49 protein-coding genes and 3 pseudogenes (1 of these 52 running past the window's edge) are annotated in these 57,671 nt (G+C 60.7%); 31 read left to right on the plus strand and 21 right to left on the minus strand.

The window, feature by feature from the left end; translation table 11 throughout:
- Positions 1-314 (minus strand): IS630 family transposase gene (locus tag ACVIGB_RS01065; RefSeq protein WP_166081867.1); it reaches 633 nt to the left of the window's first position. Within the gene, positions 1-314 belong to an annotated coding region that runs on past the window's edge; the region does not span the whole gene.
- A 115-nt stretch (positions 315-429) separates the two neighbouring features.
- Here ACVIGB_RS01065 and ACVIGB_RS01070 point away from each other — a divergent pair.
- The 3 genes and pseudogenes from ACVIGB_RS01070 to ACVIGB_RS01080 all read left to right on the plus strand — a co-directional run.
- Positions 430-897, plus strand: a pseudogene (locus ACVIGB_RS01070) (ABC transporter ATP-binding protein); the annotation flags it as partial.
- Positions 894-1,754: an ABC transporter permease gene (locus ACVIGB_RS01075; RefSeq protein ID WP_456717500.1), complete on the plus strand. Its 861-nt coding sequence runs from the start codon at positions 894-896 to the stop codon at positions 1,752-1,754. The pseudogene ACVIGB_RS01070 and the gene ACVIGB_RS01075, both read left to right, overlap by 4 nt.
- Complete coding sequence (locus ACVIGB_RS01080) at positions 1,744-2,511, plus strand: ABC transporter permease (protein ID WP_456717499.1); 768 nt, start codon at positions 1,744-1,746, stop codon at positions 2,509-2,511. Before ACVIGB_RS01075 ends, ACVIGB_RS01080 begins: the two co-directional genes overlap by 11 nt.
- A gap of 45 nt (positions 2,512-2,556) precedes the next feature.
- Here ACVIGB_RS01080 and ACVIGB_RS01085 read toward each other — a convergent pair whose 3' ends face one another.
- On the minus strand, positions 2,557-2,748 hold the full coding sequence (locus ACVIGB_RS01085) for a hypothetical protein (protein ID WP_456717498.1): 192 nt from the start codon (positions 2,746-2,748) through the stop codon (positions 2,557-2,559).
- A gap of 156 nt (positions 2,749-2,904) precedes the next feature.
- Between ACVIGB_RS01085 and ACVIGB_RS01090 the strand changes: the two genes are divergently transcribed.
- A complete protein-coding gene (locus ACVIGB_RS01090; RefSeq protein WP_456717497.1) occupies positions 2,905-3,117 on the plus strand; it encodes a hypothetical protein in 213 nt (70 codons plus the stop codon).
- A gap of 402 nt (positions 3,118-3,519) precedes the next feature.
- Here ACVIGB_RS01090 and ACVIGB_RS01095 read toward each other — a convergent pair whose 3' ends face one another.
- From ACVIGB_RS01095 to ACVIGB_RS01105, 3 genes are read right to left on the minus strand one after another with little or no spacing between them, the layout of a single operon-like run.
- The gene (locus tag ACVIGB_RS01095) at positions 3,520-4,311 is read right to left on the minus strand and encodes an MBL fold metallo-hydrolase (protein ID WP_456717496.1); all 792 of its coding nucleotides are present in this window, start codon (positions 4,309-4,311) and stop codon (positions 3,520-3,522) included.
- A 17-nt stretch (positions 4,312-4,328) separates the two neighbouring features.
- Positions 4,329-4,958, minus strand: coding sequence for an MSMEG_1061 family FMN-dependent PPOX-type flavoprotein (locus ACVIGB_RS01100; protein ID WP_456717495.1), 630 nt, complete (start codon positions 4,956-4,958; stop codon positions 4,329-4,331).
- Positions 4,959-4,993: 35 nt separating this feature from the next.
- Positions 4,994-5,797, minus strand: coding sequence for a carbon-nitrogen hydrolase family protein (locus ACVIGB_RS01105; RefSeq protein ID WP_456717494.1), 804 nt, complete (start codon positions 5,795-5,797; stop codon positions 4,994-4,996).
- Positions 5,798-5,799: 2 nt separating this feature from the next.
- On the opposite strand from ACVIGB_RS01105, the gene ftrA reads away from it, so the two are divergent.
- Positions 5,800-6,843: a transcriptional regulator FtrA gene (gene ftrA / locus ACVIGB_RS01110; protein WP_456718244.1), complete on the plus strand. Its 1,044-nt coding sequence runs from the start codon at positions 5,800-5,802 to the stop codon at positions 6,841-6,843.
- Between the two features lie 366 nt (positions 6,844-7,209).
- Here the strand turns inward: ftrA and ACVIGB_RS01115 are convergent, their stop codons facing one another.
- Positions 7,210-8,970 carry an MFS transporter gene (locus tag ACVIGB_RS01115; RefSeq protein WP_456717493.1) on the minus strand — a complete coding sequence of 587 codons (1,761 nt, stop codon included), beginning with the start codon at positions 8,968-8,970 and terminating at the stop codon, positions 7,210-7,212.
- A gap of 487 nt (positions 8,971-9,457) precedes the next feature.
- Positions 9,458-9,659: pseudogene (locus ACVIGB_RS01120) on the minus strand (transposase domain-containing protein); the annotation flags it as partial.
- 52 nt (positions 9,660-9,711) lie between these two features.
- Here ACVIGB_RS01120 and ACVIGB_RS01125 point away from each other — a divergent pair.
- From ACVIGB_RS01125 to ACVIGB_RS01135, 3 genes are all read left to right on the plus strand, one after another.
- On the plus strand, positions 9,712-10,122 hold the full coding sequence (locus ACVIGB_RS01125; RefSeq protein ID WP_456717492.1) for a hypothetical protein: 411 nt from the start codon (positions 9,712-9,714) through the stop codon (positions 10,120-10,122).
- Positions 10,123-10,805: 683 nt separating this feature from the next.
- Entirely contained in the window at positions 10,806-11,267 is a 462-nt protein-coding gene (locus ACVIGB_RS01130) for a MetQ/NlpA family ABC transporter substrate-binding protein (RefSeq protein WP_456717491.1), read from the plus strand.
- 45 nt (positions 11,268-11,312) lie between these two features.
- Positions 11,313-11,921 carry a helix-turn-helix domain-containing protein gene (locus ACVIGB_RS01135; protein ID WP_456717490.1) on the plus strand — a complete coding sequence of 203 codons (609 nt, stop codon included), beginning with the start codon at positions 11,313-11,315 and terminating at the stop codon, positions 11,919-11,921.
- Positions 11,922-11,987: 66 nt separating this feature from the next.
- On the opposite strand, the gene tolR is transcribed toward ACVIGB_RS01135, so the two are convergent.
- The 3 genes from tolR to ACVIGB_RS01150 are packed head-to-tail and all read right to left on the minus strand — an operon-like array spanning position 11,988 to position 13,937.
- Positions 11,988-12,431, minus strand: a complete 444-nt coding sequence (tolR, locus tag ACVIGB_RS01140; RefSeq protein WP_456717489.1) for a protein TolR — start codon at positions 12,429-12,431, stop codon at positions 11,988-11,990.
- Complete coding sequence (locus tag ACVIGB_RS01145) at positions 12,412-13,149, minus strand: MotA/TolQ/ExbB proton channel family protein (protein ID WP_456717488.1); 738 nt, start codon at positions 13,147-13,149, stop codon at positions 12,412-12,414. The genes tolR and ACVIGB_RS01145 overlap by 20 nt, the downstream gene beginning before the upstream one ends.
- Before the next feature lie 35 nt (positions 13,150-13,184).
- On the minus strand, positions 13,185-13,937 hold the full coding sequence (locus ACVIGB_RS01150) for an energy transducer TonB (protein ID WP_456717487.1): 753 nt from the start codon (positions 13,935-13,937) through the stop codon (positions 13,185-13,187).
- 264 nt (positions 13,938-14,201) lie between these two features.
- Between ACVIGB_RS01150 and ACVIGB_RS01155 the strand changes: the two genes are divergently transcribed.
- On the plus strand, positions 14,202-14,645 hold the full coding sequence (locus ACVIGB_RS01155; RefSeq protein ID WP_456717486.1) for an RrF2 family transcriptional regulator: 444 nt from the start codon (positions 14,202-14,204) through the stop codon (positions 14,643-14,645).
- A gap of 14 nt (positions 14,646-14,659) precedes the next feature.
- Here the strand turns inward: ACVIGB_RS01155 and ACVIGB_RS01160 are convergent, their stop codons facing one another.
- Positions 14,660-16,510, minus strand: coding sequence for an ABC transporter ATP-binding protein/permease (locus ACVIGB_RS01160; RefSeq protein ID WP_456717485.1), 1,851 nt, complete (start codon positions 16,508-16,510; stop codon positions 14,660-14,662).
- A gap of 160 nt (positions 16,511-16,670) precedes the next feature.
- Between ACVIGB_RS01160 and ACVIGB_RS01165 the strand changes: the two genes are divergently transcribed.
- The 5 genes from ACVIGB_RS01165 to ACVIGB_RS01185 all read left to right on the plus strand — a co-directional run bounded on the left by ACVIGB_RS01165 (position 16,671) and on the right by ACVIGB_RS01185 (position 20,219).
- The gene (locus ACVIGB_RS01165) at positions 16,671-17,222 is read left to right on the plus strand and encodes a peroxiredoxin (RefSeq protein ID WP_456717484.1); all 552 of its coding nucleotides are present in this window, start codon (positions 16,671-16,673) and stop codon (positions 17,220-17,222) included.
- Positions 17,223-17,414: 192 nt separating this feature from the next.
- On the plus strand, positions 17,415-17,897 hold the full coding sequence (locus tag ACVIGB_RS01170) for a rhodanese-like domain-containing protein (RefSeq protein ID WP_456717483.1): 483 nt from the start codon (positions 17,415-17,417) through the stop codon (positions 17,895-17,897).
- Positions 17,898-17,920: 23 nt separating this feature from the next.
- The gene (locus ACVIGB_RS01175) at positions 17,921-18,850 is read left to right on the plus strand and encodes a dienelactone hydrolase family protein (protein ID WP_456717482.1); all 930 of its coding nucleotides are present in this window, start codon (positions 17,921-17,923) and stop codon (positions 18,848-18,850) included.
- Positions 18,851-18,878: 28 nt separating this feature from the next.
- The gene (locus ACVIGB_RS01180) at positions 18,879-19,370 is read left to right on the plus strand and encodes a c-type cytochrome (RefSeq protein ID WP_456717481.1); all 492 of its coding nucleotides are present in this window, start codon (positions 18,879-18,881) and stop codon (positions 19,368-19,370) included.
- Between the two features lie 102 nt (positions 19,371-19,472).
- A complete protein-coding gene (locus ACVIGB_RS01185; RefSeq protein ID WP_456717480.1) occupies positions 19,473-20,219 on the plus strand; it encodes a cytochrome b/b6 domain-containing protein in 747 nt (248 codons plus the stop codon).
- Between the two features lie 55 nt (positions 20,220-20,274).
- On the opposite strand, the gene ACVIGB_RS01190 is transcribed toward ACVIGB_RS01185, so the two are convergent.
- The 3 genes from ACVIGB_RS01190 to ACVIGB_RS01200 all read right to left on the minus strand — a co-directional run bounded on the left by ACVIGB_RS01190 (position 20,275) and on the right by ACVIGB_RS01200 (position 24,735).
- Positions 20,275-20,676, minus strand: coding sequence for a hypothetical protein (locus ACVIGB_RS01190; RefSeq protein WP_456717479.1), 402 nt, complete (start codon positions 20,674-20,676; stop codon positions 20,275-20,277).
- 121 nt (positions 20,677-20,797) lie between these two features.
- Complete coding sequence (locus ACVIGB_RS01195) at positions 20,798-22,240, minus strand: DUF1501 domain-containing protein (RefSeq protein WP_456717478.1); 1,443 nt, start codon at positions 22,238-22,240, stop codon at positions 20,798-20,800.
- A 29-nt stretch (positions 22,241-22,269) separates the two neighbouring features.
- Positions 22,270-24,735, minus strand: coding sequence for a DUF1549 and DUF1553 domain-containing protein (locus ACVIGB_RS01200; RefSeq protein WP_456717477.1), 2,466 nt, complete (start codon positions 24,733-24,735; stop codon positions 22,270-22,272).
- Between the two features lie 495 nt (positions 24,736-25,230).
- Between ACVIGB_RS01200 and ACVIGB_RS01205 the strand changes: the two genes are divergently transcribed.
- A complete protein-coding gene (locus tag ACVIGB_RS01205) occupies positions 25,231-27,771 on the plus strand; it encodes a TonB-dependent receptor (RefSeq protein WP_456717476.1) in 2,541 nt (846 codons plus the stop codon).
- Between the two features lie 208 nt (positions 27,772-27,979).
- A complete protein-coding gene (locus ACVIGB_RS01210; protein ID WP_456717475.1) occupies positions 27,980-28,414 on the plus strand; it encodes an ABC transporter permease in 435 nt (144 codons plus the stop codon).
- A gap of 299 nt (positions 28,415-28,713) precedes the next feature.
- On the opposite strand, the gene ACVIGB_RS01215 is transcribed toward ACVIGB_RS01210, so the two are convergent.
- From ACVIGB_RS01215 to ACVIGB_RS01235, 5 genes are all read right to left on the minus strand, one after another.
- A complete protein-coding gene (locus ACVIGB_RS01215) occupies positions 28,714-28,953 on the minus strand; it encodes a hypothetical protein (protein ID WP_456717474.1) in 240 nt (79 codons plus the stop codon).
- A gap of 1,683 nt (positions 28,954-30,636) precedes the next feature.
- On the minus strand, positions 30,637-34,272 hold the full coding sequence (locus ACVIGB_RS01220) for a LodA/GoxA family CTQ-dependent oxidase (protein ID WP_456749071.1): 3,636 nt from the start codon (positions 34,270-34,272) through the stop codon (positions 30,637-30,639).
- Positions 34,273-34,293: 21 nt separating this feature from the next.
- A complete protein-coding gene (locus ACVIGB_RS01225) occupies positions 34,294-36,021 on the minus strand; it encodes a thiamine pyrophosphate-binding protein (protein WP_456749072.1) in 1,728 nt (575 codons plus the stop codon).
- Positions 35,943-37,184: an aldehyde dehydrogenase family protein gene (locus tag ACVIGB_RS01230; RefSeq protein ID WP_456717470.1), complete on the minus strand. Its 1,242-nt coding sequence runs from the start codon at positions 37,182-37,184 to the stop codon at positions 35,943-35,945. The genes ACVIGB_RS01225 and ACVIGB_RS01230 overlap by 79 nt, the downstream gene beginning before the upstream one ends.
- A gap of 669 nt (positions 37,185-37,853) precedes the next feature.
- Positions 37,854-39,344 (minus strand): MFS transporter, encoded by a 1,491-nt coding sequence (locus ACVIGB_RS01235; RefSeq protein WP_456717469.1) that lies wholly within the window; start codon positions 39,342-39,344, stop codon positions 37,854-37,856.
- 300 nt (positions 39,345-39,644) lie between these two features.
- Here ACVIGB_RS01235 and ACVIGB_RS01240 point away from each other — a divergent pair, with 300 nt between their 5' ends.
- Together ACVIGB_RS01240 and ACVIGB_RS01245 are read left to right on the plus strand one after the other, a co-directional pair.
- Positions 39,645-40,613: a helix-turn-helix domain-containing protein gene (locus ACVIGB_RS01240; RefSeq protein ID WP_456717468.1), complete on the plus strand. Its 969-nt coding sequence runs from the start codon at positions 39,645-39,647 to the stop codon at positions 40,611-40,613.
- A gap of 173 nt (positions 40,614-40,786) precedes the next feature.
- Positions 40,787-41,356 (plus strand): TetR/AcrR family transcriptional regulator, encoded by a 570-nt coding sequence (locus ACVIGB_RS01245; RefSeq protein WP_456717467.1) that lies wholly within the window; start codon positions 40,787-40,789, stop codon positions 41,354-41,356.
- 59 nt (positions 41,357-41,415) lie between these two features.
- Here ACVIGB_RS01245 and ACVIGB_RS01250 read toward each other — a convergent pair whose 3' ends face one another.
- A complete protein-coding gene (locus ACVIGB_RS01250) occupies positions 41,416-42,198 on the minus strand; it encodes an MBL fold metallo-hydrolase (protein ID WP_456717466.1) in 783 nt (260 codons plus the stop codon).
- A gap of 354 nt (positions 42,199-42,552) precedes the next feature.
- On the opposite strand from ACVIGB_RS01250, the gene ACVIGB_RS01255 reads away from it, so the two are divergent.
- The 13 genes and pseudogenes from ACVIGB_RS01255 (at position 42,553) to ACVIGB_RS01315 (ending at position 57,222) form a co-directional block, all read left to right on the plus strand.
- On the plus strand, positions 42,553-43,857 hold the full coding sequence (locus ACVIGB_RS01255) for an ABC transporter ATP-binding protein (protein ID WP_456717465.1): 1,305 nt from the start codon (positions 42,553-42,555) through the stop codon (positions 43,855-43,857).
- Positions 43,854-44,744, plus strand: coding sequence for an ABC transporter permease (locus tag ACVIGB_RS01260; RefSeq protein ID WP_456717464.1), 891 nt, complete (start codon positions 43,854-43,856; stop codon positions 44,742-44,744). The genes ACVIGB_RS01255 and ACVIGB_RS01260 overlap by 4 nt, the downstream gene beginning before the upstream one ends.
- Positions 44,741-45,571: an ABC transporter permease gene (locus ACVIGB_RS01265; protein WP_456717463.1), complete on the plus strand. Its 831-nt coding sequence runs from the start codon at positions 44,741-44,743 to the stop codon at positions 45,569-45,571. The genes ACVIGB_RS01260 and ACVIGB_RS01265 overlap by 4 nt, the downstream gene beginning before the upstream one ends.
- An 11-nt stretch (positions 45,572-45,582) precedes the next feature.
- A complete protein-coding gene (locus tag ACVIGB_RS01270) occupies positions 45,583-46,710 on the plus strand; it encodes an ABC transporter substrate-binding protein (protein WP_456717462.1) in 1,128 nt (375 codons plus the stop codon).
- A 47-nt stretch (positions 46,711-46,757) separates the two neighbouring features.
- A complete protein-coding gene (locus ACVIGB_RS01275) occupies positions 46,758-47,645 on the plus strand; it encodes an arginase family protein (RefSeq protein WP_456749107.1) in 888 nt (295 codons plus the stop codon).
- An 8-nt stretch (positions 47,646-47,653) separates the two neighbouring features.
- Positions 47,654-48,883, plus strand: a complete 1,230-nt coding sequence (locus ACVIGB_RS01280) for an SfnB family sulfur acquisition oxidoreductase (RefSeq protein ID WP_456717460.1) — start codon at positions 47,654-47,656, stop codon at positions 48,881-48,883.
- Positions 48,884-49,241: 358 nt separating this feature from the next.
- Positions 49,242-50,396 (plus strand): M24 family metallopeptidase, encoded by a 1,155-nt coding sequence (locus ACVIGB_RS01285; protein WP_456717459.1) that lies wholly within the window; start codon positions 49,242-49,244, stop codon positions 50,394-50,396.
- Between the two features lie 9 nt (positions 50,397-50,405).
- Entirely contained in the window at positions 50,406-51,491 is a 1,086-nt protein-coding gene (locus ACVIGB_RS01290) for an ABC transporter ATP-binding protein (RefSeq protein WP_456717458.1), read from the plus strand.
- Complete coding sequence (locus tag ACVIGB_RS01295; RefSeq protein WP_456717457.1) at positions 51,481-52,590, plus strand: polyamine ABC transporter substrate-binding protein; 1,110 nt, start codon at positions 51,481-51,483, stop codon at positions 52,588-52,590. The genes ACVIGB_RS01290 and ACVIGB_RS01295 overlap by 11 nt, the downstream gene beginning before the upstream one ends.
- Positions 52,591-52,687: 97 nt before the next feature.
- On the plus strand, positions 52,688-54,331 hold the full coding sequence (locus ACVIGB_RS01300) for an ABC transporter permease subunit (protein WP_456717456.1): 1,644 nt from the start codon (positions 52,688-52,690) through the stop codon (positions 54,329-54,331).
- 327 nt (positions 54,332-54,658) lie between these two features.
- Entirely contained in the window at positions 54,659-55,318 is a 660-nt protein-coding gene (locus tag ACVIGB_RS01305) for a nitroreductase (RefSeq protein ID WP_456717455.1), read from the plus strand.
- Positions 55,319-55,334: 16 nt separating this feature from the next.
- Positions 55,335-55,613: a transposase gene (locus ACVIGB_RS01310; protein ID WP_456717454.1), complete on the plus strand. Its 279-nt coding sequence runs from the start codon at positions 55,335-55,337 to the stop codon at positions 55,611-55,613.
- A gap of 1,322 nt (positions 55,614-56,935) precedes the next feature.
- A pseudogene (locus ACVIGB_RS01315) lies at positions 56,936-57,222 on the plus strand (Dabb family protein).
- Between the two features lie 249 nt (positions 57,223-57,471).
- Here the strand turns inward: ACVIGB_RS01315 and ACVIGB_RS01320 are convergent.
- Positions 57,472-57,657, minus strand: coding sequence for a hypothetical protein (locus ACVIGB_RS01320; RefSeq protein WP_456717453.1), 186 nt, complete (start codon positions 57,655-57,657; stop codon positions 57,472-57,474).
- Positions 57,658-57,671 lie beyond the last annotated feature (14 nt).

A 57,671-nucleotide genomic window follows, 5' to 3' on the forward strand; every position in this document is an offset into this window, starting at 1 on the left:
AAACGCCAGAGCGACGCGATGCCAGTCGATATTCCACGACGTTTCAACAGTTCTCGCAACTCGGCAAGCGTGATATCCGGCCTCGCTGTCACCGCCTCCAGAATCAATTGCGAATGCGCTTCGATGCGCTGCGATTTGCGGTCACCGCCCTGGCGTTTAGGAACGATGTCGCCAACTTTCTTGAGACGACCGCGCCAGCGGATCGCACTGGCCGCGCTGACACCAAAGCGCTCAGCAGCCTGTCGACAGGACATGCCACCGTCAATCGCGGCTACCACCCTTTGGCGAAGATCAACCGAAAGCGCCCTGGCCATACATGCTGGCCTCCCTCGCCAGCATGCAGCTTGAATCTGACTCGCGCCGTTTTGGGAATCCCCACCCGATTCTTTCCGGTCGGAAAATGCTCTAGGTCTCAAGAATGCGCCGCTCAGCGAGCGCGCCAAAAAGGAGACGGTTGCCGCTCATATCTCGCTGGTCGGTCTGGACGGATTTGCCGAGGCCTATCCGCACCAGCTCTCCGGCGGCATGGCGCAACGCGCGGCCATTGCCCGTGGTCTAGTCAACCGCCCGCGGCTGCTGCTGCTCGACGAGCCCTTTGGAGCGCTCGATGCATTGACGCGTGGGCGCCTTCAGCTCGAGCTTCAGCGGATCTGGGCGCACGAGAAGATCAGCACGGTCCTCGTGACCCATGACGTCGACGAAGCCGCGCTGCTCGGCGATCGCGTCGTCGTGCTCGCACCCCGACCGGGCCGGGTCGCCCGCATCTTCCACGTGACGGCGTCGCGTCCGAGATCGCGAAGCAGTGATGAGCTTATCCATACCCGCAACGAAATATTGAGGACGCTCGGCGATGGCGGCGAGGTCACGAAAGAGCTGTCGAGCGGAGCAGACGCATGACCGACGCCGCAATCCGGACGCCAGCCGGACCACGCACATCATGGCACTTTGCTATTCGCCGTATCATCGCCGGTCCTGCGGGGCCGGCGGTCGGTCGGCATCTGGCGGCTTTCGGCTGGTTGCTGGTGTTGCCGGCGGTGGCGCTTCCGATCTGGATCATCGGCGCCGATCGGGGCTGGCTGCCGGAACAGATCCTGCCGCGGCCGGGCGATGTCCTGCACACGCTGCGGGACATGATCGTGAGCGGCGAGCTCGCCCAGCATGCCGGCTACAGCCTGCGGCGGGTTGCCTATGGTTTTGTGGTCGGCGCCGGCGCCGGCCTGGTGATCGGCTCCGCCATGGGGCTGTCGCGCCGCGTGGACGAATATGTGCGGCCGCTCTTTACGGCGATCGCGCAGGTGCCGGCACTTGCCTGGATCCCGCTGGCGATGTTGCTGCTCGGTATCGGCGAGGCGCTCAAGATCGTGGTGATCGCGAAGGCGACGTTCATACCCGTCGTCATGAATACGAGCGCCGGCATTGCGAATGTGCCGAAGGCGTTCGTCGAAGTTGGCGAGACGTTTCGCTTTACACCTTTGCAGATGCTGCGCCACGTCGTGCTTCCGGGAGCGGTGCCGCCGATCTTCACCGGCCTGCGCTACGGCCTGACCCATGCATGGATCGCGCTGGTCAGCGTCGAATTGCTGGCCTCATCCGAGGGGCTGGGCTATCTCCTGGTCTGGGGGCGCCAGATGTTCTGGCTCGACACCGTGCTGGTCGCCATGATCGTCATTGGCGTTATCGGCTTCGTCAGCGACAAGGCGCTGGCTGTGGTCGAAGGCCGGCTGCAGCGTTGGCGGATCGATCGTGTCCGATAGCGCCGCGTTCAGGACCGTCGGCCGCGGACTGGTTCTCCCGCTCGGCCTGCTTCTGCTCTGGGAGATAGCAAGCCATTCCGGCCTTGTGAACCGACAGTTTCTGCCGCCGCTCGAGCACGTCGGGATCAGCTTCTGGGAGGAGCTGAGCAATGGCGAGCTCATTCAGGCGCTTGCCGCCAGCCTTCGTCGCGATCTCCTAGGATTTGCGCTCGGTTCTAGTATCGGCACCCTGGTCGGACTGCTGCTTGGCCTGTCACGCATTGCCGATCGTATCTTCACGACCTGGTTCAACGGAATGAAGCAGATCGCCTTGTTGGCCTGGATTCCGCTGATCTCGCTGTGGTTTGGGTTCGACGAGACCGCAAAGGTCGTCTTCATTGCGCTGGCGGCTTCGATACCGGTCATTCTCAATCTCGTCGAGGGCGTGCATACGACCTCGGAACAGCTGGTCGAGGTTGGTGAAGTCTTTCGCTTCAATCGCCTCCAGTTCATCGTCTACGTCTATTTTCCGGCCGCGCTGCCATCGCTTCTGACCGGCCTCCACCTCGCACTGATCTACGCATGGCTTGCCACGATCGGCGCCGAGTACTTCATGGCGGCTGGTCCCGGCATCGGAGGGCTCATCATCGCGGGCCGTGAGCGCTTCGACATGGACCTTGTCATGCTCGGCATCCTGGTCGTGGGCACTGTAGGCTTCGTGATCGACCACGGAGCAAGCTGGCTCGAGCAGAGGCTCATACCCTGGCGCAGGGGATAGAGACTCGCGTCGTTGCGGATCGGTTCTACCCCTTCGGGCCCGCCATCACCGCCAAACGATCGGCGTGACAGGAAGTCCTCTCCGACGCAGTTCTTCCTCAAGTCGCAGCGCCTCCCGTCTCGCCGTCTCGCCCAGCAAACGGTGTTTGCTGCCCAGCCGCGTATCTGCCGCAACCTGCAGGCGAATGTTTTCAAACAATTTCAGGATGCTCTCGTCACTTGAAGCGTGGGTACCCATCGACACTTCTCGTTTAGGTTCGTGAAAACTAAACGGAGCCGCGGGCGAGACCCGCGGCTCCTGCGGGAAAATGGTCTAGTAACAGCAAAATATTCCAGCCCCGATGCCGACCCTAATGTGACTGGCTGGTCGCGATTTGTGGAGTCCATAGGGGCGATGCGCTTGAAAGAACAGCGTAAACGTTACTTCTTCGCCACACCGCCTGCCGATCTGCAGGCCGCTCACTTCGAAGCGGCTTTGGTCGCGCGGATCTATGGAATGAGATTCTTGCCGAGTCTCGACGACAACAGGCAGGAAGATATTTTGTATTGGACCACCAAATTAGAAAACTCTTCTAGTCTTGCCTCTCTAGAGGTAGGAAGCGTTTAACGGGATGGATGAATTTCGATCACTCGAACGAGTTGTCCTCGCGTGGGGTCCTGTCGCGGTGCTTGCCGCTGCGGAGTGTTGCAAGAGCACGCGCAATATTCCTCCTGTGTTCGCCGATCAGTCCTCCTACGCGCCTGGAAGACGCAGCAGGCTTCATCCCTCATTCGCCAGGGTGTCTCTCCTTGAGAGACGCGCTCCTTATTACGCGTCGCGACTCAAGCTGCATGATGGCAGCGCTCGATGCGCGGGACCTTCCTCACTCCTAATCGGCCGCATCGGAGCTAGTCGTCCAGGACCACGGCGAACCGGGAGTCCAACGCCAGCGTCTACCACTGGCGGCGTGAGGCCGTTCTTCGCCATGATAGTCTGGAGCGTCTAAGCGGCTTATGTACTGCACAGCATCTAACCGTTGGAGCAAGCGCCTGATCCGAATGGTCTGGCCGGAACGCTGAGGTCGAGCAATTCGCCGTCATAAGGGATCAACAATCGCTCGGCAGCGATTCCTTGGGAGAGCGAAAATTGCCGAAGGTGATCTCGGGTGACCGTCGCGTGATCAAGAGCTTCAAGGTGAGTCGCAACGACAATCGGGCGCGGGAATGTCTTGCAGAGTGTCGCGGCCTGTTCAGCGTCCATGCCGATCGACGCGCCTTCCCATAACGCACCGGAAGGATGAATGACGATGATGTCCGGATCGGTGCTTCGAATTGTCTCCTCGACCGGCGGGTAAAGAACGGTGTCCCCTGCCCAATAAAGTCTCGGCTCGCCTTCTACTTCAATGCTGACCCCCATGACCGGCCCCATCTTCTCGACCACCGGGCCAAAGCCATGGCGGCCTTCCCGCTGCGTCAGCTTAACATCGCGCCAATCCAGTTGGCCGTGAAGTGGCGTGACCGTTTCGAAGCCAAAAGAGCGGATTTTGCTGTCGTCGCCAGGTCGGCAGACAATCGGCATATCCTTTGGCACAAGGGATTGTGCCAAAGGATCGAAATGATCCGAATGCAGATGCGAGACGATAACAAGCTCGACTCCGTCGAGGGCTTGGTCGGGGCTCACGGGGAGCTCAACCAGCGGATTTGGCGAGCGTCCCGCAATAGAGGGGCGGCTGTGCTTCGGGGCGAAAAACGGATCGATGAGCATCGTGCGCCCGCCGAAATTCAGCCTCAAGGTCGCGTTTCGAAGGAGCTGCAGCTTCATCCGTCATTCCTCGTTCGTTAATAGATATTCTTTTGGGCGTCGACTTCAATTCGCGCCTCGATGTCCTTGACGGTGAGATCGGCAGGCGTGGTCTGATCGGAAATCATCTGTCCGAGGGACGGCAATTTGGTGCGGTCCAGCCGATAATCGTCCTGCCAGAGACGGCTGCGCTTGAGGGCCTTGGTGCAGTGAAGGAAGGCTTCCGTGACGGTCACGATGATCGCGAGCTTCGGCGCCTTTCCGCCGACCGACATCAATTGGAGGAGGGCCTGCGAGCGCGTGAGACGCGCAGTGCCGTTGACCCTCAACAATTCATCGATGCCCGGAATAACGAACAGCAGGCCGATCGCCGGATCAACAAGCAAATTCTCCATCGTGTCGAGGCGATTGTTGCCGGGCCGGTCCGGGATCGCCAGATGATGAGGATCGAAGATATGCGCGAAGCCCGGCGCATCGCCGCGGGGGCTGACATCATGGCCGCGCTCGGGATGCGATGAGCCGATGATGACAAGCGGCGAATGCGCGATGAAGTTGCAGCAGTGTCGATCCAGCCGGTCGAGCTGCTTGGCGCGCATCAGGGGCGACGGCGGAAGATAGGGTGGCCGTAATTCCTCGGCTGAAGTGAGATAGGTCAGCGTCTCCAGCATCGGCGGGGTCTCCTCGATCCGGTCAATCCCTGACATTACGCGGATAGGTCTGTTTGGCCGCATCGGCCGCGGCCAGCCAGATCGACTTCAAGGCTGATGATGGGATTGTCCTCGCTGGTGCGCGCAAGGATGTCTCCGTTAGGCGCCACGATCCAGCTACCGCCAGCAAGGCTGCCGCCGCGTCGGTTCGCCGTCACCACGAACGCGCCCGCTGCAATCGCCGCCATCCGGGTCGCCACTTCCCAACGCGGATGGCCGCCGGTCGCCCGCGGCGCGGCAATCAACTGAACGCCCGCTTGCCCAAGACGGCGCGCCGCGGTGCTCACCATGATCTCCGTACACACCAGTTCGGCGAAACAGAGCTCGTCGTCCCGCACGGGAAGTACATTCTGTGGGCCGCGGTCGAACCAGGTTGCTTCCCAGCCCCCCTCCTGCTGCGGCAGCCACGCCTTGGGCCTGCCCCTGACCAGACCGCTCTCCGGCTTCCAGAGAAAGGTCTCGTTCCAGCGCCGTGTGTCCACCTCGACAGCCGGCGTCCCGAGGATACGCTTTGCCGTCAGGCGCTTCAGCTCATCTGAGATCTTGGCATGCGTGGCGACGGCCTGACGCCAAACGACCTCGCTGAAGACCGGGCTTTCCCAAAAACTGTCGACGCCTGCCAACTCGGGAAGAACGAGCAGATCAACCGGGGCCTTGGCGAGCTCACATTCGAGCCGGCTCCACATCGCCGTCGCCATGTCGCGACGATCGGGAAATTCACAAGTCGCCACTCGAATGATCACCATGTCCTCCATCTTGGTCAAAGTTGCGCCAAGCGAGGCCGGGTTGACCAGTGGCACGGATGCCGCCTAACGTTAAGATTATGCCAAACCTGCGCAGGCGCGCCACACGTCAGAAACCACGACCGTCACGGCGGGAGCAGTTTGTCGCCGTGCTCGCCTATGACGGAGTCAACGCTTTCGAGCTCGGACTGGCGGTGGAAATTTTCGGGCTGACGGATATGGGCACTGACTGGTATCGCCTTGTCGTTTGCTGCGAGCATCCAGGACGGCCGCTTACTGCCAATAACGGCATCAGAATTGTTGCTGACGACGATCTGAGGACGCTGGCGCGGGCGAACACGATCATCGTGCCGGGGTGGTCGCATATCGAGCACATTCCGTCCGTGACATTGCTCGACACGCTGCGCCGTGCACATCAACGAGGTGTGCGGATCGCCTCGATTTGCTCCGGCGTGTTCATCCTTGCTGCCGCCGGATTGCTCGATGGCCGCCGTGCCACCGCGCATTGGGCGCAAGCTGAGCTGCTATCAAGCCGATATCCGGCCGTAAATGTCGATCCAAATGTACTTTATGTCGACGACGGCGACATCATGAGTTCAGCCGGCCGCGCGGCAGGTCTCGATCTGTGCCTCCACATCGTCAGACGAGACTATGGCGCGGAGATCGCCAACCGAGTCGCCCAGCGACTTGTCGTGCCACCCCATCGCGAAGGCGGGCAAGCGCAGTATATTCCCCAAACCGTTCGCAAAGCCGAGGGCGATGCCCTGGCATCCGTGCTTGCGTGGGCGCAACACCACCTGGATCAAGACCTGGCGATCGACCGTCTCGCTTCCCGGGCGGGAATGAGCCGCCGCACCTTCATCCGACGATTCGAGGAAGCAACCGGTATGTCGCCCGGTGACTGGGTGGTGCAGGCGCGCGTGTCGCGGGCTCGCGAACTCCTCGAAGCGACGCAGCTCTCAATCGAGGATGTCGCGGCCGCGACCGGCTTCGGCTCGGCCGAAGCGCTGAGACATCATTTCAGACAGCGAATCGGTACGAGCCCCATGCGTTATCGCGCGGTCTTTCAGATACCTGCGCGCGCGGACGCTGAAAATCGCTGAGAGCGCCAAGGGGCGGGGTGCTCCCATCGGAGTTTGTATGTGCCGAGAGGGCCATGGCCAATTGTGCCTAGAATGAGAGAGGGTCATGACGGCGACTCTTGGTGAACTCCTCGCGCGAAAGCAGCAGCTATTAGAGCCTGCAGGAGGAACGCAGCTTGGATGTGCAAGATGAAATCGCGCGCCTGCTCGTAAGGATAAACGCCACACTCAATTGGCTCGAATGAGACGCCAATCGGGACGAGATCGAAGTGGGCCTAGGCGAGACTGAAAGGTGACGCGATATCTGTCGGATCCACCCGGGAGACACAACACAGCCCGCGGAGCTGCGTTCGTACTTTGCCGAACCCGCCGAAAGCTCGGTTCCTGTCATTTTGAACCGCTTGCGGCTTTCCGGCGCCTTCCGGCACCCTCGGTCATCTGGTCAGCCGGAGCGGCTGACTGCCTACGTCCCGTGCCGCTTGCGATCTCCGGCGGCATTTCGGCGGCCGCGTGGTCGGGCGTATCATCCTTCCAGCGGACCGAGCCGAACGGCCTCTCCAGCATGCGTCGAACGCGCACCGGGGCGGGGCCGATGTGGAAGCGGATCGCCTGCTGCTCCAGTGCGCGCTCCGACTGGGTCGAGCGGTTGCGCCAGCGCAAATAATCGAACCAGGTCGGGAAATGGTAGCGCTCGGTCCACAATTGGGGATCGGCAGTATCGCGCGCGATCGACCAGCCATAGGCGCCGTTGCGCTGGCGGGACAGTTGCACGTCCTGCATGACGTTATGGAATGGCCGCGCATTCTCCTGTGTAACCCGGTATTCGATCTCGACGACGAGCGGCCCGCTGCGCCCGGTCAAGGCGAGCCGTACCTCGGGATCGGCGAGCGGCTCGGTCTCCTCGCCGCGTGCACCAACGCGAGGCATGGGCAGCCAGAGGCCGATGAGTGGTGAGACGAGCATCAGGGCGGCCGACACCAGCAGCGCGGTTTCTACTCCGGCTGCGTCGGTCAGATGGCCCCAGCCCCAGCTGCCGACGGCAATCCCGCCCGAGCTTGCCGCCTGATAGGCTGCAAGCGAACGTCCAGCTACCCAGCGCGGCGCCGACAACTGCACGCCGATATTGAACACAGCCCAGGCCATCATCCACACGGCTCCCGCCAGCACCAGTGCCGCCGCGGTCAAGACCGGTTGGCGGCTGAGGGCAATCGCGACGGTCGCCGCGCCCATGGACAGCGCGCAGGTGCGGATTGCGGCCTCGCCGGTCAACCGCTTGCGGAGTTCGGTGATGTTCAGCGCGCCGACCACCGCACCGAGGCCAAAGGCGCCGAGCATGATCCCGTAGGTCTGGGCATCGCCATGCAAAAGATCGCGCACCACCAGCGGCATCAGCGCAGTGATCGCACCGCCAACAAGGCCCATCACCAGGGTGCGGGCCAGCACGATCTTGATCGGTGGCGAATTGGTGATGTAGCGCACACCAGACACCATGGCGCGGCTCAGTCTTTCAGGCGGCAGGCGCGAGGGTGCGCTGATGCGTTTCCAAAGGAACAACGCGATCATCAACGGCAGATAGAGCAATGTGTTGAGGGCGAATGCGGCCACCGCGCCCGCGGTCGCCACCACGACCCCGCCGATCGCCGGCCCTACGCTGCGCGCGATATTGTAGCTGATGCCGTTGAGCGCGATGGCCGCAGGCAGCAGCACTTCCGCCGGCACCTGTTCGCTGACCGACGATTGCCAGGCCGGTCCCATCAGCGCCATGCCGCTGCCGACGACGAAGCAGAGCACGAGCAGGAGGTTCGGTGTAACCAGACTAAGCCAGGCGACCGCCGTCAAGGCGGCCGCGCCGGCGAACGCGATGCCAAGTGCAACCAGCGCCACGACGCGGCGGTCATACATGTCAGCGATCGCGCCCGCTGGCATCGAAATCAGCATCACTGGCAGCAGCAGCGCGGTCTGTACCAGCGCGACCTTGTTGGCCGAGGACGTCGTCTGCGTCATCGCCCAGGCCGCACCGACACCTTGAATCAAGATACCGAGGTTGGACAGGAGACTCGCAAGCCAGATCCGCTGGAAGGTGGCGTACCGCAGCGGGGCGGTGATGCCCTCGGCGCCGCACGTCTGGACTTTGGCTGGATCAGTCATAACGGTTTTGGGTGATCTAGCATGATTCGATTCTGGAACGAATCACAAGGATGTTCCCGGCGCGATATCAACGTCCAAACACCAACGCGATCGTCAAATGCAACGCTTCGATCGCTCTAGATGTGGACAATGATTCGACTGCTTGCACCAAGCGGCTCATAGCAACCGCGACGCAGCGCAGGTGAATGACCAAGCAACGGTCTTCTCCCGGCCTGGAGTCCTGGCGCAGAGCATGCTCCGGTATGCCACATACCAATTCCGCTGTGCTCGGTTGGCTGGACGAGGGCTTGGCGACTTCGATTTCGGCGGCACGGCGAGCGCGTGACCGCACCAAAGCCTGGCGAAAACGGAAACGGCGGCACTGCCTCCAAATTGAAAAAATCCGCAGCACAAGCTGGCGCTCGACTGAATCTTCGCTATGGCACGTTCACCGGCGGCAGGGGGCCGGTCGGACAGTTCATGCTGCGACGGGCCACTGGTCGGCGGGCTATTCGACCTCGCGCAGCCTTTTCCATTCCCAGGGAAGCAATTCGTGCAGGCGCGAAGCAGGCAGATCGGCGATGCGCGCGAGGACGTCGGCGAGCCAGGCTTGCGGGTCAACGTCGACCGCACCGAGAACCGGCAAAGGTCCAGTTGCGTCTTGCAAGAGCGATATCACGGAGCGCTCTTTCCGCCGCGTTGTTGGTCAGTCAGGCAGATTCTGCGCCGCAGCCGTCACTTTATTTCGGCGGCTCGTCGCGGATGCCGGCATCGACGTCGCCGTCGATACCGTCGCCTGTTGATGACTTCCTGATACTCCGTCGCGCGCTCCTAACGCTCGCGGTGCGGTGGAACGTTCAGGGCTTCCTGCGGCGCGCCAGTCGCGACGATGTTCCAGCCGGAGCGGCGGCGGAGATATCGAGCGAGGTGAACAAGCGAACGAGTTATAGCGTTCCGTGTAGATCGTCGAAGCCGTTTCGATCAAGCGATCCAGCTGGTGACAGCTGCAATGGCGGCCAGCCAAGTGACCGGCTCGAACCGGAAGCCCCGAGCGTGGCTGACATTGTTCCGCCAATGCCGAGCCATCGCGAAAAAGATGGCATTGAACTCGTGGGCTTCAGCCCGCTGCGCTACTTCCTGATAACAAGTTCGGCTTTTCTTCGCGGCAACTAGTCATACTATTCGCGATATAGTGTTGTCTTCATTTGCCAGCAGCCAAGCAAGACTCACGATGAGCATGGAGCAGAGCTCGGGAGGCAAAAGATTATTCCAACAAGTAGACGGAGTCGTAAACGTAAGAACGTAAGTCCATCGACGCGTGACTGTGAAGCAAGTTCAATAGTTCAACAGGATGTGACAGCGCTCAAGCACGCGAGATGGAGAGGGCGCGTAAAGTTGCGTCGCATGGGTGGATTGGGAGTGCGCGAATGAGTTCGCACGCAATAAACGATGCATCCGATTATTAATTATAGAAGCCGATTATCTCCGCGTGACGAAAAATAGTTCGTCTTGGACTCGCGTATCCGAAAATTCTCTGAGAGGATTGGTCATCAGGCAATGATGCCTGTCGGGGACGTTCATGATGCGCAATAAGACCTTCGACCAAGTGAGTGATTCGGGATTGCGCAAGACGTGCCGATGACTTGTATGCATCCTTTCGTTGACGCGGCCTAGTTCTAGATGCGCCGCCGCGATCTCAGCGGCGATCGGCGTAGCTCTCCCAAATCAATAAACTAAGCGGCGGCTTGAATAGCAGCTGAGCGCGCGTTCCTTTCCAGCGCCGCGATTGCTTGGTGCTGCCTGCCTCAACTCGTTGCTTCTTTCGCCGCAAGCGTAATTCTTGAGGGACAAGCGGGATGACCGCGAACGTCATTGTTTCCGGGTCTGCGGAGCGGGGAAAGCCGGCGTCGACCACTCATCAGCAGCTCTGCGCGCAGGAGCAGCTCGCCGGCGGCGCGACGCCAGGCCATGTCCAGCTTTCGATCGGGATCGAACATCCCAACGATATTCCCGTCGATCTCACCCACGCGCTTGCGCAGGCCGTCGGCTTAATGGCTGCATTGACCCGGCCCGGTCAAGGCCGACGAACCTCTGAAGATTGTCACCAGCGCCGGCTCCCGGTAGGACAATCGGCCGCCGTCGCCGCCAAGGAGAAGGGACAGGACGTCAAGATCGTCGAGCTGTCCGATTGGGCGGCGCCGAATGAAGTCGTCAACAGTGGTGATGTCGACGCCAATGTGTTTCAGCATGAACCTATCTGGCGCATCAGATCAAGCAACGCGGCTTCAACGTCGTTCAGGTCGACTAGGTCGGTGTGATTGCGCCGGTCGGGCTGATCTCGAGGAAGATAAAAAGGGGGCGCAATGAGAGGCAAACACACGGTCGGACCGCCGGTTTCCAAACTGGCTTCGGTCATTGCACGGCAATTGCGCGAACTCACCGAGCCGAAGGCAACCCCTGGACGCGGGCTGAAGGCGCTCGCGGATCGTGCCGGAGTCGATCCCAAACAGCTCAAGGCCATCGCGAATGGTGAGAAGATGCCAAGCCTTTGCGAACTATGGAAGATCGCCAACGCATTGGGCGTGCCGTTTGGCGCGCTGATCGCGAAACCGAGGCGCGGGGAAGTGCTGGTGATCCGGAAGAGCGACGACAACACGCTCGAGTCCAGCAACGGCGCGTTCAGGTCGCGGCCGCTCACAGCATTCGGCGCGAATCCGCGCGTCGAAATCTATGAACTCGTCATCGCGCCGGGCCATATCGAAACATCACAGGCGCATGGCTCGGGCACGTTGGAAAATATCGTCGTTTCTAGCGGATCTTTGGAGGTCGTCGTAGGCCGCGAGCCTCCCTACCGGCTCGAGCAGGGCGACGCCATCCATTTCCAGGCGGACGTGCCGCATTCCTACCGCAATATCGGCGGTGAGGACGCCGTCGCGCATCTCGTTCTCGGCTACGAAAATTACGGCGTCTGACGCGGCCGCAGCAAAAAAGGCCGGAAGCATAGCGCCTCCGGCCTTCTCGCAGGGCGGGCGAAGAAATCATTTGACCGTGGAGGGGGACGACGACGGCGCTTCCGAGACCAGCGCGACTTTGGTGAAGCCGGCGCTGTTGATCAGCCCCATCACCTCGATCACCGCCCCGTAATTGACGTTGCGGTCGCCGCGCACATGAATGCGGCGATCCTTATTGCTCTCGGAATCTGCATTCAGTTCGTTGAGCACGGACTCCTTCGGCACTTCCTTCTGATCGACAAACAAGGCGCCGGAGGCATCGACGCTGACGACAATCGGCGGCTTCTGGTCGTTGAGCTGTTTCGCCTGGACTTTCGGCAGATCGACCGGGACGCCGACCGCCATCAGCGGCGCCGCCACCATGAAGACGATCAGCAGCACCAGCATCACATCGACCAGCGGCGTAACATTCATGTCCGCCATCGGTGCGACATCATTTCCGGAGTCTTGATTACGCAACGCGAAGGCCATTGCGCTCTCCCTTTTTCGAAAGGTGACGGGACAGTTCGATTTCGAACACGCCGATGAAGCTTGCGACCTTCTTGCCGTAATTGCCGATGTCCGTGCCGATGCGGTTGTAGAAGATCACCGCGGGAATGGCGGCGACCAGACCGAGGGCCGTGGCGAACAAAGCTTCCGCGATGCCGGGCGCGACGACCGCTAGGCTGGTGTTGTTGGAGGCGGCGATGCCCTGGAAGGATGTCATGATACCCCAGACCGTGCCGAACAGGCCGACGAAGGGCGAGACGGCGCCGATCGTTGCAAGGCTGCCGAGGCGCGATTGCAGATGGCCGATCGCCGACGCACTGGCGAGATTGGCGGCGCGGTGCACGCGCTCCTGCGTGGCGTCTCGCTGCGCCTCGGTATAGATGAGGTCGGAAGAGCGCGAAAATTCCTCCGAGGCCGCGCGATAAACCTGCGCAAGCGGATCGTTCGGCGACACCGCGGCGAAGGACGGGGCCAGATCGCCGAGCGGAAGCTCGCCCTGGATGCTCTTAATGAGCTTTTCCGCGCGCCTGTTGAGGATTTTCAGGCGGATTTCCTTGTCCAGAATGACCGCCCAACCCCATGCCGAGGCGAGGATCAGAAGTATCATCACGACCTTCACCACGGTGTCAGCCTGGAGGAAGAGATCGACCGGCGACAGGCCGTGGACGGCGGGGGGTGGAATGGAGACGGGATCGCTCATTTCATCACTTTCTGTTGCGAGGGAAAGACGTCGGATCATTGGTAGGAGAAGTTGATCACGCCGGAGAGGGCGGCGGCCCGGCCGGGCGGGTCGACGGTCCCGATCCGCCCTCCAAGCCGGGAAGCGACTGCGTCGAAGGCCGCGTTGCCGGAAGGTGTGATCGAGAAAGAGGTGACGTGACCGGACGCGTCCACCAGAACGCGATAGCTGATCCGCGCGGAACGCGGCTTCTGCGATTCGGGATAGGTGTTGGCGGCGGCGCGTGCGAGACGCGCGTGGATCTGGTTGGCTATGGCCGAGGTCGTTGCGCCAGCCGGGGGCGCCGCCGCTCGCGCCGGAGCGTCGGCGGGTGCGGGACGCGCGGGAGCCGGTTTTTGGACGATAGGCTTGGGAACCGGCTTGGGCTTCGGCTTCGTGACGGGCGGCGGCGGGGGCGGCTCAACAGGGGCGATCGCCGGCTCCACGGCCTGTGGTGGGGGCGGCGGCGGCTCCTCTTGCGGCGGGGCGACCGGCTCCGGCGGCTTGGGCTCCTCGATCGCAGCCGGCGGCGCCGCCTCCATGACGAGCTCCATCGGCTGCTCGTCCGGCGCCGGTTGCGGCTTGGTCGCGTAATTGAGTCCTGCCGCCAGTATGAGCGCATAGAGAGCGACGGCGGCAGTTTCCGCGAGATAGTTCTGACGGGCGGGCCGCAGGAATAGAAGGTTCTGGGCGCCGCCGAGCGCCGGCGTCAGGCCGTAGTCCGAGGGCGAGGCTGCGTTTGCAATTGCTGGCGCGAAGGCTGCTGTCATGGGGAAACCTGCCAAGGCGATAGGATTTAATATCCTATATACTTGATAGGAAAATGGGGCAAGTCGCCATTGACGTGCGAGTGGTTTCGAAGATCGCCATGAGAGCAATTTGGATACAGATAACTCTTAAAATACAGTATGTTAGTCGCGGGGCGCAGTTTTCCTTGGGCTATGCAAGAAAGAGGGAGCAGCGGCTTTTTTCTGTCGGTTGTGCAAAAATCTACTATATATAAGTGATAATGGAGAAACTGAATCTGGTGCGCGATGCTGTCGAACAAAGCGAAATATGGACTGAAGGCCTTGATACACCTAGCGGGAAGCGAAGGCGTCAGTCTCGCGGCCAATGTTGCCGAAGAAAACAATATTCCGCGCAAATTTCTTGACGCCATCCTGCTGGAATTGACCAAGGCCGGCATCCTTTCGAGCAAGAAAGGCAAGGGCGGCGGTTATCTGCTGGCGCGCCCGGCCGACGCGATCACCGCAGGCCAGATCATCCGTATTCTCGACGGCCCGCTGGCGCCGATCGCCTGCGCCAGCCGCACAGCCTATAAGCGATGCCTCGATTGCCCGGATGAAGATGCCTGCGCCGTGCGCGACCTCATGCTCGACGTGCGCGACGCCACGGCGCTCATACTCGACAAGACTTCTATCGCTGCCTTGCGGGCACGCGGGAAAAAGGTGATGCCGCAATTGCGGCAAAAAACATAAATGCGACCTCTAGTCTAAGCTCCCTCGAACTGCAGTCGGGCGAGTCGCGCGTAAAGCCCGTTCGCCGCGACCAGAGAAGTATGCGTGCCCTGCTCGACAATGCGGCCCTGGTCCATCACCAGGATGCGGTCGCAGGGCAGCACGGTCGTAAGCCGATGGGCGATCACGAGCGTGGTGCGGTGACGCATCAGCTCTTCCAGCGCGGTCTGCACCAGCGTCTCGCTTTCAGCATCCAGCGCCGAGGTCGCTTCGTCGAGAAGCAGCAGCGGCGCGTCCCGCAGAATGGCGCGTGCGATCGCGATGCGCTGGCGCTGGCCGCCCGAGAGCGTCACGCCGCGCTCGCCCAGCTGCGTGTCGAAACCGTCGGGCATGCGGCGGATGAATTCGGTCGCATGGGCAAGTTCGGAGGCACGCTCGACCTCGGCATCGCTTGCTTCCGGCCGGCCGAAGCGGATGTTTTCGCGTGCGCTTGCGGCAAACACCACCGGATCCTGCGGCACCAGCGCGATGCGGCTGCGGAAGCCTTGCGGATCGGTGGATTTGATCGGCACGTCGTCGACGGAAATCGTGCCGGAGACAGGATCGTAGAAGCGGAGCAACAGGTGAAACAGCGTGCTCTTGCCCGCGCCCGAAGGTCCGACGATCGCGACCTTTTCGCCGACGCGCACCGAGAAGGAGACCTGCTCGATGGCAGGCACGTCGGGCCGCGCCGGATACGCGAAGCTAACATTCTCGAAGCCGACATCGCCGCGGGCTGGCGAAGGCAGCGCGCGCGGTGCTGCTGGCGCAGTGATTTCAGGCCTCACGCGCAGGATTTCGAACAGCCGTTCCGCGGCGCCAGAGGCCGCCGAGACCTCGCCACAGACCTCGCTGAGCTGCCCGAGGCCTGCGGCTGCAAACGCGGTGTACAGCACGAATTGGCCGAGCCGGCCCGGCGTGATCGCGCCGGTCAGCACATCATGCGTGCCGACCCAGAGGATCGCGACCACGCTGGTGAAGACAATGAAGATAATGATCGCGGTCAGCACCGCGCGCGCCTGGGTCGAAACGTGGGCGGCTTCATAGGCGCCCTCGACTTTCTTGCCGAAGCGGGCGTTGGCAAGCTTCTCGCCGTTATAGGCCTGCACGGTGCGGATCGCGCCGACGAGCTCGCTGGCATAGGCGGATGCATCGGCCAGCGTATCCTGCGCATTGCGCGACATCCGCCGTACCCAGCGACCGAACGCGACCAGCGGCAACACGATCAAGGGGATTGCGAGCAGTACGAAGCCGGAGAGTCTGGGGCTTGTCACCACCATCATGGTGGCGGCGCCGAGAAACAGCAGCAGATTGCGCAGCGCGATCGAGACGGAAGCACCAGCCGCCGACTTGATCTGCGTGGTGTCGGCCGTGAGCCGGGAGATCAATTCGCCGGAGCGCGCGGAATCGAAAAATGACGGAGAGAGCGAGATCAGATGCGCGAACACGTCGCGCCTTAAGTCGGCGACGATCCGCTCGCCGATCGTCATCACGAGGTAGTAGCGCGAGGCACTCGCCAGCGCGAGCACCGCGACCACCGCGATCATGACGCTGAAATAGCTGTTGATCAGCGCGATGCCCTTCGGCGTGAAGCCGAAATCGATCATCCGCCGCACCGCGATCGGCACTAGCAGAGTGGTGATGGCGGCAATGGTGAGCGCGATTAGCGCCAGAATGGCGCGGCCGCGGTAACGCGCCATATAAGGCGACAGCGCCATCAGCGGCCGGAGTTTTGAGCGACCGGTCTTTGAGGTTTGTGCATCGATGCCAAACGGCTCGGCCACCGTGCCGCCCGGCTGCGGCGCAACTCCGCCCCTTCCCGTTTCCAGCCGTTCCACCGCGCTCATGAGCTCTGACCCATTATCCCTTCCGCCCCAGATAGGTCGGGCTGGGGAGGCTGGCAATTCCTACTAAAATAATATTATTATGTTGACAGCGGGCCCGCTTTACTTGAATTGGGGCCCTATCGCCACAGCCCGCCGAATGGGCGCGGCCGAGGAGGTTCCGATGAAACGTCTTGTCGCCGGCGCGCTGTTCTGCGCTCTATTTTCCTCGGCCGGATGGGCCGCCTTGAAGGAAGGCGATACGGCGCCCGACTTCACGATCCAGGCGGCGCAGGGGGGCGCGTCCTTTCCTTTCCACCTGGCCGATGAGCTCAAGAAGGGGCCGGTGGTGCTCTATTTCTATCCGAAATCCTTCACCAGGGGCTGCACCATCGAGGCGCATGATTTCGCGGAAAACGCGGAGAATTTCGCGGCGGCGGGCGCCACAGTGATCGGCGTCTCCGCCGATGTGATCGAGACCCAGATCGAGTTTTCGGCGAAGGAATGCCGGGATAAATTCCCGGTCGGCGCCGATCCGGACGCGTCCGTGATCAAGTCCTATGATTCGCTGCGCATCAAGCCGGCGCCGAATGGCGCGACTGTCTCGGACCGCATTTCCTATGTGATCGCGCCGGACGGCAAGATCCTCGACGCTTATCAGGATTCGGCGCCCGAAAAGCATATCGAGAACGCTTTGGTCGCCGTGCGCCGCTGGCGCGAAGACCACAAACCCTAAGCTTCCTTCAGTCATTCGTCCTTCACGATCCGGTCGCGCGCGAACCTCGCGGCCGGATCCTTTGGCTTGCGCGGCGGTACTTGCTTTGGCCGGACAACCGCACCTTGAACCCATAATGATAAGGGGCTTGCGCCCGGCGATGAAGGGCACTAACAATATAAATCCGATCAAGTTTATAGGATGGACCCTCTCATGCGCAATCGGCTGCCTCTCGTTCTTCTCGCTTCGGTTCTCGTCGCACCGGCCTTCGCCCAGTCACCGGCCGCGCCGGCGCCCGGCAATGCCCCCACCGCACAGGTCTACAACTACAAGACGCCGCAGCTCCACCGCGCGGCCGTCGATGCGCTTCTAGCGGAGCCGAGCAAGGTTCTGTTCGTCGATCTCCGGCGCCCGGACGAGATTTCCAAGATCGGTAGCTTTCCGGTCTATCTGAACGTGCAAATCGGCGATCTCGAGAAGGACCTCGCTTTCGTCCCAAAGGACAGAAAGATCGTCACCGTCTCCAATCATGCCGCGCGCGCCGGCAAGGCCGGCGACGTGCTGACCGAGAAGGGATTCAACGTCGTCGGCGCGGTCGGCTCGCAGATCTATGAAGAGGAGGGCGGAACCATCCTGCGGGTCGTTCCGCCCGCGCCGCAGGCGGCCTCCGCCGCCGCTCCTGCGGCCAAGAATTGATCGCGCGTCCGAAAGGCTCCTCCATGAGCGAGAAGAAGGGCCTGGCCAAGGTCAGCGATTTCCATCCCGAAGTGCTGAAGCTGTTCGACCGCTATGTGCATGGACTCTTGCCTCGGCGCGGATTCCTGAAGGGCGCCGCCGCTTATGCTGCCCTTGGCGGCGTCACTGCGGCGGAATTGCTCGACGCTCTCAATCCGCGCTTCGCCGCCGCGCAGAAAATCGCGCCGGTGGATCCGCGCATCAAGACCGACTATGTCGAAATCGACTCGCCCAAGGGCTATGGCAAGGCGCGCGGCCTGCTGGCGCGCCCCGCCTCGGCCACGGGGCCGCTCCCGGTCGTCCTGGTGATCCATGAGAACCGCGGGCTCAATCCGCATATCGAGGATATCGCCCGGCGGCTGGCGGTCGACAATTTCGTCGCCTTCGCCCCGGACGCGCTCTTCCCGCTCGGAGGCTATCCCGGGGACGAGGAAAACGCCCGGCAACTGTTCCCCAAACTCGACCAGACCAAGACCCGCGCGGATTTTATCGCCACCGCCGAATATCTCCGCGCTTTGCCGGAAGGCAATCACAAGCTGGGCGCCGTGGGCTTTTGCTATGGCGGCGGCGTGGTCAACTGGCTCGCCGAACAGCCCTTGGCTGGCGGCGCCGGACATGTCGGGCATCTCGATGCCGGCGTCCCCTTCTATGGGGCGGCGCCTCCGCTGGACAAAGTCGGCGACATCAAGGGCGAGCTGCTGCTGAATTTCGCCGGCAAGGACGAGCGCGTCAACGCCGGCTGGCCCGCTTACGAGGCCGCGCTGAAATCGGCCGGCGTCCGCTACCAGGCCTTCAGTTACGAGGGCGTTGAGCACGGCTTCAACAACGACACGACGCCACGTTACGACGAAGCCGCCGCCAAACTCGCCTGGGAACGCACCGTCGCCCTTTTCAATCGCGCCCTGCGCGCCTGACGAAATCATCCAATGGAGTCACTGAAGAATGATCTCGAACAAAAATAAAAATAAGAGCCGCGCGCTTATTGCGCTTGTGGTGCTCGTCCTCAGCAGCAGTCTCGTCGCCAAGGCGCAGAATGCACCGGGTGCCGGACGCCAGACGGTCGAGGAACGCAAGGCAGTTTACAAGCTCATCGGGGCCAATTTCCGGCCGTTCGGCGCCCTGCTGAAGGGTGAGGGCCAATATGACGCCGCCGACGCGAAGAAGCGCATTTCGCGCGAGATCTTCCTCTCGGACCTCATTCCGGAAGTCTTCTCCGACGCCTCCAATCTCGGCGAGCCGGACACCAAGGCAAAGCCCGAAATCTGGAGCGATCGCGCCGAATTCGACAAGAAACTTAAGAAGTTCCAGGAGGACCTCGTTGCACTGCAGGCGGCGAACGACAAGGAGCAGTCGTTGAGCGAACCCTTCAAGACCGCGCTCACGACAGTCGCCCAGGACTGCAAGACCTGCCATGACACTTTCAGATTGAAATAAGCCGCAAGGCTTGGTCCCTCCCTGTCTCCCGAGGGCGTCTTTCGAATCCAACAGTCTAGCCCGCGCCGTCAATCTCGACGCCACAGGACCCGGAGTTTCGCCATGAGCTCATTGGAGCAAGAGATCGACTCGCTCGTCGTCGAGCAGGAGCCGGCGGAAACCGAGCGGCAGGTCTGGGACTTGCCCGTGCGGATTTTCCATTGGTGCCTCGTCCTGGCGTTCCTCGCCGCTTTCGTCACCAACAGGCTCGGCGTCGCTTATTTCAAATATCACGTTTGGTCGGGCTACGCCGTTCTGACGCTCGTTTCGTTCCGGATTGTCTGGGGCTTTGTCGGCGCCCGCCACGCCCTGTTCAAGAATTTTCTGCGCGGGCCGCGAGAAATCCTGGCTCATGCGCGCAGCATGTTTTCGCCGTCAGCTCCGCATTATGCCGGCCATAACCCCCTCGGCGCGCTCATGGTCGTGGCGCTCCTGCTCGGCGCCGCAGCGCAGGCGGTTCTCGGTCTTTTCTCCAATGACGAAATTTTCAACGTCGGCCCGCTTTATGGACTGGTGACGAAAGACCTCTCCCTGATGCTGACCTCGCTGCATCGCCGCTTGTTCTATCTTCTCGCCGCCGCGATCGCGATCCACGTGCTGGCGGTGATCGCGCACAAAATTTTCAAGGACGAGAATCTCATTCGGGCGATGATCACCGGCCGCAAGCCGCTGCGCCTAGTCGCCGCGGAGGAGGCCATTTCGTCATCGCGCCTATGGATCGCGGCGCCGCTGGCTCTCATCGTGATCGGCGTCCTGGCTTGGATCATCCTGAATGCGCCCGCCACCCTCGCCGATGCCAGCGAATTTTGATGGACGTAATGACAGCGAGGCGCGCCGGGTTGCAACCTGGCGCGCCTTTTTCATTTCACGATCGCGCCTGTTTCGGCTTGTAAACGTCGTGACACGCCTTGCAGGAACTGGCGAGCTCGCGCGCCCTGGCGGCGGCGGCATCGATGTTCTTGGCGGCGAACTCCTGCTGCGCTAGATCGAGCGCCTTAAGAGCGTCCTGCGAAATCTTCACGGCGTCAGGCGCGTTGCCGCGCCGGGTGAAATATTTCTCGGTATATTGGAAACCCTGCCGCAAGACGGCGGTATCGTCGGCGACGCCCGCGTCATTTTCCCCCGAAATGTCGGGCTCGAAGTATTTGATCGTCCGGTCGAGATCCTTCATCAGATCGTCGTCAAAGTCGGCGTAGTCGGACTTCTGCGGTTCGGCGAAAGCGGCGCCGAAACCGATCACCGCCCCCACGTCGATCGCCGCGCCCAACAGCGCCAATGCAATCCATTTCCCCTTCACGTTCGGCAACCTCATTCCTCATCCTTTCAACCACCAACGAAACGCCCGGAGCGATGCCCCGGGCGCCTAGCTCTGGAATTGCACGATCGCGTCAGGCGATCAGCTCCTTGACGACCTGTCCGTAAACCACGGTCGGACGCTCGCGGCGGCCGGCGCGTAGATAGGTTGTCTTCAGATGATCGAGGCCGAGCAGCTGCAGCACGGTCGCGTGGATGTCGTAGGTGTCCACGCCCTTGTCCGTCGAGCGCAGCCCGATGTCATCGGTGGCGCCATGACTATAGCCGGCCTTCGTTCCGCCGCCCGCGAACCATTGCGTGTAGCCCCACGGATTGTGGTCGCGGCCGTCGCCGGACTGGCCGTAGGAGGTGCGGCCGAATTCCGAGGTCCACACGACCAGAGTCGTATCGAGCAGGCCGCGTTGCGCGAGGTCGGTGAGCAGGCCAGCGATGGGTTTGTCCACTGCACGGGTGTGGGCGCTGTGATTGGTCTCCAATTTCTGATGAGCGTCCCAGTTGCGGTTGTCGGTGCCGTCTTCCGCCGGACCGGACACGATCTGGATGAAGCGTACACCGCGCTCGGTCAGCCGCCGAGCCCGCAGCAGATTGGTCCCGTAGTCACGCGAGACCGGATCGTTAAGGCCGTAAAGTTCCTTGGTCGCTTCGCTTTCCTTGGAGAGATCAACCGCCTCCGGCGCGGACTTCTCCATACGATAGGCGAGGTCGAACGAACGGATGCGCGCCTGCAGCTCGCTGTCCTCGGGCCGCAGCGCGGCGCGATGATCGTTGAGCTTTTTCAGCAGCGCCAGATCGTCGTTCTGTTGCGCGCCGCCGATCACGTCGGGGCGGTCCAGACCGATGATCGGCGACTCGCCGGGACGGAACGCGGTGCCCTGATAGACCGCAGGCAGGAAGCCCGACGACCAGTTGACCGAGCCGCCGGTCGGCTCGCGCTTGCCATCGTACAGCACCACATAGGCCGGCAGGTCCGGATTGGCCGAGCCGAGCGCATAGGTGATCCAGGCGCCGAGCGAGGGACGGCCCGGCTGCAAGTCACCGGTGTTGAGTTTCAGAATCGAGATGTCATGGGTGGCGCCGACCGTTACGCTATTCTTGATGAAGGTGATCTTGTCGGCGTGCTGCCCGATATTGAACACCCAGTCCGAGAACCAGGCGCCGCTCTCGCCATATTGCTTCCATTTCCGGTTGGAGGCGAAGAGCTTTCCGACGCCGCCTTGCGTCGACGTCTTGATGCCCTCCAGGAAGGAGGCAGGTACCTCCTGGCCGGCGAGGCGGATCAGTTCGGGCTTGTAGTCAAATAGGTCTAGGGTCGAGGGCGCGCCGTCCATGTGCAGCCAGATCACGGTCTTGACCTTGGCCGGGAAATGCGGCGCCTTCGGCGCGAGCGGATCGACCAGATTGGCGGCCTCGGCGGCCATGAACCCGCCACCGGGCAGGGCGGTTCCGAACATGAGGCCCGTAGCCCCCCAGCCGAGTTTAATGAGCGCCTCGCGGCGGGAAGTGATGATATTCGTCATGAGTTTCAGTTCCTTACGATCGAGTTGAATCAGAAGCGGTAGACGAAGTCGTTGGAATTCGCGACGACATGGACGAGGTCGACGAAGGCGGCGGCGCGCAAGGGATCGACCTGCGCCTCGCTGAACTTGAAGCCGATCGGCGCGGCGATCAGCAGGTGGCCGTTGTTGTCGATCTTCTGCTCCAGAACCTTGGCGTGGCTGTCGAGATAGGCGAGCAGCGCCTCCTTCTCGAGCGGATCCGGGCCGCGCGCGAACAGGAGCTGGTAGAGCCGGTCGATCCGCGCGGAATCGTCCTTGGGCGATTCCTTCAAGATGCGTCCGGCGAGCGCCTGCGACAGTTCGAACACCTGCTCGTTGTTGAGCAGCGCCAGGGCCTGAAGCGGCGTGGTCGTCACCTCGCGGGTGCTGTGCACCAGCTGGGTGTTCGGCGAATTGAACGCCTCGATCAAAGGATAGGGAACGGAACGGCGGGTAAAGATGTAGACGCTGCGCCGATACCAGTCCTCTTTGTTCTTCGAGACATTCCAAAGCTGGCCCGCGCCGAGGTTTTTCGGCACGGGCGGGAAGACCGACGGCCCGCCGATCTTGTCCACGAGCTTGCCGGAGACTTGCAACAGGGCGTCGCGGATTTCCTCGGCGTCCAGCCGCTGGCGCGGGAAGACCGCGTAAAGGCGGTTGTCCGGATCGACCTTGGCGACCTCGGGGCGCTCGTCGGACGATTGCCGATAGGTCCGCGACAGCAGGATTTCGCGGTGGAGATGTTTGATGCTCCAGCCGTGATTGACGAAATCATCGGCGAGATAATCGAGCAGTTCCTGATTGCTCGGCTTGTCGCCGGCCTTGCCGAAATCGCTGACGGTGACAACGACGCCCTTGACGAAATATTGCGCCCAGACCCGATTGACGAAGACGCGCGCGGTCAGCGGATTGCTCGGACTCGTGAGCCAATTGGCGAGCGCGGTGCGGCGCCCCGATGACGTCGCCGTCGGCACGATGCCGGGATTGTCCGTGGACATGGCGGCGGGGAAGGCAGGCTGCACCTCATCGAGCGGACGCTCGTGGTTGCCGCCGAACAGGATGAAGGTTTTCGGCGCGTCGGGATGGCCGAGTTCTTCGACGCCGGTGATCGTGTCCGAACCCTGTTCCGGCTTGTCCTTGTCAAATTGCCTGAGCGCTTGGGCCAGCTTCTTCCATTTGTCGAGCGCTTCCTTGGCTTCCGGGCCGTAGCCCGGCGCTTCCTTGTCTTCGGCGACATAGCGCAGATAGGTGTTGACGATCAGATCGTCGTTGGTGACGTTCCAGTTGACGAGGCGGTGATTGACCCAGCGGTCGAGCGCGTTCCAATCCTTTTCCGGCTTGAAGACTGATTCGCGGCTGTCGGTGAGATAGCGCTCCTTGTGATAGATCAAGGCCTTGTCGCGGTACTTGGCGACGATTTCGTTCAGCTGCGCCCTGATTGGCCCGATCTTAGCGTCGTACTCGGCCTTGTCCTTCTCATAGGCGATTTCGGCATAGCCCTTGAGCGCGTGGAAATCCTCGGTCGTCGACGTATTCGCGAAGAACGCCTGAAGGGAATAATAGTCCTTCATGGTGATCTTGTCGGTCTTGTGGTTGTGGCAGCGCGCGCAGCCAATCGTTGTGCCGAGGAAAACCGCGCCCACCGTGTCCGTCATGTCGGTGGTGATCTGATATTTCCGCTGCACCAGATCGCGCGAATTCGGATTGTCGGGATAGGAGGTCAGAAAGCCGGTCGCGATCAGCGCTTCCTGGTTGTTCGGAAAGATTTCGTCGCCCGCGAGCTGCTCCTCGATGAAGCGCGAGAAGGGTTTGTCCTGGTTGAAGGAGGCAATGACGTAGTCGCGATAGCGGTAATAATTCTGCCGCGTCGCATCGCCCTGGAACCCGGCAGAATCGGCGTAGCGCGCAAGATCGAGCCAACGCCGCGCCTGGCGCTCGCCGTAATGCGGCGAGGCGAGCAGACGATCGACCAGTTTTTCATATGCCTTTGGCGACGTGTCGTTGACGAAATTGGTCACCTCTTCCGGCGTCGGCAGCAGGCCCCAGGCGTCGAGCGTGGCGCGGCGGATATAGGTGGCCCGATCGGCGTCCGGCGATGGCTTGAGCCCTTTCGATTCCAGTTTGGCGAGGATGAAGGCGTCGAGCGAACGCAGCGCCCAGTCCTTCTGCTGGACCTCGGGGACGGCCGGGGCGACGACGGGAACATAGGACCAATGAGCCGGCGCAGCGGGCTGTTGCGCCGCCGGCTGGGCGCCCAGCCCCGACGCGGCCTGCTGGGACGGTGAACGGACCTGCGCCGGCGGCGACGAGGCGTCACCGGCCGCCTTGGCGAGCGCTTCCGCCGGGTTAACTTGGGAGGCGTCGGTGGCCGACGCGACGCTTTGCGGCACGGGCTTCTCTTCCGCCGCCAAAACCGTGGCTATCGATGTGAAGCCCAATAAGACGGCCAGATAGGCTTTCGATCTGCGGTTTCTCATCGCCACTCTCTTTCTGCAAAGAACCCTGCCGGGACGCCGCAGCGCATTGCTTCTGCCACGCCCGCAAGGATTTATATTGATCGGAATAATAGGATTCAAAACGCTTGGCAATTGGGTTTGTCGCCGACTTTCACTTTTTTGGCGAGCGATGGCGACGGCGTCCGGCTGACGCGCGCGGGATCGTCCGTGGCCGATATGAAAAGTTTCGCCAATCGCGCAGATGGACGGAAGAGCGCGTTCTTGTCATTGACCTCAAATAGAAATTTCTTGCCAATTCTCGTTGTCTGGGCAGGCCACCGGCTGCCGCTTTCCGTCCTCCGTTCTGTGACGTTTCCATCACAATGCATTCATTCATTCCTCGAAGGTTTCGATTTTTTAGCTCCACGGGATTGACTCCTCCTTCCGTCAAATCCTATCGGATTGATATGATTAAAATGGATCGACCACCCGTCGCTCAAGGCGGCGGGCGCGAGTCTCGGGATGAGGGAGTATTGAATGTACAGTTCGTTCGGTCGTCGGCGGCAGCGTTTGCTTTCCAGCGTAGCTGCGTATCCCATCGCTCTGTTCGGAGGGGCCGTCGCGCTTTCGACCGTCGCCGTTTATTCGCCGACTCGCGCCAATGACGCCGAGGTCGAGGAAGTCACCATCACCGCGCGCGACCGCACCGAAAAGGCTCAGGACGTGCCGTTGCCGATTTCCGCGGTCGGCGGGAAAGCGGCCACGACCCAGCACATCGAAAAAATCCAGGACGCGGTCCAGCACGTGCCGAGCCTTACGCCACAGGTCACCAATCCGCGCACCAGCGCCAATGGCTTGCGCGGCATCACTGGCATTTCCGGCGGCGCCGACGGTTCGGAAGGCGACGTCGGCCTGATCGTGGACAACGTGTTCTACACCTATATCGGGTTTTCCTGGCTCTCCTACTACGATATTGATTCGCTGCAGGTTGCACGTGGCCCGCAGGGCACCCTGCTTGGCAAGAACACGACCACCGGCGCGGTCATCATCAACACCAATCCGCCGAGCTTCACGCCGCAGACGACGACGGAAACGACGTTCGGAAGCCGCAAACTCGCGGAAGAAAAACTCACGACCACCGGTCCGCTCATTCCGGACAAACTCGCGTACCGCGTTTCGCTGTTCGGCGTTCGTCAGGATGGCTATCTGCCGAACCTTTACAGCCCAGGGCCCGAAGGGCAAGATGTCAATCGCTGGGGCGCGCGTGTCCAGTTGCTGGGCACGGTCGAAAACGTCACTGACCGCTTTATTGTCGAACACTTGGCGTCTGCTGAGACCAATAACGCGACGCCGACCTGGCTGGACGGCTGGACGGTCAATTTCGATGGCTCGCCGCGTTCGATTTCAGCCACCAACGCCGCGGGCAAAACGGCGACCTTTCAGACGCCGCAAGCCGCACTCGCCTATCTCTATCCGCAATATGCCAGCCGTTTTGTGCCGCAGCCCTACGCGACGGTCTATACGAATTACGGAACTGTGGACACACGCACCAACGGCGCATCGAACGAGCTGAACGTTGCTCTGGGCGACTACACGCTGACCTCGGTTACAGCCTGGCGTGAATTCTATTTCCATCCCAACAATTCGGACGGCAACTACGGCCTCAATCAATATGCCGACAACGTTAGCGGCTACGACGTCGGCGCAAAACAATATTCCCAGGAGCTTCGGCTGTCGTCGCCGACAGGCGGGACCGTCGATTGGACGGCAGGAATATATCTCCTGAACGAGTCGATAAAGTCGGATAATCGCCAGCGATATGGACAAGACGCCGTCGCGTTGCAGCAGAAAGATGTCTCTTCGTCAAAACTGGCCAATCCGGCCATTCTCAACGGCGTCGAGGCGGATCTCTATGGCAAGGCAGGAATCACCACCATCGCGCAATTCGCCCAGGCGACCTATCATTATGACGAGCGCACCGCGCTGACCTTCGGCCTGCGCAATTCATATGAGGATCGCACGTCCTCCGACACGGGCTATTATTGGGGCGGCGCGCAGCTTCCAACGAGTCTCGCCAATGTGCGCACCGATTATGTGATCCAACAGATCGGCGGCACAAACTTCGATCTTTCGGGCGAGCAGAAGACCGATTCGATTTCGTTCCTGATCAACCCGTCCTACAAGTTCACCGACAACATCACCGGCTATATCAATGTCGCGCGCGGCGTGAAATCGGGTGCCGCCAATACGACCGCGGTTCCCCTCTATTTTGCGAATTCGTCCTACGTTAACAAAAACCTCGTCTATCCGGTCATTGGGGCTGTTCCGACCATCACGGAGCCGGAAGTCTCGCGCGACTATGAAATCGGCTTCAAGTCACAATGGCTCGACAATCGTTTGGTAGTCAACGCCAACGTCTATTGGAACGATATCTATGATTTCCAGGCGGTGCTGGGACGGAATTACACCTTCACCGACTCGTCCGGAAACCTGAACATCGTCACCAAGAGCTATCTCGGCAATATTCCCCACATACGCCTGGCAGGCGTCGAACTGGAAGGTCGTTATTCGCCCATCGAACATCTCTGGATCAACTTTGCCGGGGCCTACAACGGCGCGCGGTACATCAACTATCCCAACGCAACTCCGCCCGCTGACTATGCGGCGTCCTATCCTCACGCCCAGCTCAATCTCTCCGGCGTCACCATTCCCAATGTGACGCCCTTCAGCTTCGCCCTGGGCGCCAATTACGAATATGCTGCGGGATCCTATTTAGGCGAAAGCGTCAAGGGCTATGTTTACGCCAATGAATTTTTCAAGAGCACAACCCAATTCTCGCTTGGACCGGAATATACCAGATACGTGCTCTCACAGCCCTCGTACTCGATCGTCAACGCCGGTTTCGGCTTCAAGACGGAGGACGAAAAATACGACATCTCGATTTGGGCGAAAAACCTGTTCAACAAACATGCGCTGACAAGCAAGAGCCTGTCGTCGTCGGGCACGAACCTTGCGCTCGGCACGCTCTTTTACGTCGAGCCGCTGACTGTTGGCGCCACCTTGCGCACCAAACTCTGATAACACGACGAAACGACCTCACCGGCGGCGGGCGCCCGCCGCCGGCTTTCCGGTCTTTCCACCCTCTTATGCCCCGCCGTCGTCGCGCTAAATTCCTTTCCGCGCGCAAGAACTCGCGGGCGACGCGGCGCGGAAAAATCCGCTCGAAGGCGGAGCGAATGCCAGGAGGAAGCGCCTCAAGCAAAGGATTGGATGAGACGTCGCAGGTTTGGTTGGCATCTCGCTCTGGTTCGGCTTCGACGAGACCGCTAAGGTCGTGTTCATCGCGCTCGCGGCCGCGTTACCGGCGATTTTCAACCTGGTGGAGGGGATCCACGCGACCCCTGCCAAGCTGATCGAGGTCGGAGACGTCTTCCGCTTCAAACCCCTGCAATTTGTCTTGCATGTCTATGTTCCGTCGGCCGTGCCGTCCCTGTTGACCGGCCTGCACCTGGCGCTGATTTATGCTTGGCTGGCGACGATCGGCGCGGAGTATTTCATGGCGGCTGGGCCCGACATCGGAGGGCTCATCATCGCGGGCCGTGAGCGCTTCGACATGGACCTTGTCATGCTCGGCATCCTGGTCGTGGGCACTGTAGGCTTTGTGATCGACCACGGAGCAAGCTGGCTCGAGCAGAGGCTCATACCCTGGCGCAGGGGATAGAGACTCGCGTCGTTGCGGATCTTCCATCCTCTTTTAGTAATGTTTGCTGATGCTCGGCACAACCGCCGCCATCAGCGCGCAACGAGTCCGACTGGGCCGGATGGCTCAATGCGCTGCTGGCCCCGGCGGGCGGTACCTGTGATCACCGTCGCAGTCGCCGACAGGCGGCCAGCGGGGCAATCATGCAGCGCGGCGCACCTTACGGGAGCGGTGGCCGCACAGCTGACCCGGCACGTTGGCGATCTGCTGAAGACGAGTTGCGGCGACCCATCGTGCACTTGTGGATCTCTGCCGGCAGCTCACACCGAGCTTATCGGCCAACGCGACCCGGGATATTCCTCTGCTTGGACGCGCGGCAGGCGAATGCGCTTGTCCGATTCAATATCCAGCTTGCCGGGGCTACGCGCTTCATCTTCCTTGCTGGTGATCTGTTCATTGTGGTCACAGATCCGACTCAAGTTCCTTGCTGGCGACCGCAACGCGCCATGCAGGTATGCTCCAAAGGCGCAGTAATGACGCGCCTCCGTGCGATTGCGCACTACAGCCCCTCCGTCGGGTAACGCGAGACCTATCGTGTGTTTTTGCATTTGCCGCGCAGTTCTTGTGCGTAGTGCGCGCATTTTACGCGGGAAAGCGGCGACCGCAACCGGCTAGATATCGGAGCGTGCGGAGGTGCGTCATTCGAAACAACACGCAGAAAGTTCAGTTGGCAAAGCAACCGCGGGCCGTGCTTGGAGTCGCGAGCAGCGGCGCTTGCTTCGATGAAACGCCCGAAAGATCTCGCCGGTCGGTCGTCTCACGGATCGTCGCTTGGCTAACCCGACTAACCATGAGCGAGCGCGGCACAATTGATGGATTTCCCTCATCCGATTGGCTCCGGAACGATATAGGCTGGATGGGGTATCACGCGAAATCGACACCTGATCGAATTGACGAGCTGAGACGGAATCATATCGGATGGCTTTAGCTGCCCCAGTGAGTGTTCGCGAATTTCACAGACTCTCGCCGGCTCGCGCAGGGCACACACCTGAAGTGGGGTGGGATACGGTCGCGCGAATGTCAGGAGGACGGTGAAAAATGTCGACCTGGTCCGTCCTTCAGACTCGAAAGCTTCTTTATTCCAACCCAGCTTACCGGGTTACAAGTGCAGGGGCCGTCAACCATACATGTTGCCAACCTTAATGCGTTACGCACACTTGCCAAGGATCCCGCGCGTGGAACGAAATTCTCGGCTCCAATCCGCCCGGAGTCTATTGGCGGACTTTGTCCGGGCCGTAATCGAGTCAACTTTAGCGACCCAATTTCGCCGGCCTCAACGGATTTTTGAGTAAGATCCGGCTTCAGGCGCGACATTGCTCTATTGCGAGGGTTGTCATGTGGGGATGGATGAACAACAATCAGAAGGTGATCCTATTTTGATTGCTGTTCACGACGTTTTTCGGGACTTTCTTTTATCTACTCTATTTTGGAATTGCGTATCGGATGGAGCGGGTCGATCCAGGTACTTGGGCCCGCCATCCGTGCGCGAGAAGTGGCCGCTGCCCAACAAACCACTGCCGAAAAGACCGCAAGACAACACCCGCTGTACATTGTTTTCGCCGCCATATGCACCGTTTTTATAGTCGCTGGGATCGTTTCCATAGGACGAAATCATCAAGCTACACGGGCGACCGCGCTACCCGTCGCTGAGACGGCACCACTCGTCGACGACGGTTGCAGCTTGGTCGGAGCAATCCCGAATTGCAAAGAGGAGATGCCCAAATTGGCTCACCGTCGTTGAGCAACGCGAGGCTGGCGGGCGCGGTTCCTTTGGCCGGGCCAACGAAACGGCCGTCACGTCGCCGAGCCGTTGCCTTCGTGGTCCGTTGGGATTGGGATGTTTGGAGATCGCGCCGGCAGGCGTAGCGGTGCGCTGTAGAACTTAACGGTCCGCCGCTGGCGGCTAAACCGGCTCGTGAACAGCTGACGCTGACCCGGATCTTCGAAGAGTTGCACGGCCGCGATTGCACCGCCACGTCGCCAGACAACATCCCTGATAGGGGCGCCATAGGTCAACCTTCGCTGCCGCCGGGTCTCCTGGGACATTGTGACATGGATGGCAAGCGCCCAAACCGCATGCTTACGACCCCAAGCCATCACCGCGCAAAGCTGAGAACGCGCCCTTATCTGTCCACCCAGCAGATTGATAGCGGCTATCAAGGCCGCCATGAGCCCGCGACGCCCTAATGAACTGCACCATATCCGAGAGCGATACCTGTTGGATGAAACTCCTCCTCCTCGACGGTCGCTTCCAGCCGTAGCGCTTTTGGGTTCTTGTCCGCGACGTTCGGTAGTGGCATGCCCTGTCCGATCCAGGCCGACAATAACGTCCGAATGGTGTTGCCATCGCAAGCCGGGGGAATTGCGTCGAATAGTTGACCGAACGGACTGGCTTCCAGCTGTGACAGCACTTCGCCATTCACCGAATTAGCGAGCTTCTCTTTGAGAGAGTGTAAAAAACGTCCCGCGGCCTCCGAAAAGTCGGACGCGTTCCGAATGTCCAATAGGCCCCTCACGAGATCGTCCTGCGTGGATAGTCGATCGGTGACACGTAGCTGGGTGGTCATGTGATAGACTGAGCGCACCATCGTCCAGGCAAGCCAGTTATCATACTTCCTGATGACTGCGCCGGCTTGGTCGGTCTCGTTGAGGGGCGAGGCGCCAACTCCGTTTCCTGCGCGATGCGCCTTGTCGATCGCGTCAAGCCAGAGAAACACCCGCCGCGGCGACGCGGTCTGCCGCAGGCTCCCAAGCTGCTCGCCGGCGATCTGGTTCACGAAGTTGAACTTGGTTCGGCACGCCTCATCGAGGCGACGTTCATCCAGGGATTTGGGCTTCAGGCGGTCTCGCTGCTTGAACGATGGTGCTTCATCCTGCACCCAGTCGCGCCATAGCTTGATCTCCGCCTCGGTGAAAACGCGGAACATGGCGCCCTCGAACTCGAGCAGTTTGAAGAAGCGGCTTCCATCGGGATCACCAGGCACGATATAGCCATGTTCGATCAGGCCATCGAGGAACGCTTTCGGATCGTTGAAGGACTGGTTGATCGGCACGCCACCGAGTTTCTTGGTGCCGTGGTTATATTGTCCGTATAGCTTCTTCGTGCTGATCAACTGGAGCAACTGATCCTCGACCGTACGCGGCTCTCTCAGAATATGGATGATCTGCTGCATGAGGATGGCGAAGGTGAGAGCGTAAGCAACGTAGCCATCCCAGATACGGGACCATTGCGCTTGCACCGCCTCCTCTCCGCCATGCAGCATGACGTTGTGGAGATAGATCTTGACCGCTCGCAGGATCTGTCCCGCATGTCCGTCCTCGGCATTGTCGATGGCGATATGGAGACGGTGGAATTTGGCGCTGAGGCCGACATTCTCGAGGATCGAAGCAGCTCGGTGCAATTCCAGGGCCGTCCACTCCAGCCAGAGCGTCATGCCAATGATCTCGGGATAGTACAGGCTCGGAAACTCCGAGATTCCAAGTTGAAATGTGGCGCTCTCAAAGGCGGCATCCAGGAACTGCGGGTCAGAGGCGAACGCGGTGCTCGCAACGGGCGATGGATAGAAGCCGAAGGAATGGCAGAGGTCGCGGTACACGTTTGCGTGGTTCTGCGAGACCTCGCCGTCGCCGAGTTCTTCGTTGAAGATCGAGAACAGGGTCGCATTCACCTCGTCCATCGGACCCATGCGGTGCACGTTGCGCAGCCAGGCGCCATCGAGGAAATTGAAGGGTGTAAGCTGCTTGACTCGCTCAATGACGTTCTCCCGGGTGGAGAAGTAGGGGTTGTGCTCCTCGTTTGCAGCGTTGTAGGGCCTGCCGTTCTCGGTCAGGCCGAACTCCATGCAGTCGTCATAAATGTCCTTCATGCGCGCTTCGAAGACGTCCTCCGAGTACCGGAACGGCCTGATGTTGTTCATGAAATTGAACGCACTTGGCAATTTCTGCACGTCACGCGCCGCTTGCAAGACACTCTCCACATACTCTTGCGCCTTGCCGAGGCAACCGCGGTGACGCTCCAGATTGAGCAGCGTGTGGAAGAGATAGCGGATGTCCATGCCCGCGTATGGCAGGCGCTCGGTCTCGACATGGACGTCCTCGCCGCTGGCGGCGCGGATCCGCCGTACGAAGCCGAGTTCGTGCCAATAGCGTACCATGTCGTCGGCGCCGCGCCGCGCCGAGTCTCGCGGATCATCGCGCGTCGCCGCGGGATTCTGCCAGGGCCGACGCAACAGCGTGCTGACACCCAGGCCCCGGTCCCACTTCACACGCCCTTCGAGGCCTTCGCGGACGCTTTTGCCTCCCGGCGACCACAATGCATTGACCTCGTCGAATACGTCCTGGGGAATGACGTCGTCGGGCCGCGCCGACGGCCACCAGTTTCCACGCCGCAGATAGAGCCCGGCCTGCCAGGGCACGCTCAGGCTCGACGTCAAATCACCGGCCTTGATCGAACCGCGGTTGATCCGAAAGGCATCGACATAGGTGGCGGGGTCCTTCGCCCGCTGGCCGACCTCAACCCCCGGTGCGAAAGGGCCGCCCACTGCCTGGTTCAGTACGACGCGCTGTAACTCACTCACACGCTCGTCCGACGTCCGGCTTGCCGGCGCTTGTAGCGGTTGACCCGCTGCTTCCGCAGTAGCGGCCGTCGCCTGCTTCCATTTTTCAAGCAGGCGATACTGCCGCGGCAGCAAGGAGAACCAGCTAGCGGGAACGCCGGGCTGGCCTGGCCCTCGGTCGCCGTAGAGCGGCGGCATATAGCGCGCGGTGGCCTGCTTGATGGCGGCGCTGCCTTCTGCCGTCGGATTGCGCAGCATCGCGAAAATGCGCGCGCGCTCTGCGCCGGACTGACACTGCGCGAACGCGAATTTATGGCCCCTCCGGGCGTCATTGTTCACCCAGGCGATATTGTCCATGCGGGACAGCAGGGACTGAAGACGCCCATTGTCGACCTCGGTGCTCTCCGTCAGCCATCCGGCGTCGATGGCGATCTCCTCTGCGACATCGTAGAGCGTAACCAGCGCATCGATCGACGGCGCATAGTTCGGTGGCCCCACCACCACCCATGCCGCATCCTTGGGATCTGATACGTCGATCTGGCGTCCGTCGGGGAGGGTGACGGCCGCCGACACCGGGCCATCCGAGACGTCGTCGTACCAGTAATCGTTATTAGCCCAGTAGTCGGTGCTTCGCGTGTCGGCGCCGATCGGATTGTCGGGGATCGTCGATTCGGCCCGCCCGAGGCCGCCAAGCACGAGCAAATGTCCAGCTTCGTCCACCTGGAGTTCGCCGAGGTAAACCGGCACGCCGAGAAAGGCACCGGTATCGAACCGTCGATCGTCGGATGCACCCGAGGACGCGATGGTCCGCACACCGGGGTCGATGATCAGCTCGGTGCGATCGTCGGGGGTGCGCGTGTCGGGATAGTGATGGGAAGCGCCGTTGCTGTTGCGCAGCCGCGGCGGCGCGTTGCTGGTAAGGCCGTCCTGAAACCGATGCGAGGCGCCCTTCTTGTTGACGAGATGGGCGCTCCATTCGACTTCGACGGCGGGTTCGTCGCCAGCGGGCTTCAGGGGCAGTTCGCCGAGATTGTTGCCATCCTTGTCGTAGCCATAGAGCCGGAAAAGAGCAGCCTGCCGCCGGACGCGCCCGCTCGAATCCTTGTAGCCGCCGGCCGGCGCATTCTTGGCGCCCTCCGGCGTGTCCGCGGCTACGTAGAAGCTGTCCGGGCTGTTGCCGACCCGCGCGATTCCGATGCCCGGATGAATCCGACAGCTATGGACCTCGGAGAACGGGTAGCTGGTGCTCGCTGTCCTTGCCATATCGTTGCTCCTCGGTTTGCGCTAGGTGCTTTCAAAATCCTCGACGCCCGGCGCGGGCTGGAGGCTGGTCACGCGCACGTCTACGATCGCGGTCTGCCCTTGGCTGTTGCGCTCGAGTGCCGCGGCGAATTGACCGCGAAAGTTCCCGATATTCTCGACGGGCAGATGCGCAACGCCCCTCACGATCGTGGCAAAGCTGCTCTCGAGAGCGAACCGCGTGCTCTCAAAGCCATGCTTGCGCCATTGATACTCAAGCCAGCCGAAGCCCTGGTTGTTGAGCACGACGTAGGTGACCGGCAGGCCGTAATCGATCGACGTGAACAGGTCGGCGCGGGCGATATTGAAGGCCCCGTCCCCCACCAGCGCAACGACCGGCCGATCGGGCCTGGCGGCCTTTGCGCCGATCGCCGCGGCGACGCCGAAGCCCAGGCTGGTCTGTTCGCTCGGGACAATGGATCGCTGGTCGGCGCCGAGCGTGAAGGAGGGATAGAAATACGACCACATGTCGAGGAGGCCGTTCTCTTGCACCAGAATGCTGTCGCGCGGCAGCGCGGCTTCGAGTTGCTCCATCAGCGCCGACAGCGAGATAGCGTCGGTTTGCCTGGCTTCTTCGAGGGAGGCAGTTCGTGTCTCGAAGCTAATGGCTTTGCTGCGCCGAATTTGGTCCAACCACGCCGGCCGGCTGCTCAAATCGTCATCGTGCGACAGCCGATCGGTGATGCCGTCGCATGAGGCGACAATCTTCGGCCCGGAGTACGCTGTCGACATCTCCTCACTGCTAATGTTGATCTGTAGGACGCGCCCATGAAGGCGCTTGGAATCCAAAAGCAGCGTGGCTGTCTCCTCCAGGCGGCTGCCGAAGCTCACCAGGCCGTCGCACTGCTCCCACAACTCGCGCAGGGGTTTTGCCGTATAGAGGCCGGCCAGGCCGCAGAACAACGGATGGCCCTCGTTGGCCGCGCCGCGGCCAGATGCGGTGGTGAACACCGCAGCGCCAACTCTGGCCGCCAACTCTTCGTAACCGACCGTCCTGCTTCCATCGAGCGCGCCGCCACCCAGCAGGAAGATCGGCCGCGCCAGTCGCCTGATGAACTTCTGGACCTCCGCGGCAGCCGAGGCGGACAGATAGGGATGATGTCGGACCGGCGGATCGTAAGCGATACCCGTTGCCGTGACGTCGGCGAGGTCTTCCGGGATTTCGATATAGGTCGGCCCCGGGCTATCATTTGTGGCAAGGAAGGCCGCGCGCTGGATAGCCCACGGCAACTGGCTCGGATGCTCGACCCGGTACGCCCACTTCACCAGCGGTCGAATCACAGCGGTCTGGTCGAATTCCTGGAACGCGCGCGCGCCGAGGCGATGGCGTGCCGTGCCGACGGCGATCAGCACCACGGGCGCGCACGAGGCGCGGCTTTCCAGCACGCCTGTGAGCGTATTGGTGACCGCCGGTCCTTTGCCCACGATGCAGATGCCCAGCTTGCGTGAAGCTAGCGCATAGCCGGTCGTCATGAACATTGCATTGCGCTGGTCCTTGGCGACGACGAAGGTGATGTTGCGCCCCTCCAGTGCCTTCAGGATGCTCAGGTCGTCGCCCGGAATTCCGAACACGGCTTTGGTGCCGGAAGCTTCGATGAACCGGGCGACCTCTGTCCACGCCGACAACGCTTGACTCATTGCCGTTGCCCCACCATGCGGGCGATGGTTCGCGACAATAGAATTGGCTCGATACGAAGGTCGCCGTTGCGCCATGCGTAATTCGCCATTCGGCCATAGCCGCCGAACGGCGTGTTACCGTCTTCAATGTCGAAAAGCGTGCAGTTGACGGACACCATGTGCCGCTTGCGCAGGAAGTCCTCTATCTCCGGCACGGCGTAGACACTCGCGCCCAGCGCGCGTTCAGTATAGATGTCGAGTGACAGCTCGCGGACGAGGTCCTCGGGAGTGTCGTAGGCGATGACATTGAAGATCGGCCCGAAAAACTCGACGATATCGGCGCGATTGTGCAGCGAACTAAAGATAACCGTGGGCTCCACGTGCCGTGTGGAGTATCTCACAGCGCCGCCATGCACGATCCGCTGCTCGTTTTCCAAAAGATATTTGGAGATTTCGTCCAGCGCCGAACCGTAGAACAGCGGCCCGTAATCGGCATCGGCATGTTTGCGCGATCCGAATTTCAGCTTCTCCAGGGCTAATCGAAGTCTTTCAAGAAAGAGGGCGCTGTGGGTTCTCGGCACGAAAATCGCGTCAGGACCCATGCAGTCCTGCCCCGAGTTGAAGAGCCGGACTTGGATGAGGTCACTGATCGCCTTGTCGAAATCCGCCAAGGGGCCAACGATGAATGGGTTCACTCCTTGCCCGAAGAAGACAAAGAGCTGCTCGCGCGGCAGCGATTTTCGCAGCTTCTCCGAATTGCCGAAGGTTCCGGTAAACACCACGACATCCGCGTCCCGCGCGACCTGTTCGACGAAGACCTTCTGCTCGTAGCTCGCAACCTCGATCGGCAATCGGTGCTGCGGGGCGAGCAGGCGATGCAGCCGCTCCATCGGCTCTTTCACATAGCTCGACGGCCGCAGCGAGATCTTGCGAATGTAGAGTGATGGAACGACAGCATATAGGACGTAGGAGTAGAGCAGAACATTGGACGGCATGAAGGCGGCGAGATGATTCAGCGTCTTTGGGCGATTGTTGATTACTTCATCGGCCGCGCCCGACAACGCACGTTCGGACGCCTGGATCTCGGCTTCAGCCGCCTGGAACGTTGCCGTCTCGGTGAGGATGTCCAGGACCGCGGCGCGTTCGGAACGCAGATAGTCCCGAAGCCTGTCAATCGCTTCCAGCCGGTCTGCCTCGAGAATCGGAGGCGCGGTCGCGACATTGTCGATCGTAGGGAAGGCGTCATTGAGACGATTCATGGATAGTCCCTTTCGCTGTTTCCGGGGGAGTCAAACGTGGTTCTCGACAGATGTCCGGTGCTGGCGCGCGACGTGGCACGAGATTTCATCGATCATCTGTGGTGATGGATGCTGCCAGCCTAACCGACCGGCGTTGCGCGTTGCGCACCGCGGGTGTGGCTTGGATCGTTCGAGCCAACCAATTTGCATCGGCACCCTATCGTTACATGGCGCATCGGGCGGCGGCCAAAGCACGACGCCGTCAGCTCATCCGTTATCGGAACGGGCTTGCTTCGATTCGTTGATAAGAAATCTGGTTGCGATCCGGTTCTGCCGTTTGGAGTGATCTATATCGACCGGTCAGTCTACTTCTATAGCGGCGATGCCCGGAGTCAAGGCGCGATACTCAATCAACGAGAGAATGTAATGACGTTTCAATCGTGCCGTGCTTCGCGACGCATCTAATGCTGCGACACCATGCCGCAACAGCATGAATGTTCTTGTCGCTCGCGCGTTTGGGCGGCGAGGAGATCCCAGTCGGGCGGAGCACGTTGCTGCTTGGTCGTGAAGCAGGGCGCGCGATAAGAGCGAGTGACACAACTTCATCCGCTAATTGTCACATTCATAACGCGCGCCTCACATCGCGCGTTATGAATAGAACCTCTCCTGCGCGCGTGCCGTGGTCCGCGCTCAGGCCTTCTTTGTGCGGGTGAGATAGAAAAAGCAAAGCGCGCTCAGCGCTGTTGCGAGCAAGTTGAAATAAGTCGCGGTACCCAGCGCGTGTCCGTAGTGATAGCTCCTGGTCTCCACCGTGAGCGCGAGCGGTTCTGGCAAATTGGCGAAGAAGGCTACGCCGACGATCGCTACGCCAAATGCTGCTCCCAATGTCTGCATTGTGCCGACCATACCGGAGGCCATGCCGGCCTGCGCTTCGGGAACTGTGGAAAGATTGGCGTTGAGGGCAAGCGGGATAGTCAGGCCCTGGCCGAAGCCATTGAAGACCAATGAAGCCACCATTAGCGGCGCGCTAGCCGGAACGATGAAGGCGACGAGTACGGACAGAGTGAGACCGATGAAGAAGGCGCCGACGCCGAGCAGCAGGGATCGGCCCCCCAGACGCCGCACGATAGCGGGACTTAGACGCGCGGCGGTGATGAACGCCAGCGCGGTAGGAGTGAAAATCAGCCCGGCGACAAGCGGGCTGTAGCCGAGGCCCGCTTGCAGAAGCAGCGTCAGCGACAGGAAAAACGAGCTGATGGAGGCGAAGAACAAGAATACGCCGATCACGCCGGCAAGCAGGCGGTGATTGGAGAGCATGGTGATATCGAAGATTGGAACTTGGCCCCGGCGCACGAGTGCGGCCTCGAAGCGTGCAAACAGATAGAAGACGGCCACCGAACTGAGGGGGAGAACGATCGACCACCACGGCCAGCCGTGATCCTGGCCTTCGAGGAACGGAACGAACAGGATCAGCAGACCCGAGGCAAGGATGATCGCCCCCTTGACGTCCAATCGAGCGGGAACCGGGACCCGGGTTTCGATGATCCACATTGAGCCGAGCAGGAGCATCACCAGACCGACCGGCACGTTGATCAAGAAGACGAGGCGCCAACCAAGGCCGAACAGGTCATAGGTAACGAGCAGGCCTCCGCCAATCTGCGCGATAGGCGAAGCCAGGCCCTGGACGATGCCCATGATGCTAAAGGCTTTTGGCCGCGCTTCGCCTTCGAACAACACACGGATGGTTGCCAGGATCTGAGGCATCAGGAGCGCTGCGCCTATGCCTTGCAGAACTCTCGCCGCGACGAGGAATGCTGCTGATGGTGCCACGCCGCACAGGGCCGATGCGACGGTGAAGACGCCTGTTCCGATCAGAAACAGCCGCTTTCGGCCGTACAGATCGCCGAGGCGTGCGCAGTTCATGAGAAACACGCCATAGGCGGCGCTGTAGGCGACCATCACCAATTGCAGATCGGCGGGACTCGCATGCAGATTCTGCCGGATGCGCTCCAGAGCGATATTGACGATGAACAGGTCGAGGGTCGTCATGAATATCCCCGACACCAGCACCGCCAGCGCGTACCAGCGATCACGTGCCGGCTCGCTAGAGACGCGGACAAGCCCAATGTCGACGAGCTTTCCCTGGGCTGCATTCTGGTCGGCAGACGACGCGAGTTTCATTAGGAGCTCCCTTGGCTGCGGTTTCGTCAGATTGCTGTTCGTATGACGTCTGCGAATACTTTCGATTGCGCTCGACGCCCGATGCATGCCGAATCTGACCGTTCGCCGGCTAGCGTTAAGCGCGGCGCCGAGCATTGGTCGCGCGTGAACGCGCGCCGCGTCGCAGCGCCATGCGCACGACACGCGATCAACGCCGAGCAACATATTTGCTGATGATCCTGACGCGGCGTTGCTCGATTGACCACTGGCACAAATGCCGATTATGATGAAAATCGTGCCAACCGCTCATGGTAAGCTGTCATGAACGCTCCGAAGATCGCCATTCTGACCTATGACGGGGTCAACACCTTCGAGCTGGGGATCGCCATGGAGGTGTTTGGCCTGCCCAACATGGGGCCCGGCTGGTACGACGTTGCGGTCTGCGGCGATCAAAAACGCGGAGCGACAACGAGTTCGTGCCGCGTTCAAATCAAGGCCAGCAGAGGGCTGGATGCGCTGAACGATGCAGAAACCGTGATCGTGCCGGGATGGCAGGATATCGACGCACTGCCGCCGCGTAACATTCTTCAGCGCCTGAGGGCGGCGCATGCCCGCGGCACCAGGATTGCGACGATCTGTGCGGGTGTGTTCGTGCTGGCGGCGACGGGCCTGTTGTCGGGGCGTCGTGCGGCGGTGCATTGGGCTCAGGCCGAGGCGCTCAAGCGGAAGTATCCGGATATTGAAGTCGACTCCCGCGTACTATACGTTGACGATGGGGATATCCTGAGTTCGGCGGGCCGCGCTGCCGGATTGGATCTTTGTATTCACATCGTCGAACGTGATTTCGGGACCCGGGTCGCCAACGACGTGGCGCGCCGATTGGTCGTTCCGGCGCATCGCGAAGGAGGCCAGGCCCAGTACATTCCGCGCCGCACGCGGCCGGGGCGTAACGCCATGGGTGATCTCCTGGGCTGGATCAAGCAGAATCTCGAAGAAGACCTGGCGATCGAGCGGCTGGCGGAGCGGGCGCGCATGTCGCGCCGGACTTTCATCCGACGGTTCGTGGATGCAACAGGCACCATGCCGGGAGAGTGGATCACGCTCGAGCGGATGAACCATGCGAAGATGCTGCTCGAGGATACTCGGGCCTCAATCGAACAGGTTGCCGAGATGTCGGGGTTCGGCTCGGTCGATACGCTGCGTCACCATTTCCGCGCCCATCTGGCGACGAGCCCGATGCGGTATCGGGCCTGCTTTCAGAAGACGTTTCCGGAAAAGCGCCGCAGCTAGTGACCGCGAGGGTGGCGTAGCATTGAGAACGTCTCGTTGGAGCGGGGCCCGCCATCTTCTGAAGGCGCCCCCACACCCTAACAACGGCGCTCGGCAACGCACCAAGCCTACTATGGTGTCTGGCGCATTCTTGCTCTAGTCTTGAGTTAGCGAAACCAATCCGTTCTTGTCTGATGCGCTCAAAGAGACAAAAAGTCCTAGAGACGGCTATCCGCCTGTTTGAGCTCGAAGGCATTCAAGCCATCGGTATCGAGCGCATCATCGTGGAATCCGGCGTCACGAAGATGACGATGTACAATCAGTTTGGATCCAAGGAGTCGCTGGTCGTCGAGGCACTCGAGGAGTGCGCACGACGCTCCATGCAGTCCCTGAAGGCATTTGTTGACAAGAGCCGCTCCCCGCGCGGCAAGGTGAGGGCGATATTCCTTTGGCATGATCAATGGTTTCGTCGTGCCAATTTTGAAGGTTGCGTGTTCAACAACGTTGCGGGCGAAATTCACGACGGAGATTCCGCAGTCCGTCGTGTGGTGCTACGTTATAAGCGTGACATGGAACGATATTTCGCGTCTGTCCTGGCCGACCAGGGGATTGAGTCTTCCAAACGGTTGGCAACCCGCATCATGCTTCTTGTGGAAGGAGCTACCGCGATGGCCTATGTGTGCGGTAAACGCGACGCAGCCATCAAGGCATGGGAAGCATTTGAGCCCTCGCTCAAAGCGCACGAGCTTCTCACAGCGGTTTGAAGTGCGGCGGGCTGCCTGCAGCACGATCCGAGATTATCGGCGCGGTTGCAGGCTCCTGGTTACCTCGCTGCGGCATGCTGTGCCGCGATGGCGCGACCGAACTCCAGGGTCTGCCCGTCGTCGGGGATACGGAGCTGCGCGGCAGATACTCCGCGAGCGAGCGCGTGCTGCCGCAAATCGGCGCGACCGACCGTTGCATGATCCAGCGAATCAAGATGAGTCGCAACGACAATAGCTTCAGGCGCGGCGTTACACACCGCAACAGCCTGCTCGGCGTCCATGGCGATCGGCACGCCCTCCCACAGAGCCCCACATGGATGGATCACAATGATGTCGGGACGGGTGTCGCGTATTGTCGCTTCGACGGGCGGATACAACACTGTGTCGCCCGACCAGTAGAGCGTCGGTTCGCGCGGAGCTTCGATGCTGAAGCCGATCACGGGGCCCATCTTCTCGACGACGGCGCCAAAACCGTGCCGTCCGTCGCGCCGCGTTAGCCTGATGCCTTGCCAATCGATGGTGTCGGTCAGTGGCGTCACATTCTCGAAGCCGAAGGCGCGGATCTTGTCCTCATCGCCCGGCTGGCTGATCAGCGGCAGTTGCTTTGGCACCAGCGACTGAGCAACGGAATCGAAATGATCCGAGTGTAGATGGGAGACGATGACAAGCTCAACGCCGTCGAGAATCTCGTCGGTGCTGGTTGGAAGGTCCACCAGCGGATTGCGCGAGCGCCCTGCCAAGGCTGGCCGACTGTGCTTCGGCGCGAAGAACGGATCGATCAAGATCCTGCGGCCGGCTACCTCCAGTTTTAGGGTGGCATTACGCAAAAGCCTCAGTTTCATCGATGTACTCCTTTTTGAGATCGATTTCGAGGTTGCTGCTCGGGCGGTGCCAGGATCGACTGGAAAGACCTTGGGCGCGCCTGCACTAATCGACGATCGTTAGCGTGCGCACGCGCGTTGGCCAGTGGCAAGGATGACAGTTATCGGGAACATCATGCCATTCCGGTTTGGACGATCACAATGCGACGTCACCACAGCGGGCGGCACGTAACGACCGGGTGCGTGCGCACGCGCCCGCAGGAGCAGCTTTCCTTTGACAGAAGAGTCGCATCAGGCTGGCTCAGCACAGCATGCATTGGGGACATCGACGCGCAACGGCGTTTCTAAGAACGGATCGAACGCAAAACAGAACGCGTGTCGGCGCCGTTTGCATGGTGGGTTTATCGCTTTTTCCCGGCAGCACTCGACATTGCGCATCGTCGACAACATCATCGCCTCTTGGACCAGCTTTTGGATTCATTTCGAGATAACAAGAATGTCGCCTGGATCATCCTTTCGGCCGGACCAACGCACGAAGGCCAGCGAACCGTGATGTCATCGACTTTTCTGGAGCTCGATGGCATCTGCAAGCGCTACGGCGAGCTGAATGCATTGGAATCTTTTTCTCTCGAGGTTGCTCGCGGAGAATTCTTGACATTGCTGGGACCATCCGGGTCCGGCAAGTCGACGTTGCTTGCGGTGCTCGCTGGTTTCACCGCGCCCGATCGCGGCTGCGTCTACCTGGATGGGGATGACATCACGCATCTCCCGCCGGAGACGCGCCGGTTCGGCGTTGTGCCACAAGGTTACGGCCTTTTTCCTCATTTGACGGCCTACGAAAACATCGCCTTCCCATTGCGTGTGCGCCGTACCCCCAGAACACGCATCGACAGCCGTGTTCAAAAGGTGATGGAGCTCCTGCAAATTGAAGGCTTGGGCAACCGCCTCCCCATGCAACTTTCCGGCGGGCAGCAACAGCGCGTCGCGTTGGCACGGGCACTTTCCTTCGAGCCGGATCTGTTGTTGCTGGACGAGCCGATGAGCGCGCTTGACGCGTCCTTGCGGCGTGACTTGCAGGCGGAACTTGTTCGGCTTCATCGGCAGGTTGGTACAACTTTCATCCATGTCACGCACGACCAGCAGGAAGCGCTCGCCCTGTCCGACCGCATCGTCGTGTTGAATCGAGGCCGGGCCGAACAGGTTGGTTCGCCCCGCGCGATCTACGACCGCCCAGCAAGCCGCTTCGTCGCGAGCTTTCTCGGCAAGAATAATCTGCTCAACGCGATCGCGCTCAGCGGGGCCGACGGCTGGCTCCACCTTCGCTGGCAGGGCTATAGCATTGCGGCGAGGCCCGGAGCTGTTCCGCAGACTGCGGGTCCCTGCGTCCTTGCGGTTCGTCCCGAACACATCACCCTTGAGGTCGTTCGTGGCGGAGGATTGCATTCCGACGTCCGGATTCGCGGCAAAGCCATCAGCCGAAGTTTTCTGGGTGCCTCGACCGACGTTGTCGTCGCCGTAGGCGACGACACCTTGACGGTCACGTTGCCTGCTGCCGCACCGCCGATAGCGCCCGGCGAAGAGGTCTGGCTAACCTTCGACGCCGAACGACTTTGGTGTATGCCGAACAGCGATGCGACCTCGTCCCAGCTCTCCGCGGTCGCGTCGGAGCTGGCGGCATGAGCCCTGCGCTGACGGTAAAAAGAGGGGTGCCACGCTCCTGCCTTCCGGTCATATCGGTTCGCCCTCCGTCCGTGCAAGATCGGATGCTGGCTGGCTCCGCCTTTGTGCTCGTCGCGTCTTACCTCGTTCCGTTGGCGGGAGTGGTTGGCCTGAGCGTTCTGGTGCCGAAGCCAGGATTTGGCAATTACCTGGCTGTGCTTTTGAACCCAACGGTTCGCTCGGTCGTCGCAAACACTCTTTGGATCAGTTGCCTGACTGTGGGCGTTACGCTGCTCCTGGCATACGTGACCGCTTACGGGTTGGTGCAGGCCAGTCCGGCAGCTCGAAAACTCATGCTCGCCAGTGTGCTGCTGCCGTTATGGATTTCCGTGCTTGTCCGAAACTACGCGTGGATAGCCTTGCTTGCGCCTGGGGGAATCGCGAACAGCATCCTGTTGCACTGGGGCTGGCTGGAGCACCCCTTGTCGCTGGTGCGCAATACGTTCGGCGTCGTTCTGGGCATGGTGCACTACATGTTGCCTTACGCAATCCTGCCGATCTACGCCCAGATGGCGCAGATCGAAGGAACTCTGCCGCAGGTGGCGCGGTCGCTGGGTGCAAACCGCCTCCAGACTTTCGTTCGCGTCTTCTTGCCACTATCGCGACCCGGCCTGGCAGCCGCGGCGTTCATTATCTCGATCATGTCGCTGGGCTTCTATTTGACCCCCGCCATTCTGGGCGGTGGCAAGACCGTCATGGTGGCGGAATTCATATCCGTCCAGGTGACGGAAACACTGCGCTGGGATATCGCGACGACTCTGAGCACATTGCTCCTCCTCGTCACAGGCGGGCTGGTATGGCGGTTTAGCTACCTGCTCGACCTGGTCACGGCCAAGCCGAAGACATGAGCACGCGTTCACCCATGATCGCGGTTCCATTCGGGCCCGCGCGCTACATCTCTCTTCTGGTGACAACATTCCTCGTGCTGCCGTTGATTGCGATCGTACCGATGTCGTTCAGCGACACCCGCTTCCTGTCGGTGCCGCACAATGGCTTGTCCACGCTGCACTATCAGCGCCTGTTCGGCGATCCGACCTGGCGTGATAGCCTGCTGCATAGCGTCGGAATCGCGTTTCCGGCTGCAAGTCTTGCCGTCCTGCTCGGTCTCGCGTTCTGCCTCGGTGCATGGCAGCGACAGGGCCGCGCGGTTCGTCTCCTGAGGATATTGATGCTCGGACCGTTAATTGTGCCCGGGATTGTTCATGCCGTTGCCTACCATCGCGCCTTGTCGATGCTGGGGCTGTTCGACAGCTTCACGGGAACCATACTCGTTCACGCGATCAAGGGACTACCGTTTGCCATACTCTCGATTTCCGCCGCGTTGTCCTCGGTGCATCCGGCAACGCTGCAACTCGCTCGCAGCTTTGGGGCCTCGCCGGTACAAGCGCTCCTGAAGGCGCTGTTGCCGCAGATTCGCTACGGCATTGCGGCGGGCTTTGTGCTCGCGCTGGTTACCTCCTGGGACGAGATCGTTGTGACGCTATTCATCACGAGCCGCAACGTGAACACTTTGCCGAAGCAAATCTGGCAGAGCCTCTTCCTGAATCTCGATCCCATCGTTGCGGCGCTTGGCACTCTGGCGTTGGCCGCAACATTGCTGGCGCTTGCAGCCCTGTCCTTACGCGACGCCCGCCCTCTTGTTGTTGCCGGCTTCCAAGAGGATCGCTTGAATTGAAAGGAGATGTCATGCCTGATTTTTCGCAAGATGCCGATTATATGCAGCACCTCGAGCGGTCGCTCCGGGCGGCGACGCAAGGCAAGACCGTCCATCGCCGCCACTTCCTTCAGCTCTTGTCGGCGCTGGGCGTCGGTACAGGCTCGCTGGCTTTCTCACCTTCCGCGAATGCGCAGCAGAACGAGCTTGTCGTTGCCAATTGGGGTGGCGACGCGCTGCCCGCCCAGCGCGACGTCCTCGCGGCGGAGTTCATCAAACGTTATCCGGGCAGCCGTGTCGCATTCGACACGACGGGTCCCACGCCCGGAAAGATCAAGGCAATGGTCGAGTCGAGCAATGTTGCATGGGACGTGGCCGACCGAAATCTCCTGTCCGCGCTGGAACTCGGCCGGCAAGGCCTGCTGGAAAAAGTCGATGAATCAATTGTCGACCTCAACGCGGTGCCAAGCCAGTTCCGGACCGAATGGGGTGTCGGCTCATACTTCTTCTCGTTCGTCATCACTTACGATACCGCGCGCTTTGGTGTGACGCCGCCGCGAACGTGGAAGGATGTCTGGGACACGCAGAATTTCAAGGGAAAGCGCGCGTTGCGCAACAATGTCGAGGGTGTTCTGGAGTCGGCCCTGCTGGCGGACGGCGTTGAACGGGACAAGCTCTACCCGCTGGATGTCGATCGGGCCCTGGAGAAGGTGCGTGCGATCAAGAAGGACACGATCTTCTACAGCAATACGTCGGAAGCCCAGCAGTTGCTCCGATCGGGCGAGGTATCGATCGGTAGCCTCTGGAATACGCGTGCGCAGGGCGTGAAGGAGGACACGAAGGGACGGGTCAATTATCACTTCAATGAGGGCATTCTCCTGATCGCCGCCTGGAACGTTCTGAAGGGAACGAAGAACGCCAAGGATGCCTGGCGATGGGTGGCGCTATCGCAAGATCCGGCGCTTCAGGTGACGCTTCTCACTAGGCTGGGTTGGGGACCGATCAATCCGGCCGCTAACAAGCTCGTTCCAGACGAATTGCAGGCGCAAAACCCAGGCTCACCTGAAAACCTCGCGCGTCAGGTGGCGGTCGATACCGAATGGTACGCTCGAAACTATTTCGAGGTTCAGAACCGATACCTCGACATGCTTGCGTCATGAGCATGGCTGACGACGCTCCAATTCACGCTGCGGCTCCGCTCACCTTCATGGGCGCGCCCTTTGTGGCCCACGTACCGCCGCAATCCCGAGCCATCATCGGCGGAGTTCCGTTTGATGCCGGCCAACATGCCTCGCGCCTGGGCTCGCGGCTTGGACCGCGAAGCGTGCGTGAACAGTCGATCCAGTTGCGCGCGGTGGATCCCGACAGCGATTGCGACGTCCTGGCGGCGCTCGGACTGGTCGACGTCGGGGACGCGCGCGTGCAGCACGGCGATCTCGACGCCTCTCAGCGCGCCATCGCCGATTTCGCAGGCACCCTCGTCAACACAAATGCGGTTCCAGTGATGATCGGAGGGGACGGCAGTGTCACACTGCCTCTGCTCCACGCGGTGTCACGCCGCTATCCGGAGCTCGCGGTCGTGCATCTGGATGCACACACGGATGCTTACCCGCTAACTGGAAATATCGGACCGGCGGCCTTCCATCGGGCCGTCGAGGCACGGCTGCTTGACCCGTCCGCATCGTTCCATATCGGGCTGCGCGGTCCGGTCTCCTCGAAGGGTCTCTATGCGCACGCTCGCCAGCTTGGCTATCAGCTAGTCACTATCGCGCAGCTCCTGGATCGCGGCATTGCGACGGTGTTCGACGAAGTGAGCCACCGGCTCGCCGATCGTCCCGTCTATGTTTGCTGGGATATGGATTTCTTCGATCCGTCGGTGGCGCCCGGCGTCATCACCCCGAGCTGGGAGGGCGTCACAGCACGGGAGGGTCTGCAGGTCGCACGATCGCTGCGCCGGCTCAACATCGTTGCGATCGACATCAACTGCGTCAGCCCACCCCACGATGCCGCGGGTCTCGCCGCATTTCTCTGCGCTCGGATCATCCTCGAGTTTCTCATCGGCCTAGCCACGTCGCACAAGGCATCTGAAAGGTAGCGATCGCCATGAATGTAGCGACCCCCATCACGCACTTGGATCGCGGGTCCTCGCACACTGCCGCTCGTGTGATTCGGACGTCCGAGGAAGCGCTTGCGGTGGCGCGAGAGCTTGCCCCGGCGTTGGCCGCCGGTGCGTCCGAGCGGGACAGTCAGCGCCGCCTGCCGCACGAGGAAGTCAGGCAATTCGCACAAAGCGGATTGTGGGGTATCGGCATCCGACCCGAGTTCGGCGGCGCCGGGGTTTCGTTCGAGACCATCATCGAGGTCGTGGCGACGATTTCGGAGGCCGATCCGTCGATTGGGCAGCTTCCGCAGAACAATTATCTGTTGCTCGAGAACCTGCATCGCATCGGCACTGAGGAACAGAAGCGTTTCTTCTTTGCTGAAGTGCTGAGCGGTAAAGTGATCGGCAATGCGTTCGCCGAAGCCGGCGGAAGGGATGTGCAGGACATCCGCGGCCGCATCAGTCGAACGGCCAAAGGCCTGAGACTGAGCGCCCACAAGGTCTATTGCACCAACGCGCTGTTCGCAGACTGGATACCCGTCTCCGGCGTCGACGATGATGGCAACGTCGTTTATGCCTATGTGGCGCGCGATGCTGTCGGGTTATCGGTCGTCGACGACTGGAACGGATTCGGGCAACGAACGTCGGCAAGCGGCACGGTCATTGCCAATGACGTTGAGGTCAATCCCGCGCATGTCGTCGAGCGCCACAAATCCTTTTCTAAGCCGAGCTTGAGCGGTCCTTTCGCGCAGCTCTTGCATGCCGCCATCGACCTCGGAATTGCGCGGGCCTCCTTTGCGGAGGCGGTGCGGCTTGCGCGCGGAGCGTCGCGTCCCTGGATCGATAGCGGAGTGGAACGTCCACAGGATGACCCCCATACGATCGCCTCGCTCGGTGATCTCCAAATCCGGGTGCACTCCGCCGGAGCGATGGTTGAAAGGGCCGCCCGCATCCTGGATGCGGTGCGGGACCATCATGACGAGGCGGATGTTGCGCGCACCTCTATCGCGGTCGCCGAGGCGAAAGTGCTGGCAAACGATACGGCGCTGTTCGCCTCATCAAAGCTGTTCGAGTTTGGTGGCGCGAGCAGCGCTCGCACAAGCCTCAACCTCGATCGGCACTGGCGCAACGCCCGCACGCATACGCTGCATGACCCCGTGCGGTGGAAGTATCATTTGATCGGCAACTATGTTCTGAACGAACGAAATCCGCCCCTTCACAACTGGGCTTGAGAATGCGGAGACACGATGCGTTGAGCAGACCTGACGACCACGAACTACCATTCGCAAACTTTGCGAGAACTCCGATGCGCGAGTCATGCAGCTGCCATGCGTGGCCGGGGCGTCGAAGATCTTACGACGGGAAGGGGTGAGGGATACGACCGACCAAAGGGAATAACGAAGCGGCGACGCTTGGCATGATTTTCACGACAATTGTCATTCGTACTCCTAGTCAATTTCGATCCAGCCAAAATACCATCGATATGACGGCTTCTGAGCGGTGTTGACGCATTCGGACGCCGGAAATCGAGTAGGCAACGATCGAATCATTGAAGGGAGTGCAAAATGGCGGACATGATGCGGGGATCCAATGGCGCTTCACTTCACGCGCTCTGAATTTGAGGGGCGACAGCAGCGGCTGCAAAATGAATTGATCCGGCTTGGCCTGTCGGGCCTTTTGATATTTCGACAGGAAAGCATGTATTGGCTCACCGGCTATGACACATCCGGATACTCGCAGTTTCAGTGTCTTTGGTTCGGCGTTAGCGGCGACATGGTGTTGCTGACGCGTTCCGCGGACACTCGGCAGGCACGGCTGACTTCGACAGTCGACGATGTCCGCCTCTGGGTCGACCAGCATGGAGCGAACCCCGCAGAGACGTTATTTGGTGCGATCCGTGATCGCTTCAAAGTCGGCAGCCGGATCGGTGTCGAATATGGCGCCACGACGCTCAATGCACAGCGCGGCAAGCTGGTGGACGCGGCATTTGCCGAGGATGCCAAATTGGAGGATGCGTCGGAGCTGATCTCGGCCCTGCGCCTCATCAAGTCTCCCGCCGAGCTTGTCTATGTTCGCGAGGCAGGCCGCATTGCGGATCAGGCGTGGCGAAACGGACTGGCCAAATGCGTGCCGGGAAATTCCGAGTCCGATATCCTGGCGGAACTATACGGCACGGTCCTCAAGGCGGGAGGCGATCCGGCAGCTGGACGTTTCGTCTGCGGGGCCGGCGAAAACGCTCTGCAGTGCCGCTATTTCACCGGTAAAGGGACGATCGGCGAGATCGACCAGGTGACGGTAGAGTTCGCCGCAGCCTATCGTCACTACCATGTAGTCCTCATGCGAACCGCGTTGGTCGGGCAGGCGAGCGCGACGCAACATCGCATGCATGCTGCGGCGGTCGAGGCGCTCGCCGCCTGCCAGCAGCGGCTGATGCGTGGATTTACCTTCGGTGATTTGTTCGATGCTCACGCCGAGGTGCTCGATCGCCACGGTTTTTGGCATGCGAGACTCAACGCATGCGGCTATAGCCTCGGAACGTCCTATCCACCAACGTGGATGGAGTGGCCGATGGCCTATACAGGCAATCCAGTGTCCATCGCGCCTGGAATGGTGATCTTCCTGCACATGATCCTTCTCGACAGCGAAGCTCGTCTCGCGATGAGCCTCGGGGAGACCTTCATCGTAACGGATGAAGCACCCGAGCGTCTTTCGGCCCTCGATCACTCCCTTCCCCTCGTGAGGTGAGAAACCGATATGAGCACGGTCAAGGGGCAAAGCGTCGAGGTGCGATCGCTGAGTAAGAGCTATGGCCCGACTGTTGCGCTCGATGATCTGTCCCTCACCGTACAAGCTGGCGAATTTCTCGCAGTTCTTGGTCCGAGCGGATCGGGGAAGTCGACCGCCCTCATGACGATCGCCGGCTTCGAATTTGCAGACCGCGGCCAGATCCTGATCGGCGGACAGGCCATCGACCGTGTGCCAGCCCACCGACGCGGCATCGGTATGGTGTTTCAACGCTATGCGCTGTTCCCCCACCTTACCGTCGCGGAGAATCTTGCCTATTCGTTGCGGCGGCGGGGTTGTTCGGACCAGGAGATCCGGCAGCGGGTCGCGACGGCGCTCGATCTTGTCAAACTGACCGGCCTTGGCGCGCGATCGATTGGCGAACTGTCCGGCGGCCAGCAGCAGCGCGTCGCGATCGCGCGGGCGACGATCTCCAATCCGACGGTGCTTCTGATGGATGAGCCGATGAGTGCGTTGGACAGGAAACTGCGGCAGCACATGCAACTCGAGCTCAAGCTGCTTCAGAAAGAGCTCGGCACCACCGTTATTCTCGTTACCCATGATCAGGAAGAGGCGATGTCGATGGCAGATCGCATCGCGCTGCTGGATCAAGGCCGACTTCGTCAGGTGGGTACGCCGGCAGCTCTCTATCATCGCCCGGCCGATGCATTTGTCGCTGACTTCATCGGCCGCACAAACTTCCTGCCGCTCTCCACCACCAGCCTGCGCGTCGTCGGATTTGCGACGGGGATCGCACATGCGCTTGCGGCGGATAGTCCGAGAACAGGTGCAAGGGCCGGGGTTCGCCCGGAAGATGTCCTGCTTTGTCCCGAACATGAGGGGGGCGAAGCCTGCTTCATCATCGAGACAGCTTTCAGCGGATCGACCCAAACAGTGCTGGTGGAGGCGGCCGGACACCGGCTGATCGCCGAACAGCCAGCTCGCGAGCGTGCCTGGCGGCCGGGCGACGTGGCCGTCCTGCGCTTCCGTCCGGGTAGCATTCGTCTATTCGACCAATCCCCCGTCACAAATCAGGAGAACTCCCATGCCGCTTGAACTCACCCGACGGACATTGCTTGGCGGCGCGGTGCTGGCGGGTGGTGCGCGGTTCACCTTTCCGGCACCAGCCATTGCTGGGTCAATACTGAAAGGCAGCGGCTCAGTGGTCGTCCATGACGGCGGCGGGTCCATGGGGGCAGCTCAACTGAAGGCCTACTCCGAACCCTTTGAAGCGGAAACCGGAATTAAGGTCATTCATCAGCCAGGCGTGGCGTCCGGCGTGCAGTTGGCGGCAGTCCTGGCAGGAGCTCCCAAGCACGACGTCTCTCTGCTCTCCGGAGGCGCTATCGCCAACTTCGAGAAGGACAAACTGCTGCTTCCCATCGACTACGATCTCTGGGCGAGCAAGGATCGAGAGGGCTATGACGTCATTGCTGCCGAGAACAACTACGCGCCCGCAATGATCTACTCGATGCTGATTGCATATGAAGCCGCGAAGTACGGAAGCAAGGCCCCATCGAGCTGGGCTGATCTATGGAATTCTCGAGATTTTCCCGGAAGGCGGACACTTGCCGCCGGGACGAATGCCGCAGATGGCGCGACCTATGAGATCGCGCTGCTGGCCGATGGTGTTCCACCCGAAAAGCTCTATCCGCTGGACTGGAAGCGTGCGTTTCGGAGCCTCGACAATCTGCGAAGCAATGTCGTCAAATGGTGGGCCAGCGGAGCCGAATCGGTGCAGCTCCAGGTCGACCAACAGGCAACGGTTGGAAGCGCCTGGAATGGACGCATCGACAGCGCGAATGATCAAGGAGCAAAGATCGGCAAGAGCTGGAATCAGGGCATTTTACAATGGGCAGCCTGGGCCGTTCCAAAGGGAGCCTTGAATGTTGAGAATGCGCAGAAATACATCGCCTATATGAGCCGTCCGGAGCCTCAGGCGAGATTCTCGGAGCTTATCACCTATGGACCCACCAACGCTCGAGCGTTCCAACACCTGTCCAAGGAGCGGGCAGAGTTGATGCCTACGGCGCCCGAGTTCAAGGAGCGACAGATTGTCCAGGACTACGCCTTCTGGAATGAGGTGGATACCACGGGAGAAACTGGCTTGCGACGCGCCATCGTTGAGTGGGAGCGCTGGATCGCTGGAGGCTAAGATCACCAATTTCTCTGATGGGCGATCCGGGCGGGCGGGACGGATAGCTCTCTATTTTCCCGGAGTTGCGCTTCTGATTGTCGGCTACGCCGCGCCGATGGCCATCGTCGTCTGGATCAGCCTGCGGCATCAGGGGCATTGGAGCATTCAGGCCTACACCGAGATCATTCGCACGCCCGTCTTGTTGGGAATTTTCCTCAAGACCCTATGGATGGCATTTTCCGTCACCGGGCTCTGTGCGTTGCTGGGATATCCCTATGCCTATTTCGTAGCGACCCGGATCCGCCGCTATGCCATTCCGATCATGATGCTGGTAGCGATCCCCTATCTGACCAGCATCCTGATCCGTTCCTATAGCTGGATCGTGATCCTCGGCAGCTCCGGCATTGCGAACCGGCTCCTCATTGCCGTCGGGCTGACACGCGAACCCTTGCCGCTCGTCTTTAGCAGCTTTGGCAGTTATGTCGGCATGGTCCACATCCTTCTGCCGATGATGATCCTGCCGCTCTACGGCGCCTTTCGGAGATTTGATCCTGCGCTGATCAAGGCCGCGCAGAGCCTTGGCAGCGGCCCGGCGACCGTCTTTTGGACGGTCGTTTTTCCGCTCTCGCTCCCGAGACTGGCGGCCGGATGTGCGATGGTCTTTCTATGCGCCCTCGGCTTTTACATCACACCAGCCATGCTTGGAGCCCCTGGCGACTACATGGTGGCCCAGGCTATTGAAGTCCGCGTCTCGACATTGGCGGATTTTGACTTCGCAGCGGCCCTGGCTTGCATGCTGTTTTTCGGGGTGACCGCGTTCCTGGCCCTGTTTCGCGGGAACATTGTCGCTCCGGGATCTGTCGGGCAGGATCGATGGCGGTCCGGGCGAGGCGGCCCCGGGGCCTGGTATCGGCGATTGGGTATCGACCACGCGGCGATAGCTCTGCTCACTTTGTGCGATGCAATGGCTTTTGTCGCCAGCCCTTGTCTCTTCATCCTCTTCGTTTTGGTCCTGCTGTTCCTGCTGGCGCCGATGATCGTCGTCGTCATGATCGCGTTCAGCAATGCACCCTATCTCATGTTTCCACCTCCGGGCCTTTCTATACGCTGGTTTAAGTCACTGCTCGCCGATCAACGCTGGCGCGACGCGGCCCTCTTCAGCTTCAGCATGGCCGCACTTTCCGCTTCCACGGCATCGCTGGTGGGGACAGCTTATAGTGTCTCTCTCACTAGAGGTGCCTTCCGCGCACGCGGGGGCATGTGGCTGGCCGCGATTGTCCCGATGATCCTGCCCCAAATCGTGCTTGGGCTCGGGTTGTTCTTCCTCACTGCTGCATTGAACCTCAACGGTACAATCGCCGGTTTCTGGCTCGGCTTTACGGTTCTCGGATTTCCCTACGTGGTCATTATCATGACGGCCGCCTTGCAAAACAGCGACATGGATGTCGAGCGAGCGGCAGTCGGTTTAGGGGCCGCGCCGATGACAGCCTTCTTGACAGTTACGCTGCCACTTCTCGTTTCCGCCCTGTCCAGCGCCTTCCTCTTCGCCTTCCTCGCCGGGTTTGATGATCTCGTCTTGAGTATGTTCTTGAGCTCGCCATCCAAAACTCCACTCGCAATGTTGATGTGGCAGGATATTCATCTGGAAATCAGCCCCAAGACAGCCGTAGTCGGCGCTCTCCAATTGGCCGTGTTATTGACGGTATCCATGCTCGCGGTCTTCCTGAGGAAATCCAAAGGCGCAATTGAAAAGTTCTGAATGATCCTATCGCGAGTGCTTGTGCCGACGCTATGCGCGCCCTGGAACGTCGAGGAAGGACTGAGCGAAGGTTGGATGCCTCAGCCCAACAGTGGTGGCGAGTTGACTGTGGCAGGAATTCGTAGGGTTGATTTCTCGGTGGTTTGCATCGACGCTCGACATTCGCACGCGGCTTTGTCTGCACGCTTGATTGTGAATTGACCTGCAATCCGTTCACTTGCCTGCCTCGACCAGGAGCCTTGCCAAAGAGTCTTGGCACAATTTTCATGGTAATTGTCACTCACGCTCCTGGCCAATTTCAATCCACCCCAAATATTAGTTAGTCGTATGAATGTTTCCGAAGCCATCGAGCGGCGCATTTCGGTCCGTTCCTTCAAGCCCGATCCGGTGTCCGAAAAGTGCGTAGTCACGCTGTTGGAGAAAGCCCGACGCTCACCTTCGGGAGGGAATCTTCAGCCATGGCGTGTCTACGCGCTCACGGGTGGTCCGCTCGACGAACTAAAGAGGCGCGTTAGCGCAAATCCCATTGGGGAGCCTCCAGAATACCAGATTTACCCAAACTCGCTGTGGGATCCCTATCGGCGCCGGCGCTGGGAGTACGGAGAGGATCTCTATGCGGTGATGGGCATTCCGAGGGAAGATCGCGCTGGTCGGATGCGACAACTGACTCGAAACGGGCAGCTGTTCGGTGCGCCGGTCGGCCTGTTTTTCTGTCTCGACCGAAGGCTGGGCTCGCCGCAGTGGGCGGACCTCGGTATCTTCATCCAGACGGTGATGCTACTTGCCGTCGAAGAAGGACTCTCGACCTGTACGCAGGAATACTGGTCGCGCTACCCAAAGACCCTGACGGAATTGCTCGGATTGTCCGCTGAGGAATTGGTCTTCTGCGGGATGGCCTTGGGCTTTGCAGACGAAGATCCGATCAACACACTTAGAACCAGGCGAGATCCGATTTCCGATTGGACCGTCTTGCGCGGCTTTAGTTGATTTGAGCCCAATCGGGATGTCGTTTCGGTCGTTTACGGATGACTACAAGCGGCAAGCGGTCGATCTCGTAGCATCGAGTGGGCGCTCGGTCGGATCGGTGGCGAAGCCGCTTGGGCTGCGCGATTCCGTGCTGCGGTGGTGGGTGGAGCAGCGAGGGGCACGGCTGGAGCCGAGCGGCGACGCGGCGCCCTACAACGCAGGCGACGCTGCCGTCGGTGGACCACGCGGCAGAGAAACGCGCGCGTTTGCAGCGATAGAACGAGCGGCTGCGCATGGACTGCGGCTGGGAGGGTAGCGGCCGTTTGATTATTGGAGGCTTAACCCCCGTTAAAAAACGTGGTCCATTGGCTATGCCAATCGTCATCTTCCCAATCGGGATCGCCGCCAGGGCGACGTCACCACTCTCAAGTTCGCATGTGCGAATGAGCAGGGCAGCAAAGTCGCTTGCTTCGTGGGCGAGGCGGCCGCGGCAAGGAGCACCGCAAATTTGCCGCGGCCGGAGCCGCGCTGCAAGGTTGTTGCCGGCCACCGTCCCGCAGAGGGGCTCGGCCACCTGGCGAAGCAGGCAATCACCCAATGGGATGGCCGTAACCATCCGGTGAGGCTTCACCGGTCTTCACCGGACGGATACCGCGCCAAGCACTGCTTCGCGTTTAGGGCGATGTGTACTGCAACGCGAAGACCCATCTTAATTTCAACGCAACGGTGACCTGAGCAGATTCAACCAATGCATCTGGATCGAGCCAAGAGTCAGCCAGTAGCGATAGAACTGCACTATCGTATCATCGACCGCGATCGATCCCCTCACTGGTGGACCGCTCTGCCGGAGCATGCTTCTTTGTCCTGTAAGCATTGAAATCGTTGACTATTGCTGACTTCCCGGCCACTTTAGTACCTACGTGCTATACGTTGGGGTACCAGATTCAAAGAGCTGCAATCATCGGCTAGCGTTTGCTGTCTGCTTTCGTATTCCGAAGGATAACGTGGTGCCACGACCTGCGCCGCTAATGTCCGACGAAGCCATCTTTGATCAGCCTCCCGGCGAGCCTTGAACTGATCCAGGCATTTCTTTGAGCAAAGGGCTGTTCGCCAACAATAATGGCGGATTAGGCCAAAATTTCCGCGGCACATGGCGCAGCACTTAGTCGAGTTGCTGCGGGACGGATGGGAGTTGTTGAACATTCTCGCCTCCTGTCGGCGTTGGTGATGAGACCTGCCTCTTGCATTGCCGGCCGCCAACGCGCAGCGCCCAGGCGAACGGCGTCTGTCTACATTCTCGCGACATGCTTGGGTACTAGGCGCAATCGAATATGCGCCTCCTTGGCGATCCAGAGCGCTACATCAGAGCGCGTCGTCAAGATTCTTCCACGATAATGGATTGTTGATCTCTTTATATGCGTTGATCGGACTATGCCGGTCAAATCCTGCGTTCTGGCGCCGCCCCCTGAAGAATTTCAATCTTCGAGGCGCCTCCGACTATTCTATTGCCGCTTCGCTGAGCTGTCAGATGTAACGGCGCTCGTTGCGCGACACAGCACAGGGCACTATGGATGGGTAACGCGGATCCGATCCCAAGTTTGGGCTGCTCCACCCTCGTACACAATCCCAAGGCCTTCCATGATTCGTCACATCGTCTTCTACATCTGCAAGGAGACAGGTCCGACATCGGCAAGATCGTCGAAGGCCTTTCGATACTCACCACCATTCCGCATGCGCGCCGGTTGGAAGTCGCACGCAACCGGAAGGCGGACCAGTTCGGGAACGACATAGACGTAATCGTCTACGGAGAGTTCGATAACGAGACCGAACTCGCCGCTTATAAGGCCCATGATCTATGCGAGAAATCGATCAAGCGGGTACGACCACTCCGGAAGCTGCGGTTCGCAGCCGACTACAACGTATAGGCGGATCCGGTTTCACCTTGACGGCAGCAATAGGCCGCACCGATTCGAACTCACGGGTTCGTAGAGCGGCTGCAAATTGTCAATACTCCCCAATTGAAGGGCCGATTGACAATTTCCGTGCCGCAGAGCCAATCCGCGCAGCAGGCAGGCAGTCGCGGGATCACGGCAACGCGGATGGGGCGGATACATCATCCTCAAAATGATTGATTGAGCTATAGGGATGCGGGCCGGTGAGGCTCCACCGGAGGCTTACGGATGGCCTAAAGAATCGTTGACGGTCTTAAACAGATGGAGGTCGGCGACGCGCTTGCCGGTGGCGTTGCCGACGTCCAGCGCCTCCGTTAGGCGCTCCTGGTAGCGCGCGGGGTTGGCCAGAGTGCCGCGGTCATCGAGAAAGTTGAAAGGGGAAAATCCGCGGCGTGCCAATGTGTGCAAGGCTCAGCGTCAGC

The sequence above is a fragment of the Bradyrhizobium sp. USDA 4341 genome, from assembly GCF_054063755.1.

Coding starts and splice junctions, on each gene's coding strand:
- ACVIGB_RS01075 (WP_456717500.1), top strand. CDS start 894: ATGACCGACGCCGCAATCCGGACGCCAGCCGGACCACGCACATCATGG.
- ACVIGB_RS01085 (WP_456717498.1), bottom strand. CDS start 2,748: ATGGGTACCCACGCTTCAAGTGACGAGAGCATCCTGAAATTGTTTGAA.
- ACVIGB_RS01090 (WP_456717497.1), top strand. CDS start 2,905: ATGCGCTTGAAAGAACAGCGTAAACGTTACTTCTTCGCCACACCGCCT.
- ACVIGB_RS01095 (WP_456717496.1), bottom strand. CDS start 4,311: ATGAAGCTGCAGCTCCTTCGAAACGCGACCTTGAGGCTGAATTTCGGC.
- ACVIGB_RS01100 (WP_456717495.1), bottom strand. CDS start 4,958: ATGCTGGAGACGCTGACCTATCTCACTTCAGCCGAGGAATTACGGCCA.
- ftrA (WP_456718244.1), top strand. CDS start 5,800: ATGCCGCCTAACGTTAAGATTATGCCAAACCTGCGCAGGCGCGCCACA.
- ACVIGB_RS01115 (WP_456717493.1), bottom strand. CDS start 8,970: ATGACTGATCCAGCCAAAGTCCAGACGTGCGGCGCCGAGGGCATCACC.
- ACVIGB_RS01125 (WP_456717492.1), top strand. CDS start 9,712: ATGCCGGCATCGACGTCGCCGTCGATACCGTCGCCTGTTGATGACTTC.
- ACVIGB_RS01130 (WP_456717491.1), top strand. CDS start 10,806: ATGACCGCGAACGTCATTGTTTCCGGGTCTGCGGAGCGGGGAAAGCCG.
- ACVIGB_RS01135 (WP_456717490.1), top strand. CDS start 11,313: ATGAGAGGCAAACACACGGTCGGACCGCCGGTTTCCAAACTGGCTTCG.
- tolR (WP_456717489.1), bottom strand. CDS start 12,431: ATGGCCTTCGCGTTGCGTAATCAAGACTCCGGAAATGATGTCGCACCG.
- ACVIGB_RS01145 (WP_456717488.1), bottom strand. CDS start 13,149: ATGAGCGATCCCGTCTCCATTCCACCCCCCGCCGTCCACGGCCTGTCG.
- ACVIGB_RS01150 (WP_456717487.1), bottom strand. CDS start 13,937: ATGACAGCAGCCTTCGCGCCAGCAATTGCAAACGCAGCCTCGCCCTCG.
- ACVIGB_RS01155 (WP_456717486.1), top strand. CDS start 14,202: ATGCTGTCGAACAAAGCGAAATATGGACTGAAGGCCTTGATACACCTA.
- ACVIGB_RS01160 (WP_456717485.1), bottom strand. CDS start 16,510: ATGAGCGCGGTGGAACGGCTGGAAACGGGAAGGGGCGGAGTTGCGCCG.
- ACVIGB_RS01165 (WP_456717484.1), top strand. CDS start 16,671: ATGAAACGTCTTGTCGCCGGCGCGCTGTTCTGCGCTCTATTTTCCTCG.
- ACVIGB_RS01170 (WP_456717483.1), top strand. CDS start 17,415: ATGCGCAATCGGCTGCCTCTCGTTCTTCTCGCTTCGGTTCTCGTCGCA.
- ACVIGB_RS01175 (WP_456717482.1), top strand. CDS start 17,921: ATGAGCGAGAAGAAGGGCCTGGCCAAGGTCAGCGATTTCCATCCCGAA.
- ACVIGB_RS01180 (WP_456717481.1), top strand. CDS start 18,879: ATGATCTCGAACAAAAATAAAAATAAGAGCCGCGCGCTTATTGCGCTT.
- ACVIGB_RS01185 (WP_456717480.1), top strand. CDS start 19,473: ATGAGCTCATTGGAGCAAGAGATCGACTCGCTCGTCGTCGAGCAGGAG.
- ACVIGB_RS01195 (WP_456717478.1), bottom strand. CDS start 22,240: ATGACGAATATCATCACTTCCCGCCGCGAGGCGCTCATTAAACTCGGC.
- ACVIGB_RS01200 (WP_456717477.1), bottom strand. CDS start 24,735: ATGAGAAACCGCAGATCGAAAGCCTATCTGGCCGTCTTATTGGGCTTC.
- ACVIGB_RS01205 (WP_456717476.1), top strand. CDS start 25,231: ATGTACAGTTCGTTCGGTCGTCGGCGGCAGCGTTTGCTTTCCAGCGTA.
- ACVIGB_RS01220 (WP_456749071.1), bottom strand. CDS start 34,272: ATGGCAAGGACAGCGAGCACCAGCTACCCGTTCTCCGAGGTCCATAGC.
- ACVIGB_RS01225 (WP_456749072.1), bottom strand. CDS start 36,021: ATGGCGCAACGGCGACCTTCGTATCGAGCCAATTCTATTGTCGCGAAC.
- ACVIGB_RS01230 (WP_456717470.1), bottom strand. CDS start 37,184: ATGAATCGTCTCAATGACGCCTTCCCTACGATCGACAATGTCGCGACC.
- ACVIGB_RS01235 (WP_456717469.1), bottom strand. CDS start 39,344: ATGAAACTCGCGTCGTCTGCCGACCAGAATGCAGCCCAGGGAAAGCTC.
- ACVIGB_RS01240 (WP_456717468.1), top strand. CDS start 39,645: ATGAACGCTCCGAAGATCGCCATTCTGACCTATGACGGGGTCAACACC.
- ACVIGB_RS01245 (WP_456717467.1), top strand. CDS start 40,787: ATGCGCTCAAAGAGACAAAAAGTCCTAGAGACGGCTATCCGCCTGTTT.
- ACVIGB_RS01250 (WP_456717466.1), bottom strand. CDS start 42,198: ATGAAACTGAGGCTTTTGCGTAATGCCACCCTAAAACTGGAGGTAGCC.
- ACVIGB_RS01260 (WP_456717464.1), top strand. CDS start 43,854: ATGAGCCCTGCGCTGACGGTAAAAAGAGGGGTGCCACGCTCCTGCCTT.
- ACVIGB_RS01265 (WP_456717463.1), top strand. CDS start 44,741: ATGAGCACGCGTTCACCCATGATCGCGGTTCCATTCGGGCCCGCGCGC.
- ACVIGB_RS01270 (WP_456717462.1), top strand. CDS start 45,583: ATGCCTGATTTTTCGCAAGATGCCGATTATATGCAGCACCTCGAGCGG.
- ACVIGB_RS01275 (WP_456749107.1), top strand. CDS start 46,758: ATGGGCGCGCCCTTTGTGGCCCACGTACCGCCGCAATCCCGAGCCATC.
- ACVIGB_RS01280 (WP_456717460.1), top strand. CDS start 47,654: ATGAATGTAGCGACCCCCATCACGCACTTGGATCGCGGGTCCTCGCAC.
- ACVIGB_RS01285 (WP_456717459.1), top strand. CDS start 49,242: ATGGCGCTTCACTTCACGCGCTCTGAATTTGAGGGGCGACAGCAGCGG.
- ACVIGB_RS01290 (WP_456717458.1), top strand. CDS start 50,406: ATGAGCACGGTCAAGGGGCAAAGCGTCGAGGTGCGATCGCTGAGTAAG.
- ACVIGB_RS01295 (WP_456717457.1), top strand. CDS start 51,481: ATGCCGCTTGAACTCACCCGACGGACATTGCTTGGCGGCGCGGTGCTG.
- ACVIGB_RS01300 (WP_456717456.1), top strand. CDS start 52,688: ATGGCCATCGTCGTCTGGATCAGCCTGCGGCATCAGGGGCATTGGAGC.
- ACVIGB_RS01305 (WP_456717455.1), top strand. CDS start 54,659: ATGAATGTTTCCGAAGCCATCGAGCGGCGCATTTCGGTCCGTTCCTTC.
- ACVIGB_RS01310 (WP_456717454.1), top strand. CDS start 55,335: ATGTCGTTTCGGTCGTTTACGGATGACTACAAGCGGCAAGCGGTCGAT.